Here is a 57,403-nt window from a genome sequence, read left to right as displayed (position 1 = left end):
ACGAGGCCCTCGGTTTCCACCGGCCGATCGAGATCCACCACAATCCCACCCTCAAACCCCCCACCAAGATCGGAAATACCCAACCTTCAGGTCAAGATTTCTGAGCCAAGATCTTGACGCGGGACACGAGGAAGTTTTTCTTTTCAGGCTCTTTCATTTCTTTTCGGGGCCGTTCTCGGGCCGGCCCGTACTCCCCGTGCGCAGTGACCGGGTCAGGCTGCCGCTGTCCGACGGCCGCGGGCCGGGCAGCCGCGGCGCCGGGCCGGTCGCCGGCCGCTGGCCCGCCCCCGGCCCGTCCCGCAGCACGGCGACGATCGTCGCGGTCACCGCCGGCTGCTGGTCGACAAGGTAGAAGTGCCCGCCGGGGAACACCCGCACGTCGAAGTCCCCGCTGGTGTGGTCGCGCCACCGCTGGGCGTCGGCCGCCGTGGCGTGCGGGTCCGTGTCGCCGACGAGCACGGTCACGGGGGTGCGCACCGTCGCGTCGGGCGGGCCCACGTAGGTCTCGATCGCCCGGTAGTCGGCCCGGGCGGGCGGCAGCACCAGCGCCAGCATCTCCGGGTCGTCGAGGACACGCGGGTCGGTGCCGCCGAGGGCGCGGATCTCGCGGAGGAACCCGGCGTCGTCGAGCAGGTGGACGCGGTCCCCGCGACGTACCGACGGCGCGCGGCGGCCGGAGGCGAACAGCACCCGCGGGCCCGGGCGGCCCGCAGTCTCCAGCCGCCGGATCACCTCGAACGCGATGATCGCCCCCATGCTGTGGCCGAAGAACGCCACCTGTTGGCCGGTGAACGCGTCCAGCACCTCGGCAAGGGCGTCCGCGAGGGCCACGATGGTCGTCAGCGGCGGCTCCGACCGGCGGTCCTGACGCCCCGGGTACTGCACGGCCCGCACCCGTGTGGTCGCCGACAGCGCCCTGGCCATCGGGAGGTAGAAGCTCGCCGCGCCGCCCGCGTGCGGAAAACAGACCAGCAACGGCCCGTCCGGCGGCCCCGGGTGAAACTGCCGGAGCCACCTCTCCGTATTCCCAGTYGTGTTCCCAACCATCGGACCACTACCAACCTCTCCCCGATCACACGGATTTGTCCGGGCACAAGCTCCCCGGCCGACGCCGGCCCGATTTGCGGGCGCCGGTGTGCGCGGCCCCCGCCCGCTCCCACCCATCCCGGGCCGTGTGGGAGGGAGCGCCCGGTGGCCCTTACATTTGACGGTCCGTCGGGACCGTCCATTCGGCGCCGAACAGTTCACCGGGCCCGGAATGTAAATTCCCGCCCGCTMGCCTTCCGCGCCGCAAAAATGTCGGACCCGCTGATTCTGAAGTCACCGGCTGACGCGGTCCTTGCCCCGCGCTGAAGCCCGCCCGCACCCATGTCCACACGCCAGTGTGCCGCTAAAGCGCCTGTTAAGAGAAGGACGGATCCGGCATTGGCACCATTGCGTGCCGCACCGCCACACCTTTAACTGTCTGCTGGGTCCAACCTGCTGCCGGGTCTGTCCTACCCGTCTTTCCCCAGCCTGGCTGATCTTCTATCCGTGGAGGCCACGTTGTCCATCGATCTGGCCGACGCGTTCCTGTTCCCGGAGCGCCGAAGCTGTCCGTACCACCTGCCGGTCCCGGCCAGCCCCACCGAGGTGACGGGCCGGGCAGGTCGGGAACCGAGGACCGGATGAGCCGGACCGTTCGGATCAGTACTCATCGGGACCGGTGCATCGGCGCCGGGCTCTGCGTGCTCACCGCCCCGGAGGTGTTTGAACACGACGAGGACGAGGGCCTGGTTTCGTTACTCGATCCCGAACCGGACGCGGAGCTGAGCGCAAAGGTGTGGGAGGCCCAGCAGCTCTGCCCCGCCCAGGCGATCGAGCTCGCCGGCTGAGACTCGCCGGCCGCAAATTCTCGATCATCCCCACAGGCTGTCTGTGATCCCAACAGACCGCGCGCCGGTCCACAACAGAAACGAGCTACCCATGGCGCTCGCTACGGAGACCACTGCCACCAACACGCGGTTACCTTCGCTGACCGGCCTCCGATTCATCGCGGCATTTGCCGTCTTCATCGGCCACGCCTATCTCACGGTGACGCTGAACGGGTCGCCCGTCGAGTCCCAGAACTGGCCCATCACCTTCGGGTTCGCCGGAGTCGGCTTCTTCTTCGTGCTCAGCGGGTTCGTACTCACCGTGTCCGCCCGGGCGCAGGACACCAGCCTGCGCTTCCTGCGCCGCCGGCTGGTCAAGATTGTCCCCAACCATCTGGTCGCCTGGACGCTCGCACTGCTGGTCACTCTGTGGGCCGGCGCGTCGATCACCACTGGGCAGGTGGTGCCCAGCCTGTTCCTGGCCAACGCCTGGTTCGCCGATATTCTGATCATGCGCGGTATCAACGTGCCGAGCTGGTCGCTGAGTGTGGAGCTAATCTTCTATCTCGCTTTTCCCGCCCTGTACCTCGGGATTTCCCGCATCAGGCCGGAACGGCTGTGGTGGTGGTTCGGCGGTTTCGCGCTGGGGACCCTGACGCTGGCCGTGATCTCTCATACCGCGCTGCCGGGGCAGCCGCAGCTGCCAGGGATGCACATGTCGCTCTGGCAGAACTGGCTGGTCTACCCGTTCCCGCCGTCGCGCCTGCTGGAGTTCGCCCTCGGCATCGTCACCGCCCGGATCGTGCTCACCGGCCGGTGGATCAGGCTCGGGGTGCCGGCCGCGACACTGCTGCTGGCCGCCGCCCTGGTACTCCAACTGCTCCTGCCGGTGACCGCGCTCACGGCGGTCGCGCCCACGGCGCTGCCCACCGCGCTGGTGATCGCGGCCGTGGCGACCGCGGACCGGTCCGGCCGTGGCACGATCTTCGACAACCGCGTCTGGACGTGGCTGGGAGAGGTCTCCTTCGCCCTCTACATCGTGCACTACCCCACGCTGTACTTCCTGCAGGAGAGCGTCGGCTTCGGCTCCGGCCACTCCGCCACCACGTCCTTCCTGATCTCCCTGCTGCTTCTGCTTCCCGCGCTGCTGGTGTCCTGGCTGCTCTACAGCCTGGTCGAACGTCCCCTGGTACGCCGGTGGAGCAACCCCCGGCCGTCACGGTCCGACAAGGTCCCGGCACAGCGGCAGGGACCGGGCGTGGCTGTCCCGGAAGCTGTCGCCGAAACAGCGCAGTGACACCCTCGCGCGCCATCCCCCGGATCCCGCAGAGCCTGCTGCCATAGTTCTCAGACGACACTGGAGGAAGCCTCATGACCACCGCTGGGGAACGCCCCTCCCTGCCCCTTGAGCCGGGCATCGACGGCAGTCCGGCGCCGGAACTGGTCGCCTGGCTGCAGTCCAAGGAACTCGCCGAGGTGACGATGCCGAGCGGGCAGACAGCGCTGCTCGGCGTCACCCACGCGGATGCCAAGACGATCCTCTCCGACCCCCGGTTCAGCCGGCAGCTTGCCTACGCGGGCGCGCCGACGTTCTTCCCTGGCGAGGACGCCACCACAGCCGACCCGGACTTTCTGGCGAACATGCCACCGGATCGGCACCATCTGGTCCGTCGGCTCGTGTCCGGCTCGTTCACCGTGCGCCGGGTGAACGGCTGGCGTTCCACCGCGCAACGGATCGCCGACGAGCTCGTGGACGATCTGCTCGCCAGCGAGCAGCCCACGGACTTCGTGGCCAACTTCGCCTTCCAGTTCCCGATCCGGGTGATCTGCGAGATCATCGGCATCACCGGTGAGGACCAGAAGCGGTTCCGCACCTGGACGACGGCGACCTTCGCCGCCTCCGGCGCGGAGTTCATCGCCTACGTCCAGGACCTGCTGGCGCGGCGCCGGGCGGAGCCGGGCAACGACCTCATCGACTCGTTGATCGCGGCCCGCGACGGCGCGGACAGGCTCACCGAGCCGGAGCTCATCCGCATGGTGCTGGCGATGATCGTCGCCGGCCACGAGACCACCGCGTCCGCGATCTCCCGAGGTGTGCTGACGCTGCTGCGCGACCGCCGCCGCTACGAACGACTGATCGCCGAACCGGAGCTGATCCCCTCGGTCGTGGAGGAGATCCTGCGGGTGAACCCGCCGATCGAGACGGCGCTGCTGCGGGTCGCCACCGAGGACGTGGAGCTCCCCTTGGGCCAGGTCAGGCGCGGGCAGGCGGTGCTGGCCAGCCTCTCCGGGGCCAACGTGGACTCCGCCGTGTTCGGTGAGCCGTACGAGTTCATCCTCGACCGCGATCCCATCGCCGCCCGTGACCACCTGTCCTTCGGCCACGGCCCGCATTTCTGCCTCGGCGCGGGAGTGGCACGCCTCGAGCTGGAGGTGGCGCTGTCCACCCTGACCACCCGGCTGCCGGGACTGACACTGGCGCTCGACCCGACGCAGACACCGAGCGTGAGCGACACCATGGTCCGGACGGTGGCAGAGCTGCCGGTTCGCTGGTGACGGCATGGGCAGCGATCTCGACCATCATCGTGCCGAAGCACTCCGAGTCGGTGGCCRGGAAGGGCTGACCCACGTCCAAGCGGATCGCCAACCTGTTCGGCCGAATTGACACCGATGCCGGGATCGCACCGGCCACTCATCGGGCACAGCACCTGCCGGTGGACATCCGGCAGGAAGTGGTGGAGGTGAACCTCACCGGTATTTTCCTGACCGCACGAGCGGTATACGAGCGGCTGGCCGTGAGCAGCCGTGGAAGAGTGGCATTCATCTCCTCCGGCGTGGCTCGCGCGCCATGCCACGGGCCGAGCGTCTACGCTGCGTCGAAGCCGACATCGAAGGTCTCGCCAGGGCGCTGGCGGTGGACCGGGCGACCGACGGTATCCTGGTCAACGCGATTGCGCCGGGATTCTTCGGCGCCAGCATAGGTACCGCGTTCACACAGTCGGAGCGGCTGCACAAACAGGTGGCTTCCAGGATCCCGCCGGATCGGATCGGACAGACCAGTGAGCTCGCCTCGCCCGCGTCCTTTCTGGCTGGCAACGCCTGCGACCACCTGACCGAGTACGCCCTCGGCCTGGATGGTGGACACGGTCTCGACCAAGCCGTTCCGGCATCAACGGAACACCAACGGAGAAGGAGAGCCAATGACACGCGCCTCGGTTGAGCCGGTGGAGAGCACACTAGCCGAACTGCTCGCCAACAGAGGCGCGCTAAGCCGCCTACCGCTGGCGGAACCGGACCCGCTTCCCGGCACCGAGGCACTGGACATGCAAAACCTGGAAGCACACGATCCGGTGTCGGGGCTGCGGGTGCGGGTCCGCCGCTACGGGCCCCGCAACCAGACGTCCGCGTTGCCTGCGGTGCTCTACATCCATGGCGGTGGCTGGGCGATCRGCAGCATTGACATGGTGCATTTCCTGGTCGCACCGCTGGCCGTCAGGCTGAACTCGGTCGTGATTTCGGTAGGTTACCGTCTCGCGCCCGAGCATCCGTTTCCCGCCGCGTTCGACGACTGCTTCGCCGCCCTGCGCTGGATGGTCGCCGAATCAGCCGAACTCGGCATTGATCCCACTCGGATCGCGCTGACCGGAGTAAGCGCGGGCGGGACGCTGGCCACCGGGGTGGCTCTCGCGGCACGCGACCAGGGCGGCCCCGCGATCCGCCTGTTGCACATGGTCTCACCCTCACTGGACGATCGGGCGGAGACCTCCTCCATGCTCAAGCAGTGGGGGCCTGAGTACCTCGGTTCACGGCTGGCACGGGAATGCTGGGACGCCTATCTGCGCGATGTCGCGGACAATGTGCCGGCGATCGCCGCTCCGGCCCGGGCAGCCGACCTCACCGGCCTGCCGCCCACCTTCATCGCGGTCGCCGAGCTCGACGCGGTCCGCGACGAAGCCCTGCAGTTCGCTTTCCGCCTGATCCAGGCCGGCGTTCCGGTCGAACTGCATCACTTTCCAGGCGTCACGCACGGCCTTGCCGGCGACATCGGGCCCGGGCTACGCCAGCGGATCACCGAAACAGTGCCGGCCGCTCTCAGGGAAGCACTATTCCAAACTTGATCCACACAAGAGGATACGATGACTGCCACATTATCATCCGAAAAATCTCGGACGTCACTGGAGACGCTGCCGACGCTCACCTCGCTCCGCGTTTTCGCTGCGATACTCGTCTTCAGCGGACACGCCTTCTTTGAGCTCCGTTTCGTCACCGGCGGTCTTGGTGATGCCCTGCACTCGATATTCGGCCGTGGCGGCTACGTACTGAACTTCTTCTTCATTCTCAGCGGGTTTGTACTGGCCTGGAACTGGGTGCACAGTTCCAGGCCCTCAAGGTCTGCGTTCGTACGCCGACGGCTCGCGAAACTCTTTCCCAATCATCTGGTCACCCTCGCCCTGGCCATTCCGCTCGGCGTGACGGTCGGGGGTACCACCGCGGCGGCCCTGGGGCACTGGCTTCCCTGGAACATCCTGCTGCTCCAGGACTGGCGGCCGGAGTTCGGCCTTGTCACCTCGGGCAACTCGATCAGCTSGTCGCTCTCCGCGGAACTGCTCTTCTATCTGCTGTTCCCGCTGGTCATCGGGCCGGCCAAGCGCGTCCCCGAACGATTCCTGTGGGCCGCGGTCGGGACAGTCGGAGCGCTGATCCTGGGGGCTGTCCTCATCGGACAGTTCGTCGTCACCGATCAGCCCCGACTGCCCTACCCAGGTTTCGAGAGCATGTCGTTCAACCAGCTGTGGTTCGTGTACTTCGCACCTCCGGTGCGTTTTCTTGACTTCCTGATGGGCATTTTCCTGGCACGCCTGGTCATCGCGGGCCGCTGGATCCGGCTGGGCGTGCTGCCCGCCGCTGCCTTCGCCATCCTCGGCTACGTGACAGCGCTCAATCTGCCTTATCTCTGGGGAGTCAGCGGGCTGGCATCGATTTTCGTGGCACCGCTGATCGCCAGCGCGGCGGTGTCCGACGTCACGTCCGCCCGATCGGTGATCCGCGGTCGCGTCTGGGTCCGGCTGGGTGAACTCTCCTATGCCTTTTACATGGTGCATTACCTGGTGCTCAACCCGCTGCGCGAACGGCTGGGCCCGAACTGGTCCGAACCCGTGATCGTGGAGCTGGCGGTCGTCCTGCTCATAGCTCTGCCGCTCACTCTGCTGGCCGCCTGGCTGCTGTACACGCTGGTGGAAATGCCAGTAACCAGGCTGGCAAGAGGCCGCCGCCGCGGCACCGGCAGGGCCACCGCCACCGCCACCGCCACCGCGAGCCCGGGGTACGCCGGAAACATCGTGGCGCCCAGGACCAGCAGTGAGGACGAAAGCGGCGAGCCGAGCGCCGTCCAGCACACCTGAGACCGGGGGCAACAACAGACCCGGGGCAACAACAGACCGGAGTGTGGCAGACCGTCGCTGCCACGCTGTACCGGTACTCACAGACAGCGATGACGGCACTCAGGCCGGCCTGCGAGGACGCAGGCCGGCCTGAGTGCCGAGAGCCTGCCGCGGTATCCGACCAGCCGCCGGCGGTGCTCCCCCGGAGAAGGGGCACCTGGTCCTGGCGGCCACAGTGACAATCTCCCCGAGAAGCTTCCCAGGAAGGCCTTCATCCAGGGCACCGGATGCCCGGACCATCCGATCTGACCGGGTCAGGGCGTCGTACCGACCGGACGGCCGTTCCCGCCCGGCACGCATGCTGCTCCGCCGACAGGCACACATGGTGCTCCGGTAGGCATGGTGCCGGGCGACCGAGGTGACGGTCATGCTGACCGGCCCCGACCGCTTCCCGTGCGGCCGGGGCCGGTCATCCGGTCTAGCTGGCCGTGTCGGCGGTCGCCGGGGTGGCCTGGGCCGGGGTGGCCTGGGCCGGGGTGGCCTGGGCCGGGGTGGCCTGGGCCGCGTCAACGGCCGCTGGAGCCTTGCCGCGGCCGGGGCCGAACCAGAGCCCCAGGGATACCAGGATGCCGATGATCGCCGGCACGGTGAGCCAGGTGAAGACCCGGGCGAAGTGCTCCACCTCGCTGCCGGCGCCATGGGTGAACGGCAGCAGGAACACACCGATGCCGATCAGGCCGCCGACGGTGATGGCCACCTGCACGATCCCGGCGGTGATACCGGTGTCCTGCGGGTCAGCGCTGGAGAGGATGACGACGTTGAACGGGACGATGGCCAGGCCGACGCCGATCCCAATGATGATGATCTGTGGCAGTACCGAGGAGGCGTAGCCGGCGCCATCGTCCACCCGGCTGAGCCAGGCCACGCCGAGCGTGACCACCGCGAGCCCCGCCACACCCCGGGCCTTGAGGCTGATCGAGCTGGCCCACTTGGTGATCAGTGAGGCGCTGAACAGGATCGCGATGGCGAAGGGCAGCAGTGCGAGGCCGGTTCGCACCGGGCTCAGATCGAGCACGGCATGCAGGTACTGGGCCAGGAAGAACAGGAAACTGCCCAGCACCGAGGCCAGCAGCGTGAGGTTGAGAAAGCCGCCGAGCCGGTCCCGGTGGGCGAAGATCCGGCCCGGTAGCAGCGGCTCGGGGGAACGGGAGTCCACCACCGGCAGGAGTGTGAACAGCACGACGGCGGCCACCAGCGGGACGATCGTCCCCGCGTCCTGCCAGCCCGCGTCGGCAGCGTGGACCAGGCCGTACACACCGGCGGTCAGTGCCCCGGTCGCCAGGGCCGCGCTGGGGATACCCAGCGAACGCTGGCTGCGGGCGGCGTCCCGGGTCCCGAGTACGCGCAGGGCGACGACAAAGATCAGTGCGGCTATCGGGACGTTCACCAGGATGCTCCATCGCCAGCTGCCGGCCGAGGTCAGCAGCCCGCCGAACACCATGCCGGAAGCCGAGCCGAGCGCGGTGACGGTGGAGTAGAGGCCGAACGCCCGCTGTCTGCGCTCCCCCTCGGACAGGATGGTCAGCAGCGCCAGCGCGCTGGGGCCGGCCAGCGCTGCCCCGGCTCCCTGCAGCACCCGGCCGACGAGCAGCACCTCGATGTTCTGGGCGAGACCGGCGACCAGCGAGGCGACGGCCACCAGGCCGATGCCGAAGAGGAACACCCGGCGGTAACCGAACACGTCACCGAGCCGTCCGGTGACGAGGAGCAGCGCGCCGAAGGCAAGGTAGAACCCGTTGAGGATCCAGGAGCCGGTGGTGATGCTGGCGTCGAAGCGGGCCTGGATCTCCGGCAACGCCACGTTCACGATCGTGCCGTCCAGCTGCAGCAGGTACTCGGCACCGACGATCGCGGCGAGCACGAGCCCCCACGCCCTGGGCGGACCACCACCCGTCGTGGTCGTGCTGGAACCGGTTTCGGTGCTCACGATGCCTCCTAGAGCGACGGAGATTATTTTGAGGGTGGCTCACCTTACGAGTTCGGGTTGATAATATGAGCTGGCCTCGACCTGTCAAGCAGGAGGTCTCCGATGAGGGAGCAGCCCGTGAGGGAAGAGCCTGTGGGGGAAGAGCCTGTGAGCGAGCAGCCTGTCGGGGAGCAGCTCCTGGAGGAGCAGCCCGCTTCCGCCAGCAGGGCTCGCCGGGCGGACGCCCGGCGCAACCACGACGCGATCCTGCGGACGGCGCGCGAGGCCTTCGAAACCAGGGGCTCCGCGGCACCCCTGGAAGAGATCGCCGCCCGGGCAGGGGTCGCCATCGGCACCCTGTACGGGCACTTCCCCACCCGGGAGTCGTTGATCGAGGCCGCGACCAGGGACGGCCTCGACGCTCTGATCGCGTTCGCCGACGAGGTGGCCGTGACCGACGAGCCGCTGTCCGCCCTGCGGGGCTGGACGATGCAGGCGGTGCGGTACTGCAGCACGTTCCGTGGGCTGATGGGGCTGCTGACGCGCAGCCGGCACGGCAAGGGCGCCCTGTCCGGCTCGTGCATCGACATGTACCGGTGCGGCGCCGCGCTGCTGCACGCGGCGCAGGCCGCCGGGCGGGTACGGCCGGACTTCACCGCCGATGATCTGTTCGAAATCATCAGCGCCGCGGCCTGGGTGCGGGAGTGCTCGCCCGCCGATCGGGACGGCAGCACCCGGATGCTGGACCTGTTGCTGAACGCTACCGTCACGGACAGTGCCGGACGGATCGCCCCGAATGATCCTGTTTCGATCCAAGGTTCGCTTTAGAGCTCTGCTGTCACAATCCATTCCGTCCGAGCCTCTTGGCTGGTGGAAGCGTGAGGGAGCGCGATTGTGTCGGTGGGGCCGCATGGGCATACGGCTGAGAACAGCGCCCGGGAACCGCGTCTTGGCGCACAGCCGGTGACCACCGGTCACCACCGGGGAGCATGACCGGTGATCCGGCACGGATCCACCGCGTCATCTCGGCCCTCTCGGCCCTCTCGGCCCTCCGGGTCCGCCCGGTCCTCCCGACCCTCCCGCACCGGGAGTTGTCCCGACGTCGTCCGCACGGCCGGGCGTGCGCGTCCGGCCGGATGTTGTTGGCGACATTGAACGGATGCCCGAGCGGCATGAAGCATTGTCAGGGAGCGGGTCGTCGCACGGCCGGGTGAGCTCCTGACGGCCGGCGGCACAGGCGGGGTGCGGGCGAGGTAGAACTCGCCTCCCGCTGCCTGGCGAGGACCACGAGAATCCGCGCCGGTGGCCCACACCCACCGTGTCGAGAAACTCCGCCCGGCACCGACCGGGCCATACCCACAAAGCCACCGGACCGCCGCCTGGACTTCCGGGCCCGGCATTGCCGGACACAGGATTTCCGGGCACCGCGCTCCCCGCGAACGCACGCTCCGGAAGAACTTCCACATATTTTGTCGACGAATAACTGACGAAACGGAGTCCTTATGCATTCCCGCAGGAGTTTTCTCACCCTTTCGGTGGGCTCAGTGGCCCTGTTCGGCCTGGGCTCAGGCCTGGTGGCCTGCGGGGAGGACTCCTCGCCGAGCGAGACCGGCGGGACGCCGAAGAGCGGCGGCAGCATCACTTTCGCCACCACCGCCGAGCCCGACAGCTGGGACCTGCACGTCTCGGTCTCCACGCTGTCGTCGTTGATCCTGCGCGCCGTGTACGACTCGCTGGTGCACCAGAAGACGGACGGCACCTTCGAGCCGTGGCTGGCGAAATCCTGGGAGATCTCCGACGACGGCCTGCGGTACACGTTCCAGCTGCGCGACGACGTCACCTTCCACGACGGGACCCCGTTCAACGCCGAGGCGGTGAAGGCCAACTTCGACCACATCGTGGATCCGGCGACGCAGTCCAGGAACTCCAAGACCCTGCTCGGTCCCTACGACCGGACCGAGGYCACCGGCGACTTCACTGCGGTCGTGCACCTGAAGTCACCCTATTCACCGCTGCTCGGCGTGCTGAGCAGCACGTATCTGAGCTTCCACTCGCCCGCCGTGCTGCGTGCCAATCCCGCCGACATCGCCTCGGGCGGCAAGTTCCTGGTGGGCACCGGACCGTTCGTGTCCTCGTCGCTCACCTCGGGGCAGAACGCCGTGTTCACCCGCCGCCCGGGCTACCGTTGGGCGCCGGCCTCGGCGGGGCACCCCGGGGAGGCTTACCTCGACCAGTACGTCGTGCAGTTCCTCGCCGACGACGCCGCCCGGGTCGGCGCGCTGACCTCGGGGCAGCTCGACGTGGCCGACCAGATCCCCGCCACCAGGCTCGCGCAGTTGCGCGGCCAGCCGGGCATCAAGCTGGTCAGCCGCGAGAGCGTCGGATCGCCGTTCACCTATTCACTGAACGTCACCAAGGCACCGTTCACCGAACGGGATGTGCGTATCGCGTTCCAGTCCGCCGTCAACGCCGAGGCGATCACACAGGGCCTCTTCCAGGGCACCTACTCCAACAGCCGGTCCGTCCTGACCTCCTCCACCCCGGGCTACGACAAGTCCGTGGAGGGGATCTGGGGCTACGACAAGAACCGCGCGATCAGCCTGCTGGAGAAGGCCGGCTTCACCACGACCGACGGCGATGGCTATCGGACCCGCAACGGAGAGCGACTGAGTGTGACGCTGGCCTTCGCCGCCTCCTTCACCAGCGAGGAGCAGCGGAACTACCACACAGCGTTGAAGGACGCGGTCAAGCAGGTCGGTTTCGAGGTCGTCCTGCGCCCGCTGGACACTCCGTCGATCGTGCAGGCGTTTGCCACGGGCGACTACCACCTGGGATCCGGCTCGCCGTCGGCGATCGACGGCTCGATACTGCGCACGCTGTTCTACTCCAGCCAGTTGCCGGGCGTCGGCGGGGCGAACGCCGCCAGGGTCAACGACCCGGAGGTCGACGGCTGGTTGGACGAGGCGCTGCGCACGCGCGACGTGGCGGGCCAGAACGTGCTGTACGGCAAGGTGCAGCACAAGGTCCTCGCCGAGGCGTACGTGCTGCCGACCTTCGTGTCGAAGCGCACCTACGGCGTGCAGGAGCGGGTGCAGGGCTTTGCGCTGGGAGCGGGGAACCTGCCGACGCTGTCGGACGTCTGGGTGAGCTAGCCCTCGCGTAGCCCTCGTCCCGGGCTCCGTCCACGCGATCGAAGATCTGCTGGGCGGGGCCCGGACGCCGGCCGACGCTGGTCGACGACGAACTGCCCGACCTGGTCGGCACCGCCGTCCGGGAACGGGAATGCCTGGCCGGCCGGCCGGTGGCCGTTCATGCTGATACCGAGCGTGAGTATCCACAGGCCTGACCGGCCTGACTCAAGGATCGCTTTAGAACCGGATGCCAGTATCCCTCCGGGGCCTGCGGCGTGTCCCGGAAGAGACGGAGGAGCGAATGTCGTCAGATCTGGGTGGACGCGAACTGCACCTCAGCGTTCACCCGGTGGCAGCCGGGCACCATCCGGGGGCGTGGCGATGGCCGGGCGCGGACCCGCTGGCGTTCTCCCGCATCGAGGGCTACCTCGAGGTGGCGCAGGTGGCCGAGCGTGGGCGGCTCGACTCCATCTTCCTGGCGGACGTCCCGGGCCTGCACGCCGACATTGATGACTATCCGCAGCTCAACGGCCTCGAGCCGACACTGATCCTGACCGCGATGGCGGTGGTCACCGAACGGATCGGGCTGGTCGGCACCGCCTCGACCACGTTCAACGAGCCGTTCAACATCGCCCGCCGGTTCCGGGCGCTGGACCTGATCAGCCACGGCCGGGCCGGCTGGAACGCGGTGACCACCTCGGGCCCCCGCGTCGCCGGCAACTTCGTAGCGGACGAGCCGAGCAGCCGCGCCCGCTACGCCAAGGCCGAGGAGTTCGTCGCGATCGTGCTCGACCTGTGGCGCAGCTGGGCGCCGGACGCGCTGGTCGCCGACGTGGCATCCGGGCTCTACGCCGACATGTCGAGGATCCGGCCGATCGACCACCACAGTGAGTTCTTCAGCGTGCGGGGGCCGCTGAGCCTCCCGCCGTCCGAGCAGGGCTACCCGGTGCTGTACCACGCGGGCGTCTCCGACGACGTGCRCACGCTGACCGCGCGCACCGGCGAGGCGATGTTCACGGCCGTGGTCGATATCGACACGGCCCGCGCCGAGCTGGACGTCGTGCGGTCCCGGGCGGTGGCCTTCGGCCGTCCGGCGGACGCGGTGCGCTTCCTGCCCGGGCTGGTCACCTCGGTCGGCGGCACCGAGCGGGAAGCCCTCGAACGACGCCAGGCCCTCGACGAGCTGTCCGGCACCCGCGGCGCGGTGCGCGGGCTGGCCGCGCAGCTCGGGCTGAACCCCGACGATCTGGAGCTGGACCGGCCGGTGCCACCCGCCCTGCGGGGCAGGCTGCACGCCATCCGCGGCCACGCCCGCCCGGCCGCACACCGCGCCCTGGAGGGGCAGACGGTACGGGACATCATCCGGCGCGGTGGCGGTGGCGGCCACGTCGTGGCCGTGGGCGACCCCGAGCAGATCGCCGACCTGATCCAGACCTGGTTCACCTCCGGCGTCGTGGACGGCTTCACTCTCATGCCGGACGTCACCTTCGACGGCCTGCCGGCCTTCGTGGACCACGTCGTGCCGGTCCTGCGCCGCCGCGGCCTGTTCCGCTCGGAGTACCGGGGCAGGACGCTGCGCGAGCACTACGGGCTGCCGATACCGGACGTCGCCACCCGCCGGCCGCTGGCGAAGGCCCTGTGATGGTCGCCCTCTCCCTCGTCGACCAGGGCCCGGTCTCCGCGCAGACCAGCCCGGCGCGGACCATCGGCCACTCGGTCGAGCTCGCCCAGCTGGCCGAGGAGCTCGGTTACACGAGGTTCTGGGTGGCCGAGCACCACGGGGTACGCAACATGGCCTTCGCCGCCCCGGAGATCCTCATCGGCCACATCGCGGACCGCACCAGCCGGCTGCGGGTGGGCTCCGGCGGCATCATGCTGCCCAATCACACGCCGCTGCACGTCGCGGAGCAGTTCCGGACCCTCGAGGCGCTGCATCCGGGCCGGATCGACCTGGGTCTGGGCCGCTCCACCGGCACCGGTGACGACCCCACCCGCGACGCGCTGCTGCGCACCCCCGACGCGCTCGAGAAGTTCGGCGAGCATCTGCGGCAGCTGCTCGGCGTCGGCGGCCGGGTGCCGCTGGACCCGGACGACCCGTACCGGGAGCTCGTCGCGTCACCGGCCGGTGTGCCGTTGCCGGCGGTGTTCCTGCTCGGCTCCAGCGTCAACAGCGCCGAGCTCGCGGCGCGCGCCGGGCTGAGCTACGCGTTCCTCTGCGTCAACCAGGATCCGGACGTGGCCGTCCAGGCGCTGCGCCGCTATCGCGTGCTGTTCACCCCGGTGGCGGAGGGCGACCGGCCGCTGGCGATCCTGGCCACCCGGATCTGGGTCGGGGAGGACGACGAGCACGGGGAGGCACTGGCCGCCCCCGAACGGCTCGCCGTGCTCGACTACCTCAGCGGCGACCCGCGCCCGCTCGAGTCCGTCGAGCAGGCGCTGGCCCGCACCAGCCGGCTCACCGACGCCCAGCTCGTCGCCCGCGACAAGGTGGACCTCCGGGGGGACGTGGTGGGCGGCATCGACCGGGTCGCCGGCCGGCTCGCCGAACTCGTCGAGGCGAGCGGGGTGGACGAAGTGATGGCCATCTCCAATATCCACAGCCCGGAGGATCGCCGGGAGTCCGTCCGGCGGCTGGCCGTGGCCGTCGGGCTGTGTCCGGCGCCGGTGAGCCGCTGAGCGAGCGAACCCCCTGACCGGTGGACGCGGCGGCTCCACCGGCCAGGAGCACGGCGTGACGGGTGTGCCGTCCCAGCCGACCAAAAAATGTGATCAAGAAAATCGGAGCTCTCATCCATGCGCACTCGCAGGGACTCTCCTGCCCTCTGGGCGGCTTCCCCGGCCGCTGACCCGGTGAGCTGACACGTGTACGCTTCGTTGCCCCGGTTCCTGCTACGTCGGCTCCTCACCGGGATCCTGGTCCTGTGGGGCGCGGTGACGGTGACCTTCTTCGCGGTGAGCGCGGCCGGCGACCAGGTGGACGCGATCCTCGGCCCGCAGGCGGCGAACCTCCCGGGCCTGCGCGAGCGGGTCGCCGCGGAGTACGGGCTCGACCGACCGCTGCCGGTGCAGTACCTCGACCGCCTGGCATCGCTGGCCACCGGCGACTTCGGCCGCTCCTACCAGCGCAGCCAGCCGGTGACCAGGCTGCTTGGCAGCCAGATCCTGCCGACCCTTCAGCTGGCGCTGAGCGCGGCCCTGGTCGGCCTGCTGCTCGCGCTCATCGCCACCGTCATCACGGCGGGCCGGGGCCGGATCGTACGGACGGGCACGTCGGTGTTCGAGGTGCTCGCGGTGGCGGTCCCGCCGTTCTGGCTCGGCATCCTGCTGCTGTCGCTCTTCTCGTTCAACCTGCGCTGGTTCCCCGCCTTCGGCTCCCATGGCATCTCCGGCCTGGTGCTGCCCACGCTGGCGCTGGCGATCCCGCTCTCCGGTGTCCTCGCGCAGGTGATGCGCCAGGAGCTTGAGCTGGTCGAGGGCAGACCGTTCGTGCTCAGTGCCCGTGCCCGCGGCCAGAGCCGGCTCGGCCTGCTGCTGCGGCACACCCTGCGGCACGCGCTGCTGCCGGCCACGACGATGTCCGCCTGGGTGCTCGGCACGCTCGTCGGCGGCGCCGTGCTGGTGGAGAAGGTCTTCTCCCGGCCCGGTCTCGGCACCGTGCTGGTGAACGCCGTGCAGCACCGCGACACGCCGGTGGTGTCGGCCGTGGTGATCCTGGCCGCACTCATCTTCGTCGTGGCCAACACCCTGGCCGACACGCTCTACCCGGTGATCGACGCGCGGCTGCGGGAAACGAGCCGGGCATGAGCGCGACGACAGCGGCCTTCGACACGGCCCGGCCCCGGTGGCGGGCCACCCGCGGCTCGCACATACTGCTCGCGATCAGCACGCTGGCCGTGGCCCTGATCGTCGCGTTGCTGCTGTTCCCCGGCGTCTTCGCGCCCTACGCGCCGGACACCAACGACGTGCAGCACACCTTCTCCCCGCCGAGCTCGACGCACTACCTCGGCACCGACCAGCTCGGACGGGACGTCTTCTCGCGGCTGGTCTACGGCGCCCGGTACTCGGTGACCACCGGCCTGGTGGCCACCGCGATCGCGGTCGTGGCGGGCTCGCTGGTCGGCCTGACCGCGGCGGCCGGCAGCCGGCTGGCCGACGCGCTGATCATGCGGTTGACCGACGTCTGGATGGCGTTCCCCGAGGTGCTGCTGGCGCTGCTGGTCATCGCGCTCATYGGGACGGGCTCGACGCAGATCGCGGTGGCGATCGGGGTGGCCGCCGTGCCGTACTACGGCCGTCTCGTGCGCGGGCAGGCACTCGCCGTGACAAAAGCCGAATACGTCGAGGCGGCGAAGATCCTGGGCGTACCCGCGTGGCGGTATGTGCTGCGCCACGTGCTGCCCAACGTGGGCGGGCCGGTCGTGGTGCTCGCCTCGCTGGGGACCGGGAGCGCCATCGCCGCGGCGGCAGGGCTGAGCCTGCTCGGCCTCGGCCCGCTGCCACCGACTCCGGAATGGGGCGTGATGCTCGCCGAGGGACAGACCTATCTGGCGAACGCCTGGTGGATCGCGGTGTTCCCGGGGCTGGCCATCGTCGTGGTCGTCCTCGTCTCCACCACGCTCGGCCGCAGCCTGCAGGCAAGGAGCCTGCGGTGAGCGGCCGGCGGGCGGGGAGCCCGCTGAGGACCAACCGGCAGGCAGGGGGCCCGCGGTGACCCTGGTCGAGGTTGCCGGGCTGGAGGTCTCCTTCGGCCACGAGCCCCCCGTGGTACGCGACATCTCGTTCACCATCGAGGACGGTGAGTGCCTGGCACTGGTCGGGGAGTCCGGCTCGGGCAAGAGCGTCACCGCCCGGACGCTGCTCGGCCTGGCCGGCGAACGCGCCCGGGTCCGGGCGCGCACCCTGCGCGTCGGCGGCGCCGACGTCAGGAGCTTCTCCCAGCGTGACTGGCAGCGGCTGCGCGGCAAGTCGGTCGGCATGGTGCTGCAGGACGCGCTGGTGTCCCTGGATCCGCTGCGCCGGATCGAGGACGAGGTGGCCGAGTCCATCCGGCTGCACCAGCGGGACAGTACCCGTACCGAGCGGCACCGGCGCGTCCTGGAGGTGCTCGCCGAGGTCGGCGTCCCAGAGCCGGAGCTGCGCAGCCAGCAGTACCCCCACCAGCTCTCCGGCGGGCTGCGCCAGCGCGCCCTGATCGCCTCCGCCGTGGCGACACGGCCCGATCTGGTCATCGCGGACGAGCCGACCACGGCGCTGGACGTGATCGTGCAGCACCAGATCCTGCAGCTGCTCGAAGAGATCAAGGAGCAGGGCCGGGGCCTGCTGCTGATCAGCCATGACCTGGCGGTGGTCGCGAGGCTGGCCGACCGGATCGCGGTGATGCTCGACGGCCGCATCGTCGAGACCGGGCCCACCGAGCGCATCGTGGGCAGCCCCGAGCATCCCTACACCAGGTCGCTGCTGGACATCGCCCGTGGCCGGCGCGCGCAGCGCCCGCCCCACACCGGCGGGCAGACCCTGCTCGACGTCGACGCGGTGACCAAGAACTTCGGCGAACGCCGTGCCGTGGCCGGGGTGTCACTGACTCTGCGGGCGGGCGAGACGGTGGGCCTGGTTGGCGAGTCCGGCTCCGGCAAGAGCACGCTGGCACGGATGGTGATGGGCCTGACCGAACCCGACGAGGGGCGGATCCTCCTGCGCGGGCAGCCCTGGTCGGGCACGCCGGAACGTGCCAGGCGGGTGCAGCGGCAGCACATCCAGCTGATCCAGCAGGATCCGCAGGCGGCGTTCGACCCCCGCCACACCGTCGGGCGCATCATCGCCGAGGCACTGCCCGGCCAGCGCGGCGCCCGCCGCCGGGCCCAGATCACCGAACTGCTGGCCACGGTCGGGCTCGACGCGCACTTCGCCCACCGCCGTCCGCACCAGCTCTCCGGCGGGCAACGGCAACGGGTGGCGATCGCCCGGGCGATCGCCCCGCAACCCGAGGTACTGATCTGTGACGAGCCGGTCTCCGCGCTGGACGTGTCGGTGCAGGCCCAGGTGTTGGACCTGCTGTCCGAGCTGCAGCAGCGCCTGGGCATCGCCCTGCTGTTCATCACCCACGACCTCACCGTCGTGGAGCAGATCAGCGACCGCCTACTGATCATGAACAACGGCGAGGTCGTGGAGGAGGGGCTCACCACGGCCGTGTTCGACAACCCGCAACATCCTTACACCAACGCGCTGCTGCAGGCCGCCCCGCGCCTGCCCCTGCTATCGGCCACCGCCTCACACGGTAGAGCTCCCGAACCGCGTGCGGCCACCGACAGCTACCAAGAAGTACCAGCAGTCACCGACAGCTAGCGGCAGGAACTGACAAGGCTGTCCCGGGCGCGGCCAGGCCCGTCCGGGACACAGCCCCCGCACCCGGGATGACGAACCGCGGGTCGATCCGCTTCCAACGGAACCGCGCCTGCTCCGAAGTGGAGCGGACGGCCGGCTGTCCCCCGGCACGGACGACTGCCCGCCCGGGCGACCAGTCGTAACCGGCGGCCTCGCGTCCGGGCTGGGACAGCGCTCTCCCCCGGGCCGGCGGTGGCCTGGACTGGAAAGGAAACCGCCGGCCCGGCGGGAGGCGGATCCCGTCAGCCGAGGATCGCCAGGGCCTCGTTGAAGGTCGTCGAAGGGCGCAGGACCGCCGCGGCCCTGGCCGGGTCCGGCTGGTAGTAGCCGCCGATGTCGACCGGCGAGCCCTGGACCCCGACCAGCTCGTCGACGATGGTCCGCTCCTGCGCGGTGAGCGTCTTGGCGAGGCCGGCGAACGCGTCCGCGAGCTGCGTGTCGTCGGTCTGCGCGGCCAACTCCTGYGCCCAGTAGAGGGCCAGGTAGAAGTGGCTGCCACGGTTGTCGATGCCGCCGAGGCGCCGGCTGGGCGACCTGTCCTCGTTGAGGAAGGTGGCGGTCGCCCGGTCGAGGGTGTCGGCGAGCACCTTGGCGCGCGTGTTGCCCGTCGTCTGCGCGAAGTGCTCGAAGCTGACCGCCAGCGCGAGGAACTCGCCCAGGCTGTCCCAGCGCAGGTAGTTCTCCTTGAGCAGCTGCTGGACGTGTTTGGGCGCGGACCCACCGGCGCCGGTCTCGAACAGGCCGCCACCGTTGATCAACGGGACGACCGAGAGCATCTTGGCGCTGGTGCCGAGCTCCAGGATCGGGAACAGGTCGGTGAGGTAGTCGCGCAGCACGTTGCCGGTGACCGAGATCGTGTTCTCGCCGCGGCGGATCCGCTCCAGGGAGAACGCGATCGCCTCGACCGGCGACCTGATCTCGATCTGGAGACCCTCGGTGTCGTGCTCGGGCAGGTACGCTCTGACCTTCTCGATCAGCGTCGCGTCGTGCGCGCGGCCGGGGTCGAGCCAGAACACCGCCGGGTCGCCGGTGGCCCGGGCGCGGGTGACGGCGAGCTTCACCCAGTCCCTGATCGGCGCGTCCTTGGTCTGGCAGGCGCGGAAGATGTCGCCAGCGGCAACCGGCTGCTGAAGCACCACGGTGCCGGCCTCGTCGACAAGGCGCACCGTGCCCGCGGTGGGGATCTCGAAGGTCTTGTCGTGGCTGCCGTACTCCTCAGCCGCCTGCGCCATCAGGCCGACGTTGGGCACCGAGCCCATCGTCGTCGGGTCGAAGGCGCCGTGCGCGCGGCAGTCGTCGATGACGACCTGGTAGATGCCGGCGTAGCTGCTGTCGGGCAGGACGGCGAGGGTGTCCGCCTCCTGGCCGTCCGGGCCCCACATGTGGCCGGAGTTGCGGATCATCGCCGGCATGGAGGCGTCGACGATGACGTCGCTGGGCACGTGCAGGTTGGTGATGCCGCGGTCGGAGTCGACCGCGGCCAGCGCGGGGCCGTCGGCCAGCTCGGCCTCGAAGGACGCCCTGATCGCCGCGCCGTCGGGCAGCGCGTCCAGGCCCCTCAGGATGGCGCCGAGCCCGTCGTTGGGGCTCAGGCCCGCCGCGGCCAGCGGCTCACCGTAGGTGGCGAAGGTCTTCGGGAAGAACGCCCGCACCACGTGGCCGAAGATGATCGGGTCGGAGACCTTCATCATCGTGGCCTYCAGGTGCACCGAGAACAGCACACCCTCGGCCCTGGCCCGGGCGATCTGCGCGGTGAGGAACTCCCGCAGCGCGGCCACCCGCAGCACGGCGGCGTCCACGACCTCGCCGGCGAGCACCGGCAGGGTGGCGCGCAGCACGGTGGTGCTCCCGTCGGCGCCGGCCAGTTCGATGCGCAGCGAGCCGTCCGTGGCGATGACCGCCGACTTCTCGGTGGCGCGGAAGTCGTCGGCGTCCAGGGTGGCGACGTTCGTCTTCGACTCGGGGCTCCACGCGCCCATCCGGTGCGGGTGCGTCCTGGCGTAGCTCTTCACCGACGCGGGGGCACGCCGGTCGGAGTTGCCCTCGCGCAGCACCGGGTTGACGGCACTACCCTTGATCTTGTCGTACCGGGTGCGGACCTCCCGCTCCTCGTCGGTGCGCGGGTCGTCCGGGTAGTCCGGCAGGGCGTAGCCCTTCTGCTGCAGCTCGGCGACGGCCGCCTTCAGCTGCGGGATCGACGCCGAGATGTTCGGCAGCTTGATGATGTTCGCCTCGGGGCGGCGGGCCAGCTCACCGAGCTCGGCGAGCGCGTCGTCGATGCGCTGGTCCGCGGTGAGACGTTCGGGGAAGCTGGCGATGATCCGCCCGGCCAGGGAGATGTCACGGCTTTCGACGCTGACACCGGCCGTGCGGGCGTACGCCTGGACCACGGGCAGGAGCGAGTACGTCGCCAGGGCCGGGGCCTCGTCAGTGTGCGTGTAGATGATGGTCGAATCAGTCACCGATGCTCCGCTTCACGTCTGCTTCGTATCCTTATCAAGGTTATGTCTTGATCTTCTCCGCTACCTTGATTGCGAGCAGGCATGTGGCGGCAGCCGTTGACGGGTGGCCAGGCCAGCGCCCGCGGCACCCGTCCCCGCAACTGCCTGCCGAGCCGGTAGGTCGGCGGGTAGGTCGCTGTCCGAGCCCGGGCGACACCGCCGACAAGTACGTTCTTACCACTCCCGCCGGGTCGCCGGCCCTCGGTCACACCGTTGTCGGCGGGATGGCACTACAACCGGGGCGACGGTCGCCGCTTCGGCGCGGGCCGGTTCGCCTACACGCTCCGTGACGCCTGACAGGCCGGATTCGATTTTCCATGAGGATGCCACGGCGGAAGATGTCACGGTCCGTCAGTGAAAGGCTGACGACGTCGACGGACGGGCCGAACTGGCGTTGGCGTGAAAATTCCGCATTGACCTGTCATCCGGGGTCCTCTACGGTGTCCGAACGAACAGTTGTTTGTAATCTACATCACCATCAGCCACCTCCCCCCACGGGTACGCCGCGACCCGAAGGCCGAGGACGGAAGACCGCTCGGACTCCCGGCCACACAACCCTACGAGATCAGTTTCTTCCAGAGAGCGACAGAGGCCGTCATGGACAAAACGGTTTATATCTCCAGAAACCCGTAGACGCCACAGCCGTCGACTGCCCGCGCCGGTGGAGCCGACAAGCCGCCCCGCGCCCTGRCCCGACCCGCAGCGCCCCGGCTCGACGACCCGGAACCCGACCGGCCCGCGAAAACCATCTGATCATGCAATGTGCCAGCGCAACGGAGGATGCCAGATGACTGACGATTACGAACCGTCGCCGAGAAGACGCGAGAGCCAGGCACACACAAAACCCGCCGGGAACGCGGCCCCACGCCCGGAACAGCCGAGAAGGGGGCGTTCGGTCGGCGAGCGGCTCATCCGTATCCGGTCCGGTGAGACAGAGACGGAAAGCACACCGGCTTTATGCACCAGCCAGCACCGGCGCCCACACCGACACCCCTGGTCGCTGTCCGGACGCCCGCGCCCCCGGCTCCTCGCACGGCGGCGCGGAATCGTTGCCATCGCCGCGATGATCGCTGCGGTGACAGGCCTTGCCGCCTGTTCGTCGGATGACAACGGCAGCGGCAACACGGCGAACGGTTCGGGAGCGCCCGAAATCGTCGTGGGCAACATCGGGACGTACACCGGCCCCACCGCGTCCTCCCAGGCGCAGGCGCAGGACATGGCAAAGGCCTGGGCATCGTGGGTGAACGCCCACGGCGGGATCAACGGGCGCCGCGTCAAACTGATCGTCATGGATGACGGGGGGAACGCGACGACCGCGCTGTCCCAGGTCAAGAAACTCGTCGAGCAGGAACACGTCGTCGCGATCATAGGAAACCACTCGAACTCGKACGTGAACTGGGCGTCCTACATCAGCGGCACGGACGTGCCCGTCATCGGCGGCACCTCCCTGGACCTGCCCTTCGTGACGAACGCGTCCTTCTTCCCGGTCGGGCCGTCCGTCATCGCGGGGCTGTACGGAGTGCTGCAGATAGCGAAGTCGACAGGCCCGAAGATGGGCCTGCTCTACTGCGCGGAGGCGCCGCAGTGTGCCAGCGCGGTGCCGCTGTACTCGACGCTGGCCAGGGCACTCGACCTCAGCATTCCCTACAACGCGAAGGTGGYGGCTTCGGCGCCCGACTACACCTCRCAGTGCCAGGGCCTGAAGGAGGCGGGCGTCCAGTCCGTGAGCGTGCTGGCGCCGTCCGACACCGTCGTCCGCGTGCACCGGGCATGCGCGGACCAGGGAATCAACGTCCCGGAGGTGGCCCAGGACGGCACCGTCACGACCACCTGGCTGAAAGAGCCGTCGCTCAACGGAATGCGGGCCGTCGGATACGTCGCGCCCTTCTATGACAGGTCCATACCGGCGACCCAGGAGTTCCACGACGCCATCCAGCAGTATGCGCCGGGTATCGAGGCGGTGCTGTCCGAGCAGTCGGCCGACGTCTGGGCCAGCGGAAAGCTCTTCGAGGCCGCGGTCAGGGCCGCGCCCGCCGGGGATCTCACGGCCGCCGCGGTGAAGAAAGGCCTCTACAACCTCAGGGACGAGACGCTCGGCGGCTTCACCGCCCCGTTGAACTTCGTGGAGGGAAAGCCGACCTCCATCAAGTGCTGGTTCACGCTGGGCATCGAGGACGGCAGGTTCGTCGGGCCGAAGGGCCTGGAGACGGAGTGCGCCCCCGCGTCCGTCGTTGATCCCGTGGTTGCGACCCTCGGCTGACCAGTCCCCGGGCTGGGCCGGCATCCTGTCGTGGTTTCCGTCCCAGCCCGGCTCTCTGACCGTTTGGGAGTTCCAGAGTGACGACCCTACTTCCGTTCCTGGTCGCCGGGCTGACCACGGGCTCTGTCTACGGGATCGCCGGGCTGGGCCTCGTGCTGACCTACAAGACGTCGCGTCTGTTCAATTTCGCGCACGGCRCGCTCGCCACCATCGCGGCCTTTCTTTTCTACACCCTGCACGTCCAGCACGAGGTACCCTGGCCGCTGGCCGCGTTGATCTGCGTTCTCGTCGCAGGCCCGGTCCTCGGGCTTGTTTTCGAGCTGGTCGGCCGAATGATCAGCGATCGTTCCCTGCCGGTGCGGGTCGCCGGCACGGTCGGCATTCTGCTCGTGGTGCAGGCGGTGATATCGCTCGTCTACGGCACGGCGGAGACCCGCAAGGTACCGCCGTTCCTGGGAACGCATGTCCTCCGCGTGGCGAACACGAGCATCACCCAGGACAAAATCATCATCTGGATTATCGGCGCCGCGGCGACACTCGCGCTCTTCCTCGTCTTCAGGTACACCCGGCAGGGCCTTGCGATGCAGGCTGTCGTCGACGACGTCGACCTGCTCAACTGCGCCGGCACCAGCCCCGTGCGCGTCCGGCGGTTGGCGTGGGTCATCGGTGTCTCGTTCGCCGCGCTGTCAGGTGTGCTGCTGGCACCGCTCATCACCCTTGACGGGGTGACGCTGACGCTGCTGGTGGTCCAGGCTTTCGGCGCGGCTGCCATCGGCAGGTTCTCGAATCTTCCCGCCACCTATCTGGGCGGTCTGCTCATCGGTGTGGGCGGYGCTCTGTGCTCGAAGTACTTCACCACCGGTCTGCTGGCGGGAATACCGACCGCGCTGCCCTTCCTCGTCCTGTTCGTCGTTCTGCTGGTCTCCCCTCGCAGCCGGCTCGGGGAACGGGCCATGCCGTTGTCACGGTCCGCGGCGCAGTGGCGTTTCCCCCTCCCGTTCCAGCTGGCAGGGGGAGCAGGCTTCCTGGTCCTCCTCCTGCTCGTTCCCGAATTTGCCGGGCTGCACCTGACCGACTGGACCCTGTTTCTGACCTCGACGATCCTCTTCCTCTCCCTGGGCCTGCTGGTACGCAGTTCGGGACAGGTGTCGCTCTGCCACGTGGGTTTCACCGCGATCGGCGCGGCCGCTTTCTCGCACCTGACCGTCGGCCACGGACTGCCGTGGTTCTTCGCGCTGCTGCTGTCGGCTCTCGTCGCGGTGCCGATCGGCGCCATTCTCGCGATTCCGGCGATCAGGCTGTCCGGACTGTACCTCGCCCTGGCGACGCTGGGATTCGGCATCCTCCTCGCCTACATGTTCTACACACAGGACTACATGTTCGGCAGTATAGGTGCCGGGCTGACCGAGCCACGGCCCCATCTTGGCGGGCTCGACCTCGAAAGCGACCGCGGCTACTACTATCTGGTACTGGTATTCACCGTCATAGTCACGGCCATAACCGTGGTACTGGTACACAGCCGGCTCGGCCGGCTGCTGCGGGCRTTGGCCGACAGTCCGACAGGACTCGCCTCCAGCGGCACGTCGACCAACGTCACCCGTGTGCTGGTCTTCTGCATCTCGRCCTTTCTCGCCGCGGCATCGGGCGCGCTCGCCGGCAGCGCGGTCAGCACGGTGACAGCCGACTCCTACCAGCCGTTGACGTCGTTGCTCTATTTCTCCCTGATCGTCATCAGTCTGGGCGGTGAGCCCTGGTACGCGCTGCTGGCCGCCGCGGGCCTCACCCTGATTCCGTCGTACGTAAGCGGCGACAACATCGCCACCTATCTTCAGCTCGTCTTCGGTGTGGCAGCGCTCCTTCTCGCGGTCACGCCGCCGTCGCTGCGGTCCGTCCCCGCGGTGGTCCAGCGCACCGCCGAACGGCTCGGTCGCCAGCCGCTCACACGCAGGCCGCGCGCGCACGGCGCCCGCACCGGCGCCGACGCCAGGAGCAGTGCCAGCGCCGCTGCCAGCACCCGCCCCAAGGTCGCTGTCGGCACGCTCGCGGTACGCGGGCTCGGGGTGAGGTTCGGCGGCCTGGTGGCCGTGGACGGCGTCTCCTTCGAAGCCCGGACCGGACAGATCACCGGTCTGATCGGTCCGAACGGGGCCGGAAAGACCACGACCTTAAACGCCTGCTCAGGGGTGCTCCGACCGACGAGCGGGAAGATCTCCTTCGACGGCCACGACATCTCCCGGCGGGGCCAGGCCGTTCGGGCCCGGCTCGGTATCGGCCGCACGTTCCAGCAGATGGAACTGTTCGACTCGATGACCGTACGTGAGAACGTGGCGCTGGGAGCGGAGGGCAACTTCGCCGGGGCCAATCCGCTCAGCCACTTCCTGAGTTCGAGCGGGCAACGGAACCTCATCAGGCAGAGCGCCGAAGAAGCCATCCGGCTCTGCGAGCTGGATGATGTCGCGGAATCACTCGTCGGAACCCTGTCGACGGGGCTGCGCCGGCGGGTCGAGTTGGCCCGCGGCCTCGCCGGACCGTTCCGCGTCCTCCTGCTCGACGAACCGTCGTCCGGCCTCGATCGGGCGGAAACCAGCCGGTTCGGCGAGACCCTCCAGCGCGTCGTGCGGGACCGGGGAATCGGCATCGTGCTCGTGGAACACGACATGGCGCTCGTCAACGAGATATGCGACCACATCCATGTCCTGGACTTCGGTAAACCGGTCTTCGACGGAACGCCCGACGAGGTGATGGCGTCCCCGCTCGTGCGGGCCGCCTATCTCGGGGGCGACGCCGTCGAAACCGTCACGCGGCAGCCCGTCGGGGAAGTGATGTCATGACAGCAGCAAATGGTGCCGCCATCGCGGGCGACACGAAACCGTATGCCCTCTCGCTGCGGGGAACGCAGTCGGGTTACGGCCGGTCGACGGTGTTGCGAGCGGTCGACCTCGACGTGCCGGCAGGCGGCGTGGTTGCCCTCCTCGGCGCCAACGGCGCGGGCAAGACGACGCTCCTGCGCACCGCGGCGGGTCTGAACAAACTGCAGCACGGCCACATCTCGATCGGCGGCGCCGACCATTCGGACACTCCGCCGTATGCGCGTACCCGTGCCGGCCTGTGCCTCATCCCCGAGGGCCGGGGAATCTTCCGATCCCTGTCCGTGCGGCAGAACCTTCGTCTGCTGCGGCCACCGTGGCTTCCGGAGATCAGATCCGACCGGGCGCTGGAAGCCTTCCCCGCACTGCGGCAACGGCTCGACGACGTTGCCGGCACTCTTTCCGGGGGGCAGCAACAGATGCTCGCGCTGTGCCGGGCCTACCTGTCGAATCCACAGGTCATCCTGGTGGACGAGGTCTCCATGGGCCTGGCACCACGGATCATCGACGAGATCTTCGCGTCGCTGCGGCAGCTGGCCGCGAGCGGGGTGTCGCTGGTCATTGTCGAGCAGTACGTGGAACGCGCGGTCGAGTTCGCGGACGCTGTCGTCGTGTTGCGGCGCGGGAAAGTGGTGTTCAACGGGACGCCGGACACGCTGGATCACAACGCGCTCGTCAACAGTTACCTCGGATCAGGGGATCCGGTGGCCGACCGATCATAGGAACCGCGTCCGGCGGATATCGGATACGGGCCAGAACCGATCCGACGCTGAACTCATGATGCCGGCCGCACATGCGATGCCGGCCACTCCTGGCAGCACCGACCCCCGGCGCCACTGGACCATGCCTGGTCCGGGTGGTGCCGGGGGTCGGCGGATACGCCCGGCGGACGTATCGACGTGATGTCCCGACGCGGCGATCAGAGGCGATCAGAGGGTGGTGTAACCACCGTCGATCAGGATCGTGTCACCGGTGATGAACGACGACTCGTCACTCGCCAGGAAGACGGCCAGCCGGCCCACCTCGGTGGGGGTCCCGTATCGTCCCAGCGGTGTCGCCCTGACCACGCCCTCGATGAGCTCCGGCGGGAGGCTGTCGGTGATCTGTGTCCGGATCGGCCCCGGGCAGATCGCGTTGACACGGATGTTCCGGCTCGCGTACTCCGCCGCCGCGGTCTTCGTCAGCATGGCCACGGCGCCCTTTGCCGCRCAGTAGGCGGGCATTCCCGGGAAAGCGACCATCGCGGCCATCGACGCCGTGTTGACGATTGTTCCCCCGCCGTTCTCGAGTAACTTCGGGATGGCGTAGCGCATACCGAGGAACACCCCTCGCCCGTTCACACCGAAGACCCGGTCGAACTCTTCCTCCGGATATTCACCGGTATGGGCGACCGCACCGTCGATACCCGCGTTGTTACAAAGGACGTCGAGCTTTCCGAAATGGGAGACGGCCGCGTCCAGCATGCTCCGGACGTCCGCACCCCTCGACACATCGGCGTGCACCGCGTAGCAGTCGCTCCCGAGTCGCTTGGCGACCTCCTCCTGCTGGCCCGAGATATCGACGGCGACGACCCTGGCCCCTTCTTTCACGAACTCCTCGGCAATGCCGGTGCCGATTCCCGAGCCCGCCCCGGTGACGACAGCAACTTTCCCTTCGAGTCGCCCAGCCACGTCGCTCCCCTTTCCAAGATCCATTCGATCGAACGATCATTCGCCCCGATACTAGGCCCGCCCAGRGAAAAAAACAACGGTTTGTTTCACTCCTTTTCCCGGACGGGGAACGCGGATCGGCACCTGCCACGACAGCGGCACGCGTCGATCCGGAGAGCCACGGCGGCCCGCCCGGCAACAGGGTGGCAGGACATTGCGCCAGCACACCCGCGCACGGCCGGCCACGCGGTTTCCCGCGACCCCGGTACCGATGGCCAAAGCCCGGGGTGCGATCCAGATTAGGCTCCTGACCTGGGACTATGCCTCATCGCGAACTCCGGGTGACGCTCGACTGTGACCTACTTGACAGATCAAGTAGCGCCTGTTATGTTCATAAAAACAAACGTATGTTTGTATTGCACCGAAGGGAAACTGTACCAAAAGACAGGAGGTACCCGGACGGTACGTTAGCCCGTACGGACGCAGGATGGTGCGCCAACAGCAATCCTGGCACCGAACACCGACACTCGGGCAGCACAGTCGCACGCAACAGGTCGGACCGCGGGGCGTCCGACCCGAATCCTCACCGCCGCCGCGACGGTGCAGTGACGTATTCCGGCCGTCAGCGGCCTGGCCCACGACCGCATATCGGTCGCAGTTGGCGCCGACCGGCGCCCACCAGCATGCCGTTCCTCGGCCACGGGAAACCAGCCAGCTACCGCGCGACCCGAACCGCACGTTCAATGGAGGTGCTCTTGTGACCACGAGCGAAGGATTCMGAAGGGACATCTTCTCCGACTTCGACATCGAGGACCCGGAGTTCAACGACCGCTTCTACGAGGTCCTCGACGAGTTTGTGGACAGATGCCCGGTCACCCGCAGCAATGTCGGGAACGGGTACTGGCTGATCAACCGGTATCAGGACGTCAAGCGCGCCGGCCAGGACTGGCGGACCTTCAGCAGCGCCAAGGGCTTCGAGCCCAACCGCGACCCGGAACGCCCCTACCTGATGMCGGAGGAGTCGGATCCGCCCCGTCACAACCTCTGGCGGAACGCGCTGAACCCCTACTTCTCCCCGGACGCGATCAGCGCCTTCGAGGACTCCATCCGGACGGAGGCCGTCACCCTCATCGACGCTTTCATCGACAGGGGTGAATGCGAGTACATCAAGGAGTTCTCGTCGGTGCTGCCCGGCTCGGCGATGTTCAAGAACCTGCTGGGCCTGCCCACCGACGACGTCCCCATGCTCATCAAGCACATGGACGCGGGCTTCTACGGGCCCAAGGAGGAACGCACCGAGAACCTGACCAGGGCATTCGTCCATCTCGGCGAGTACCTGGGCCGCCGGGCCAAGGAGCCGCCGCGCGGCGACGTGGTGGACGTGATCGCGGCAGGTGTCGAATACGAGAACGACGAGCCGGCTCCCTGGCAGGACCGGGTCTCCATCATCACCGACCTCGCGCTCGGCGGCATCGTGACCGCGACGTTCGTCATGTCGGGTGCCATGTCCCACCTCGCCACCCACCCCGAGGACCGCAAGGCGCTGGTGAACGATCCGAGCCTGATCCCCCAGGCGGCCGAGGAGTTCGTCCGGTACTTCCCACCGGTGGTCGCGCTCGGCCGTTCCGTGACCACGGATGTCGAGATAGGCGGGCACCATTTCAAGGAGGGTGACTTCGTTCTCCTGAACTACGCGGCGGCGTCACGGGACCCGAAGGCCCTGGACAGCCCCAGGGAGTGCAACATCTTCCGGGAGCGCGTCCCCCACTCGGCCTTCGGTGTCGGTGTCCACCGCTGCATCGGCGCCCACCTGGCGCGCCTGGAGATCAAGGTCGCCCTCGAGGAGTTCCTCCGCCGTATCCCCGATTTCAACCTGAAGCCCGGCACCCGGCCCGAGTACGAGACCGGGATCCTCCGCAGCATGAAGAAGCTTCACCTGGAGTTCCCGGCGCAGCGCGGCGCATAGTCGGGACCGTACGGTGCCACCGGGCAGCGGGCACAGATCAACGCCGTTTCGTCACCGTGCCCRCCCTATCCCCGTGGGTCACGACTGTCCCGGGCATGGTCCGCGGTCTCCGGCCGCGAGAACCGCTGACGGTTGGCCGCACGAACACCACAGGCCTCTGAACGAATGATGGATGGTGACGACCGTGAAGGTCAGCGTCGACAACAGCAAATGTGAGGCACATGGCCAGTGCAACATGATCGACGAACAGATATTCACCCTCGACGACCAGGGTTACAGCAACATCGGCAAGGACAAACCAGTACCCGAGGGGTTAGAGGACAACGCCGATCAGGGCGTGTACAACTGTCCCGTGAACGCGCTGTTCATTGACCACTCGTAGTTTCACGGACCACTCGTAGTTTCACTGATCGCTCGTAGTCCGCTGTCGAGGATCCGGCCGGGCCCCGGGCCGGCGCGCCGTGGGCACGGTAGTCGCGGGACCACCTGGCCGGTTCCTCATAACGGCGGCCGCCGTCCTGCCCGGGCCAGCGCACTTCGGGGCCTGCGGGGCGACGGGCCCGGCCCGGCCACCGCGTCCGTCACCGACGGTTGCGCAGCAGAGCCGACGGACGACCGAAGATTCGAAGCACCCTTCTGGAGAGTGGCAGCCCCGAAGTTCGCACCGTGTCGCACGCGATAGTATTCGGCCTCGTTCCGTGAACGATCGTTCCATACAGACGTTCCATACAAAGAGGTGAACATGGCCGGTCTGTCAGTTGACGCGTGGGGGGCGTTGGCACATCCGATTCGCGAACACCCACCGGCGGAATCAGCGCCGTGGAAGGACAACGCGTACCTGGGATTCTGGGACCCCGAACACGACGTCTACGGGACGATCCACGTCTCCACGTCGCCGAACTCCAGGGACACCCTGGCTCGGGCGAGCCTGTCGGTGCGCGGGCGCACCGCCGAGGTGGCCGAGGAACTCGCGCCCGCCAGCTTCACCAGCCCGTCGATCGCGTTCGACCTGGCGGGCAGGATCACCGTCGACGCGCCCGGGCTGCGGGCGAAGCTGGAGCTCGCCCCGCTGTTCACGATCGGCGACTACCGTGCCACGGACATAGTCGCCGACCTCGTTCGGGACGCGCCGTTGCAGCACGTCGAACAGTTCGCCCGCGTCGCCGGTGAGGCCGAGGTGGCCGGTGAGACCACCACCGTCGACGGCGTCGGCTTCCGCGACCGCACCTGGGGCTACCGGGACGAGTCCGTGTCGATGCCGGAGTACTTCGCGCTCATGGCGGTCTTCCCCGGCCACGGGCTGGTCGGGCTGCGCTTCGCCCAGCCCGACGGTGGCGAGCGCACCGCCGGGTTCCGGCTGGACGACGACACCGCGCTCGCGGTGTCCGCGGTCGCGCCGATCACGCGGGACGCGTCCGGGCTGTTCGCCGCGGTCGACGTCACTCTCGCCGACGGGCAGCGGCTGCGCCTGCGCCGTACCCGCCGGACCGCCGGCTTCTGGGTACCGATGGGCTGGGAGCGCACGGCGCCGACGCTGAGCGCCTACGACGAGTTCGTCGAGATCCGCACCGACCGCGGCGACACCGGCTTCGGCATCGTCGAGCAGGGCATCATCCGCCAGCTCGTCTGAGCCTTCCAGGCCGTCCATCCGCAACCTCGGACAGCTTTCGGTAGCTCCCCCACTGGCCGGGGGTGGAGCTGCCGAAAGCCACTCTCTAGTTCTGGATCTCGACTGGCCCCTCGTCGAAGACCGTGATGTCCGTGACGATGTATATCGGGCTGGGCCAGTCGACGTTGACGACGAACGTCACCCCGTTGTTCGGATCCCAGGGCGCGCCGTGCGGGGCGATATTGGACACCGTCACGTTCGCCGCCCCGATGAACCGCTGGTGGTTCTGGTCGACGAACCCGCCGTGCGCGTCCGGGTCGGTCACCGGAAGATACTCGCTGGCCGCGACGTGCACGATCGAGTTGGCGTTTATCGCCCCCCAGTTGAAGTTCAGCAGTTGACGTCCGTGCTGCTTCCCCCAGTATTTTCGAATGTGTTGCGGCATCGCAACCACCCCTTTCTTGGCAAAGCCCGGCGGAAAACTTCTCGCCATGCCGGTGGGACCGTGGGGAGCCACCTCTCGGCGGGAAGCGGGCGCGCCCCGGGCCGATGCGCGCCTGCTGTCGTCGCGCCACGTCACTGGACGTGACTGCTCACAGTGGCGAGTCTGCTTCGCCCGAAGGCGGCCGGCATCAGTGGTAGCCCTGAAAAACCGGGCCTCCGTGAAGACGGTCTCCCTCGGGGCTGTCGGGGGTGGTCTGGACCGCGACCGCTCAGACCACGCGGCGGGAAACCGTAGCCGTCCCGACGAACTTCTCCCGCTGGCGGCGGATCCCGCGTACGCGATCAGCCATGCGGTGCGCGGCGGCGGTCCTGGTGGGCCCGGTGGTTTTCTCCGCGGGCGGCAGCGCGAACCTGAAAATCTTCTTCTCGACGGAGAAGAACTGCCTGGACAGCCGACCGGTGTTGTACGGCAGGCCGTAACGCCGGCATATCTCCCGGACCTCGGCGGCGATTTCGGGGTAACGGCGGGCCGGGACGTCGGGGAACAGGTGGTGCTCGATCTGGTGGGACAGGTTGCCCGTCATGACGTGGAAGAGCCGGCCGCCGGTGATGTTGGCGGAGCCGAGCAGTTGGCGGTAGTACCAGTGGGCGCGGCTCTCGTCTCGTGTCTCCTCCTCGCAGAACGTGGCGACACCCGTCGGGAAATGGCCGCAGAAGATGATGGTGAACGCCCAGACGTTGCGGACGAGGTTCGCCAGCGCGTCACCGGCCAGAGTGGGCAGCAGCCGAGGCCCGGTGAGCAGCGGGAAGAGGACGTAGTCCTTGAGCGTCTGGTTGCGGACCTTGCGCAGCATGCCCCGGTGCAGGGGTCTGGTGTCGGCCCAGGTCCGCTCACCGGTGACGATCCTGTCGACCTCCAGGTCGTGGAGCAGCACACCCCACTCGAACAGGAGCATCAGCAGGAAGGCGTAGAGCGGGTTACCGAGACATCTCGGCTCCCACCGCTGCTCCTCCCCCATCCGCAGGAGGCCGTAGCCGAGATCGCGGTCCCGACCGACGATGTTGGTGTAGGTGTGGTGGATGTAGTTGTGGGAGTATTTCCACTGCCCGCTGGGGCAGACGGTGTCCCACTCGTACCCACGGGAGTTCAGATCCGGGTCACCCATCCAGTCGTACTGGCCGTGCAGGACGTTGTGGCCGATCTCCATGTTGTCGAGGATCTTGCTCACGCTGAGTGAGGCAACCGCGAGCGGCCAGGCCGGCGGCAGGTAGAACAGCGCGCGGCCGGCGGCCTCGAAGGCACGCTGGGCCCTGACGACCCTGCGGATGTACGCGGCGTCCTTCTCACCGAGATCGTCGATGATCCGCTGCCGGATCGCGTCCAGCTCGGCGCCGAACGCCGCAAGTTGTTCGGCGGTGAGCATGACAGGCCGGGTGGGCGGGGTGGACCGGGCGGGCGCGGGCGGCCGGGCGCGTGTGGTGAAACGGCTGGGTGCGGCGGGCCGGGCAGATGTGACGGGCGAGGTGGTCACGGTTCTTCCTTTCTTCCGGTCTTCCGGTCTTCCGGGTGCCGGTGGGCGGCCTCTATCTCGACGGCACAGGTATCTCGACGGCGCAGGTGCCGACGGGCGCGGACACGCAGATGCGGATGTCCTCGTCGGGCTGGCGCGACTCCTCACCGGTACGCACGTTGCGGACGACCCCCTCGGTCTTGTGGGACGTGCAGGACAGGCAGATGCCCATGCGGCAGCCGAACGTGGGCGCAAGCCCGGCGGCCTCGGCCTGCTCGAGCAGGGTGGCCCCGCTGTTGGGCACGGTGGCCACGGTGGCGCCGGCCCTGGTGAAGATCACCTCACCGCCGGCCGGGCCGCGTACGGCAGGCGGCCGGAAGTACTCCACGCGCAGCCGGTCGCTGCCGGCGTAGGCGTCCTGGATCCTCTCGATCAGGCCCGCCGGGCCGCAGGCCCAGGTGTCGACGTCCCGGTAGCCCGGCATCAGCCGGGACAACTCGGCCGGGGTGAGGCGGCGACCGCCCTGCCGCGGGTGGACCAGGTGGACGTGGACGTTCGGGGGCAGCGCGGCGAGCTCGCCGGCGAAGATCTGGTGTGCCGGCGACCGTGAGTAGTGCAGAAACGTGATGGTGCCGCCGTAGCCGCGCCGCAGCAGCGTGCGGACCATCGACATCACCGGGGTGATGCCCGAGCCGCCGGAGATGAACAGCAGCTGGCGCGGCGGCGGCTCGGGCACGGTGAACGCGCCGGCCGCCCGCGACAGGTGGACGACCAGGCCCGGCCGGGCACGGCCGACGAGGTAGCTGGAAACGACCCCGTCCGGGTTGGCACGCACCGTGATCGTGATGCGGCCGCCGCGGCCGGAGGCGGGCGAGGAGACCGAGAAGCACCGGATGTGACGGACACCGTCGATCTCGACGCCGAGCTGGACGTACTGGCCGGCGAGATGGCCGGGCCAGCTCCCGGTGGGCTGGAGGGTGAGCGTGGCGACCGGGGCGCCGGCGTGGGTCTCGGGCTCGACGCGGACGACCCGGGCCCGGATCTCGTTCACGGCCCACATCGGGTTGACCAGCTCGAGGTAACGGTCCACGCCGTGCGGCGAGGTGAGGGYCGCCACCACCGGCGACCGCAGCAGAGCCTGGACGAGCGTCATGGCTGTCCTCTCCGTTCAGGCTTCTCCGTTCAGGCCTCTTCGTTCGGGCCCGCGGCAGGACGAGCCGGCGGTGACGGGAGCACACGGGCGGATGGGCGTCGGCTGAGAGATCGGATGGGGGCGACAGGGCCCCGGTCGTCAGTCGATGTCGATGCGGGCGGCGACGCGCGTCAGAGCCGGGGAGAGCCGGCTGAGAACGCGGCCGGCCCTGGCCTCGACGGTGACCGGGACGACGGCCCTGTTCTCCCGGACGGCGCGCAGGATCTGCCAGGCGACCTTCTCCGGGGGGAAGTTGCGCCTGGCGTAGAGCGCGGCGAAGCGGTCGCGGGTGGCGTCGAGCCCGTCGGCGGAACGGCCGGAGAAGGTGCTGGTCCGGGTGATGTTGGTGTTGACGAGGCCGGGGCAGATGGTGCTGACGCCGATGCCGGCGGGAGCGAGCTCGGCGCGCAGGCAGTCCGACAGCATGTAGACGGCGGCCTTGCTGGTGGCGTAGGCGGCAAGGACCTTGCTGGGCAGGTACGCGGCGGCGGAGGAGACGTTGACGATGTGGCCGCCCTCCCCGCGCTCGACCATCAGGGTGGCGAAGGCGCGGCAGCCGTGAACGACGCCGCCGAGGTTGACCTCCAGGATGTGCTGCCACTCCTTCTCGGTGGTCTGCAGGAAGGTGCCGCCGTGGCCGACACCGGCGTTGTTGACCACGATGTCGGGGACGCCGTGGGCCGCGGCCACCTCCCTGGCGAAGGTGTCGACGGCGGCGCTGTCGGCGACGTCCACCCGGTGGGCGTGGGCCGCGGGGGCGCCGAGCAGGCGGGCGAGTTCGACGGTGCGCTCGGCGGTGGCCAGGTCGAGGTCGCAGACCACGACGGCGGCGCCGTGCTCGGCGAAGGCCAGCGCGGTGGCTCGTCCGATGCCGCTGCCGCCGCCGGTGACGACGGCCAGTTTCCCGGCGAAAGCCGCCCGCTCCAGGCCGGGACCCCGGCCCCGGCCCCAACGCAGGCGTGGGCGCTGGGGCCGGCGCGGGCCGGCGGCCCGTTCCCGGCTCGAGACGGCGGCTCGCTCGAGGGCGGGCGAGGCGGGCGCGCCGTCGGCGTGCGCGGCGATTTCTTTGATCATCTGTGCCACGGTGGGGCCTTTCTCGAGCAGTGCGGACCAGTGCCCGGCGGTCAGGGTGCGTCGCCACAGGTGGGGCACCCAGCGGTCGAGGTCGTCGCCCAGCGCGGGGCTGACGTAGCGGTCCCGGACGAGGGTGATCAGCTGTACCGGCACGGCGGTCGGACGCTGCCGTGGCCGCAGCAGGTGGGGCAGCATGTTGGCCCGGTACAGCGCGATCCCGTGTACGGCGTCGGTGGCGAGGGTGGGCTGCGGGTGGCTGGTCCGCGGGATGACCCCTTCGGTGGACGCCAGCACGTACCCCCACCGCGCGGCCAGGCCGAGCCGCCAGACCGCAGGGGCGAGCAGCGGCAGGTGGAAGACGCCGATGTACCAGGAGTGCGCGGCCTGGGTGAGCAGCTGGCCGAGGTGACGCGGGGTGGGACGGGCGAGCCGTCGCCGCGCCCAGTGGCCGACGTGGTCCAGGCAGGGCCCGGACAGGGAGGTGTAGGAGGCGATGCGGCCCGCCGCCCGGGGGTCGGTCACGGCCTCCCAGGCCTGGATGGACCCCCAGTCGTGGGCAGCGAGATGCACCGCCCGGTGCGGGCTGACCGCGTCGGCCACCGCGAACAGATYGTCCGCAAGCTGAGGCAGACGGTAGCCGCGCACCCCCTTCGCAGCCCCGGAGGCTCCGGCGCCACGCACGTCGTAGCGCACCACGTGGTGGCCGTCGGCGGCGAGGGCCGCGGCGACGTCGTCCCAGACCCAGTGGGTGTCGGGGTAGCCGTGCACGAGCAGTACCGTCGGCCCGGCCGGGTTGCCCTGCTCGTACACGGCCAGCGGCACACCGGCGGAGACGACCGTCCGCCGCCTCATCGCGCCTCCACCGCAACATCCGTCGCGATGTCCGCCACCGCAGTATCCGTCGCGATGCCCGACGAGGTGCCCGACGAGGTGTCCGCGGCCCGCTGCCAGCGGCGTACGTGCGGCAGGTCGTCGTCGAGCCAGTAGGCGTCGTCGTCGGTGACCACCAGCAGCTCCTCGAACTTCAGGCCCACATCGCGGAACGCGACGTGCGGCTCGACCGCCCACAGCCCGGGTGTGGGCGCGTGCCGGGAGGCACGGCYGTCGGCCCACAGCGGTGACCGGCCGTACCGGCGCTCGCCGAGGAACTCGCGMCCGAGGGTCTGCAACGTCCGTATGCCGAAGCCGAGGACGCTGACTCCGGCGGGCCCACGGGCGATCGTGCGGGTGACCTGGTGGCCGATGACCCGCCMCGGGTAGACCCGGTGCCGGTTGTCGTAGCCGTGACGGGCGATGAGCGCGTCCACCCGTGCGTAGATCTCGTTGAACGGTGTGCGCCGGCGCGCCTCGACGACGATCAGATCGCGGTATTCGCGCAGGTCACGGTCGATCCTGTCCCAGACGGGGCTGGCTGCGACCCGGCCGGCGTACCCGATGTCGGCGGTGTAGCCGTCGATGACGGGAGCGCAGTCGAGGATGTACGGCATGCCCTCCTCGAGCCTGCGCCGGCTCGGGAAGAACTGCAGCGGCGTGTGGAAGTGCCGGAAGGCGGTCCGGTCGCCGAACCAGGCGAAGGGGACGTGGAAGAAGTCCTGGACGCCGGCGGCGGCCAGCTCCCGGCCCAGCCGCGCGCTGGCCTGGCGTTCGGTCACGCCGGGCTCCAGCCAGGCCCCGACCCGCTCGGCGCAGGCGTAGGCGAGCTGCTGCAGCTCACGGAAACGCCTGAGGTCGCCGCTGTCGTATGGGAAGACCGTCGCGGCCTGGGGCCGCTGGCGGGCCGACGCTCGGGCCGGTGTCTGGACCAGAGTGGGCATGGATGTCGCCTCCGGGTCGGATGCCCTCCCGGTTCGGGCGGGCGCTTCGCACGACTGCACGGTTCGGTCGCTCGGGGTGGATGAGAGATCACAGGTCCAGGACGAGGCGTTCGCCCGCGCGGGCGCGGGAGACGCAGACGAGCATCGCGCCGTCGGCACGCTCGGTGTCGGTGAGCCGGTGGTCACGGTGCTCGACGGCTCCGGCGAGGACGCGCTGGCGGYAGATCCCGCAGAAGCCCCGTCGGCAGGAGTAGGCGGTCGTGGGGACGGCCTCGGCGAGCACGTCCAGGACGGACCGGTCGGCGGGCACGGGCAGCACGCGCCCGCTGCGGGCCAGCCGCAGCTCGAAGGGCCGGTCGTCCCGGATCGGGGCGGAGGCGAACCGCTCGACGTGCAGGCCGCTGGCCGGGCTCGCGTCGAAGGCCGCCTGGATGCCGTCGAGCACGGGGGACGGGCCGCAGACGTAGACAGCGGCCCCGGCCGGGGCGCGGCGCAGCAGGCCGGTGGTGTCGGGTCTGCCGTGCTCCTCGTCGGAGAGGATCTCCACCCGGCCGTGGAACCGGCGCAGCTCGTCGGTGAACGGCAGTGACGCGCGGGTGCGGCCGCTGTACACCAGCCGCCAGTCCAGGCCGCGCCGGGCGGCCTCGCGGACCATCGGCAGGATCGGGGTGATGCCGATGCCGCCCGCGATGAACAGCACGCGGGGCTCGGCTGCGAACGGGAAGGCGTTGCGCGGCCGGCCCACGGTGAGCCGGCTGCCCGCCGGCAGGGCGTCGTGCACCTCGACCGACCCGCCGCCGCCGGTGTCGAGACGGCGGACCGCGATCTGGTAGGTGCCCCGGTCGGCGGGGTCGCCGCACAGGGAGTACCGGCGTCGGCGGCCGGAGGGCAGGTGCAGCTCGAGATGGGCGCCGGGCCACCAGGCGGGCAGCGCGGCCCCGTCGGAGGCGGCCAGGCTCAGGCGGACGACGCCGTCGGCCACGTACCGGCGGTCGGCCACCACGAGGTTCAGCGTGGACGCGGGCGCGGGCAGCGGTGTGGGCCGATGCTGACGGCTGCCCGACCGGGTGGCCAGCGGGAACAGCACGTCACCGACAGCGGCCAGCACCCTCATCCCGCGGTCGRCACGGGGCCTGCCGTACAGGTCGGGGGGAACATACCGGCCCCCCGGTTGCGGGCCCTGCCCGGACATCAGCGGGCGGCCGCGGCGCGGGCGGCCGGGGAGGTGGCGAGGTAGGCGACCGCCTGCCGGGTCGARCCCTCCTGCGTGGGGTGGTAGTCACGCCTGAGGTAGCGCAGCCCGGAGCGCACGGCCTGGCCGGGGGCTGGCAGCAGCCCCCGCCGGGACGCCGCGAGGAAGGCACGCCAGCTCTCCGCCCGCCGCGGCCCGCCCAGCCGTGATCCGGCCAGCTGTGGATCGGCGGCCATCAGGAAACGCGCTCCACGGATCCATAACCAGTACAGGATGGGACCGGTGAGCGCCATGGCGCGGATCCGCCGTGGATAGCCCGGGTCCAGATGCCTGAGCAGGTCGTACGCGACGCTGCGGTGCTCGACCTCCTCCGCGCCGTGCCAGCGCAGCAGGTCCAGCATCACCGGGTCGGCGCCGGCCCGGTCCAGGGCGTCCGCGCCCAGCACCCAGTCGCCGAGGAAGGCGGTGAAGTGCTCGACCGCGGCGATGATCGCCACCTGCTCGACGACGTGTTCCCGGGCGCGCCGCGGCGACAGCCCCGGACGATCCMCCAGCACCTGGTGGAAGAGCCACTCAAGCTGCCGTAGGTACGGGTCCGGATCCAGCCCGGTCGCGCGCAGGTGCTCGAGCGCCCCCTGGTGGGCCTGCGCGTGGAGGGCTTCCTGACCGATGAACCCCAGCACGTCCTCCCGCACCCGGCCGTCCGTGATCATTGGCAGGGCGCGCTGGAAGACGCGCACGAACCAACGCTCGCCCTCGGGCAGCAGCAGATGCAGCACGTTGATGGTGTGGCTGGCGACGGGCTCGCCCGGAATCCAGGGGTCCGGCAGCCGTGACCAGTCGAAACGGACGTCACGCGGCTGCAGGACCAGGGCGTCGGGCTCGGCGAGGGCGTCGGGCTCGGCGGCGAAGACCGTGGTGGTGGCGGTAGCGGTGGGGGTGGGGGAAGTGGATGCGGTGGCAGGGGGCATCGGAGCGCTCCTCCATCACGTGGCGGGGGCTGAAGAAGGCGCGGGGCGTCGGCTCCGGCTCGGGGACGGCGTCCTTGTTGAGACTGGCTCAACAGTAGGCCCTGTTGAGCCAGAGTCAATAGCACTGTTGAGTTTCGGTCAATAAGATGGGCGCATGGTCCGCCCTCCCGGTGTACGCGGCACCCGGCTCCTCCCTTCCGACCGCCGCGGCCAGTTGCTGGCCGCCGCCCGCCACTTCCTGGAACGAGKGACGATCGACGACGTCCGCATCGAGACCGTGGCCGCCGAGGCGGGCGTCTCCCCCGGGCTGCTCTTCCACTACTTCGGCTCGCAGCGCGGGTTCCGGCACGCCGTCCTGCGGGCAGCCGCCGAGGAACTCCTCGACCACCTGCGCCCCGACCCGTCCCTGGCTCCCGGCGAGCAGCTGCGCGCCGGGGTCGAGACCTTCGTCGAGTACGTCTGCCGCCACCCCGACGTCTACCTGGCCATCACCCGGCTCGACGGCGGCAGCGACATGCGCACCCTGCACCGCTCGACCCGCGCCACCCTGGCGGGCTGGCTCACCGAGGGCCTCACCACCGCGGGCGCGCCGGCCACCCCCGCCCTCACCATGGCCGTGGCCGGCTGGCTGGCGTACATGGAGGAGGTCGTCCTCACCTGGCTCGACCAGCCGGCCATGGACCGGGCCGACCTCGTCAACCTGTGCGAACGCACCTGCTACCAGATCGTCATGGCCGCCCTGAACGACCCCGAGCAGTACGAGCGGCTCACGGACCGCATCCGCGGCCGCGCCTGAGCGCCACCGTCACCACCAGCGCCGTACGACCCGCCCGGCCCCGCCAGGAACAGCCAACCCGCCGGGGACAGCAATCCCCCGCCAGGTCAGCTAAAAGGCAGTCAAGCCGTCAGGGTGGCCACAAGGACAACCAAAAGGGCAATCGGAAAAACAGCCGGCGGGACGGCTGGCAAAGCCGGCGGGCAGGTTCGTGTTCCGCCCGGCTGTTCCCTGGGCACCATCATTCCCGCGGGCATTTCCGTGGGGCCCGGTAAGCGAGCCGTCCCCGTCGCGACTCACGACGCGGTAAGCCGTCGGCAATGACGAACACCCAGGCTGTCGACGAGGCCGAACTCTGTGCGAGGTCAGGTGATGATGGTTCCGGTATCACGTAAACCAGTTACCCGTGCGACACAATGCGGGGCAGTCCTGCTGGCGGTACTGCTCTCTGTCGTACTTGTCGGTGCGTGCGGTTCCAGGACGACCGGCGGCGGGAGCGCGGCGCCAGCCGCCGCCGCGTCCGAGCCGGCAGACGCCGAAACCCCCTACGAAGGCACCTGTCCGAGCGGTGAGAACAGCAGGCCGCTGGCCAAGACCCGTTTCGCGCTGCACGCCGGCCTGGAGCTGGGTGCCTTCCAGCGGTACATCTACAAGCCGGCACGGGAAGGGAAGTTCAGAGCGAACGCGGACAACCGGGGGCGCACGCTCGCCAAGGCGGCGGTGGCCGGTCTGTTCACCGCCCACGAGCTCAAGGTCGCCAAGGGGTTCGCGGTGGCCAATCCGACGCTGTGCAACGCCGCACAGTCGATCAGCAACAATTTCACGGCTCTCGTCGACAAGCTCAAGAACGGCAGCGCGACCGAGGCTGACGTCAACGCCAGCCAGAGCTCCTTCGACGCGCTCCGCCAGCAGGCCACCCAGGATGGTTTCGGCTTCAACGAGAAGAACGTCACCGTCCCCGGAGCCGACTGACCACCCCACCGGGGCGCGTGACCCGCATACGCGTGCGCCCCGAATCCGGCCGTTCCCGCGTGAACCACTGACAGGACCGGCGCGCAGGCATGCCGGTATGCCGGTATGCCGGTATGCCGCCGCGGTCATGCCTTCCCGCCGGCGACGATCACGGCGAGGGCGGTGGCGAGCTGTACCTCCACGGCGGCCCTGTCGACGCCGAGCCCGGACAGCGCACCGTCGCCGTCCTCCCGCTCCAGCAGGGCGAGCAGGATGTGTTCGGTGCCGATGTATCGGCAGGAGTCACGGAGAGCACGTCGGCGAGGAACACCTGTTGCGTGGCGCGAGCGGCTCGTCCGCGGGCCATCCATCGGGTCACGGTCGAGGAAGCGGACGGCGGCGCGTCGGCCTGTCGTTTCGACCTGGAACGGAACGTCGAAGGACGCCGGGGAAAGGGACGTTGAAGACGGGGAAGAGGTCATCGATGATACGTCGGTCGGCGGTGGGGCTGGAGGACGAGACGGATGGAGGACGAGGCGATGGCACRGATCGGGTTCGCAGCCGACAGCGAGAACGAGTGCGTCCACGCCGTGCGCGAGTTCATCCGTACCGAACATGAGCTGGTGTTCCCGAGCGAGTCCACGGTGTGGACCGACATGTCACGTACCGTAGCTGAAGCGGTCGTCGCTGGCGAGGTCGACTACGGGGTGCTGATGTGCTGGACGGGCACCGGCACCGCGATAGCGGCCAACAAGGTACGTGGCGTGCGGGCGGCCACGGCCGCCGACGCGTGGACGGCCCGCGGCGCGCGGCTGTGGAACGACGCCAACGTCCTGGCTCTGAGTCTCAAACGCCTGGCCCCCGACGTCGCCGTCGAGTGTGTACGCGCCTTCCTGGAGCAGACCGAGCCCGACCCCGAGGAACTACCCGTGATCCAGGGCCTGCGCGACATCGACGGCTGACCACACGCCCCGGTAGCGCGGGGCCTACCGGCCGGGAAGTTCCACCGACGGTGGGTCCCAGCTGCCGCTGTTCGCCATCGAATGGGCATTCGGGCAGACGGCACCGGGTCTCCGGTCGCCAAGAAAGATCAACTATTGGCTGAAGCCAACACGGCGCTGGAGAAAGCCGTCTTGAGGCCATGTCCGATCTATCAGTTGGTTTTATTCAACCAATCGAGATAGCGTGGCCGTATGACCAGTACGGCTCCTCAGACCGATCAGGCCATCGCTGGCGCGGCGGTGGCGCTCAACACCGCCGGGTGCTGGCTGTTGTCACCGGCTACCAAGCGCCGCATCGCAGCCGAGGCGGGGCTGACCCTTCCCGCGGGCGACTACACGCTGCTGACACAGATCGACCRCTGGCAGCCGGTGCGACTGTCCACGATCGCCGAGCGGCTGGAGGTGGACCGCTCCTCGCTCAGCCCGCAGACACAACGGCTGGCGAGCGCGGGGCTGATCCTGCGGCTRCCGGACCCGCTGGACCATCGCGCCCAACTGGTGGAGGTCACCGAGCAGGGCCACGAGGTGCTCGAACGGCTGTGGGCGGCCCGGTCCCGGGCACTGGCGGAACTCGTCGCGGGCTGGGCAGCCGAGGACGTACACCGGCTGACCGCGAGCCTGGTGAGCCTCGCCGAGAGCATCGACGCCCGGGCGCACCGGACAGGTGCCTGATGAGCGTGGAGCGCGGCCTGGACCGGGCCGCCCTCCCCGAGCCCGCGGTCCCTGCCCCGACGCCCGCGCCCACCTCCGTCCCGCTGCCGCGCCGCGCGCCCGACGGCGTGATCACGGCGCTGGCCTGCCTGGGCCAGTTCATGGTCGTACTCGACGTGTCCATCGTGAACGTGGCACTGCCGTCGATCCGCGACGCGCTCGGCTTCTCCACCGCCGACCTGCCGTGGGTCGTCAACGCCTACACCCTGACCTTTGCCGGCTTCATGCTGCTCGGCGGGCGGGCCGCCGACCTGTACGGCCGCAAGCGTGTCTTCGTCGCGGGTGTCGCCCTGTTCACCGTGGCCAGCGTGCTGGGCGGCGCCGCGCCCTCGGCCGGGGTCCTGGTCGCGGCGCGGGCGCTGCAGGGCCTGGGCGCGGCGATCCTGGCCCCCTGCACGCTGACCATCCTGACCACGACCTTCCCCGAGGGAGCCCGGCGCGCCCGGGCGATCGCCGCGTGGACCATGGTCGGCGCGGTCGGCGGCGCCGCGGGGGCGATCCTCGGCGGCCTGCTCACGGACTACCTCGGTTGGCGGTGGATCCTGCTGGTCAACCTCCCGGTGGGGGTCGCCGTCGTGGCCGGCTCGCTGCTGTGGCTGGCCGACCTGCCGGGGCTGGGCGGGCGCAGCCTGGACGTCCCGGGCGCCGTCACGGTCTCCGCCGGGCTCACCGCGGTCGCGTACGGCATCGTCCAGGCGGGCAAGGACGGCTGGAGCCCGGTGGGAAGCTGGCTGCCGATCGTCGTCGGCGTGCTGCTGCTCGCGCTGTTCGTCGTGGTGGAGCAGCGGTTGGCGACGGTGCCCCTGCTGCCGCTGCGGCTGCTGCGGTCGGCCCTGCGCAGCGGGGCGAACGTGGTGATGTTCCTGCTGGGGGCCGGGTTCTTCGGGCTGCTCTACTTCGTCTCGCTCTACCTGCAGAACGTCCGCGGCTACAGCCCGGTGGAGGCGGGACTGGTCTTCGTGCCGCACGCGGTGGCCACGGTCGTCGGCGCACGGACGGCGGCACGCCTGCTGGCCGCCGGCCGCCGGCCGCCGGTGCTGATCTCGGCGGGGCTGCTGATCTCGGCGGCGGGCTTCGGCTGGCAGGCCGCGCTGCGGACGGACACGCTCGTGGCGCTGGGCGTGATCGGCCCGGGTGCGCTGGTCTTCCTCGGTATCGGTGTCGCGCTGACCCCGATCGCCGTGACGGCCATGGCAGGCGTGCAGCCGCAGGACGCGGGTGTCGCCTCCGGTCTGGCCAACGCGGCCCGGCAGGTGGGCGGTTCGTTCGGCCTGGTGGTGCTGACCTCGCTGGCCGCCGCGCACACCAGCTCCCGTCCCGACGGCTCCGGGCCGCATCCGAGTGGCGCGGCTCTCACCTCCGGCTATGACCTGGCCTTCATCACCTCCGCGGCGATCCTGGTGGGCTGCGTACTGATCACACTGCTGTTGCCCTGGCCGCCGAGGCCGAAGCCGAAGCCGGCGGCGGTGCCGGAGGGCTGACCGACCGACGGCTGGCAGCTGCCCGGCGGCGGTAGGCGCCGGTCCGCGCGGCTGGCTCCAACCGAGYTCCAGCGATCCTCCACCGCAGGGTGAAAGGTTCGAGCGGAACGGAAAGTCCAGGCTGGACGGAAAGTCCGGGCGGGGCGAAAAGTCCAGGCAGGGCGAAAAGTCCAGGCGAGACAGGCAGGACGCACGCCGGACGTCAGACGATCCGGCGGACCGGCCGCGGGCCGGGGCCGTGGGTGGCGAAGCGGGGCACGGCCGCGGCGGCATCCCTGCCCACCGTGGCGGTGGTGTCACGGCGGCCCGGCAGGTCCCCGCGCAGCAGCACGGTGATCGCCTGGTGGACGAGCAGGTAGCCCCACATCTCCTGGCGGACCCCGCTCGCCGAGCGGGACCGCAGCACCGGCACCGGCACCGGCACCGGCTCGGGCCGCCCATGCCCGCCGCCAGCCCCGGCAGCGGGCAGGGCGGACGCGGCCGTGACGGCGGGCCGGGCGTGGGCAGAGCCCGGCGTGGCCAGACCGGCCAGGCCGGCCAGCGCCTCGCGGAACCGCCAGCGCCTCGCGTACAGCTCGACGAGTTCGGCCGCGGGCGCGCGCACCGGGTCGAGCAGGCTGGTGACCAGGCGGACCGGCCGGCCCGCGACGGCGCCCTCCACGACCCGGACGGGCACCGCGACGCCCGTCTCGTCCTCGTCCTCCGGGCAGTCGCCGGCGCCGTCGAGCACGCAGCGGTACGAGCCGTCGGGCAGCATGGCGTGGGGGGTCAGCGCGGTGTCGGCGGGCGCGGCCCACAGCAGTTCCGCGCCGTGCTCGCGGGCCACGCACCAGGCCCGGACGCCGAGCGTGCCGAAGTCGGCGAGCAGCAGGACGTGCCTGGTCAGGGCCCTCAGCAGCGGCCAGGTCAGCACGGCCCGGGCGCCTGCGTCCGGGCCCAGTCGGGCGTCGACGACGGCCCGGGTCGTCTCGTCGGCGAGGGCCGCGACCCGCAGGCACGGCGGGCCCTCGCCGGTGGCCGGGTCGCGGCCGAAGGCGGCCAGGTTCTCCTCGGAGTCCGGCGTCTCGATACGCAGCGTGTCCAGGGACAGCACGCGCAGCCCCCGGTAGGTAGGCGGACCACCCACCCGTGCGGCCGTGGCACGAAAGAGCGCCTCCAGCGGCTCGGCGCCGAGCCGGGCCCGGGCCCGCGACAGCGCGGCGGCCGTGGGCACCGGGCAGGTGGTCGGCCGACCCAGGCTCCAGATCAGCCCCTGGGCCAGCAGCCGCGCCACCCGCTCGTACTTAAAGACCGGGAAACAGGCACAGCGCCAGTACGAAGTACACCACCACCCGGGACGGCAGCAGCCGGGTACGCATCTGGATCCGACCGGTGTCGGCGAGCACGGCGTCGACGACGTCGGCGGGAAAAGCCCTGGTGAGCATGGCGACGGCGATGCGGTCGGCAAGCGAGTCACCCACGTCGGGGCCCGTCGTGCCGCTCAGCTCCATATTCGGTTCTCCGTTCCTATTCCTGGCGGTACCGGGCCGTTAAGTCAACAGCCCCCGGCTGGCGGCGTCAATTGTCTCTGGCCCTGCCCCGAATAGCCACGGTAGTCTCCCGACGTGCCCGCGGGAGCCGTAATTCTGATGCGCCGTCTGGACGTCGACCTCGTCCGGCAGGCAAGTGCGCTCTGTCCCTGAGCGACCTGCGTACACACCCCATATCACCAGTCACCACGCCGCGGGCTGGCGATTTCCGTGTCCGCATTCCGTCCGCGCGCGTACCGGTCGACGTCCGTCGCAAGGCGGCACCGCTGATTTCCGCTCCGCAACAATCCGCTTCAGGAGTGTCCATGTTCCGCCAGTCGAGCCCACCCGTTCCCGCGCGCCGCAGACATGTCGGAGGGCCGGGCCGCCGAATTCTGCCCGGAATGGCGGTGGTGCTGTGCCTGGGGCTGGGACTGGCCGCCTGCTCCTCGTCGGACGACGGCGGCGGCGGGACGGCGGCGCCCGGCCTGGGTGCCGCGCGCGGCGGCGGAACGCTGACGGTCGCGGTGGCGAGCAAGCCGCTGTGCCTGGATCCGCAGAACAACAGCTCCAACGGCAACACCGCGATCAGCCGCCAGCTGGTCTCCTCGCTCACCGACCAGGACCCGGCCACCGGAAAGATCGTCCCGTGGTTGGCCTCGAAGTTCGAGGTCGGCGCGTCGGCCACCGAGTTCACCTTCACCCTGCGCCCCGGGGCGACCTTCAGCGACGGTGCGCCGGTGGACGCGGCCGCGGTCAGGGCGAACTTCGACACCATCGTCAGACTCGGCGCCGTGGACGCGGTCGCAGCCAGCTACCTGACCAGCTACCAGGGCACCACCGTGGTCGACAGCCACACCGCGAAGGTCACGTTCTCCCGTCCCAACGCGCAGTTCCTCCAGGCCACCTCGACGGCCGCGCTCGGGCTGCTCTCCCCCGCCTCGCTGGCCCTCGCCCCGGAAGAGCGCTGCCAGGGCCGCGGYCTCGCCGGCGCGGGCCCGTTCGTGCTGAAGGAGGCCGTGCAGGGCACGGAGATCCGGCTTACGCGGCGCGCGGACTACGCGTGGGGCTCGCCGGTGTGGAAGCACCAGGGCGCGGCCTACCTCGACGGCATCGACTACAAGGTGGTGCCCGAGTCCGGGGTGCGCGTCGGCAGCCTGCTCTCCGGTCAGGTCGACACGGTCATCGGGGTCGACGCGCGGGACGAACGGCGGCTCGCCGCCGGCGGCGCCACCGAGCTGTCCCGGCCGGTGCCGGGCATCACGTACAACCTGACGGCCAACACCGAGCGGCCGCTGCTGGCCGACGCCTCCGTCCGTAAGGCCCTGACCAAGGGCATCGACCGCGCCACCATCGTCCGGACCCTGCTCAGCGACCACTACCGGCCGGCCACCAGCATCCTGACCTCCAGCACGCCCGCATACACCGACCTGTCGGCCGACCTGGCCCACGACCCGGCAGGTGCCCGCGCCCTGCTGGACGCGGCCGGCTGGCGGCCGGGCGGTGACGGCATCCGCACCAGGGACGGCGTGCGGCTGGCACCGACGCTGATCTACCCGGGGGTCGACACCGCCAGCCGCAACGTGCTCCAGCTGGTCCAGTCCCAGCTGCGCGAGATCGGCGTGGACGTCCAGCTCTCCGGGCTGCCACTGAACCAGCTCGCGCCCGACCAGGACGCCGGCCGGTACGACCTGCTGTGGTTCGGCCTGACCCGCGCCGACCCCGACGTGTTGTCGACCGTCTTCGCCACCACCACCAAGAACCGCGCCCATCTGCCCGCCGGCAACCCGTTGGACACGCTGCTGGCGAAACAGTCCGAGACGCTCGACGCCGCCGAGCGCGCAGCCCTGGTCGGGCAGGCGCAGCGGCAGATCGTCCAGGAGGCGTACTCGCTGCCCGTCTACGAGCAGGCCCAGTCCGTGGCGTTCGCCGGGCGGGTGCAGGCAGTGGCGCTGGACGGCTCCGCGCAGCCGGCGTTCTTCGACGCCTGGCTGGCGAACTGACCGGCCAGAAGGCACCAGCCGGGCAGCGCGGACCTGGCAGCGCGGACCTGGCGGCACGAATCAGGACAGAACGGTTCAGGATGGCACGGATCAGAACGCGACAGAGCATGAACAGGGGAGACGCGGAAGATGACGGTACGTCACCTGCTGCTGCGGCTGCTGCATGCGGTGGTCACCGTGTGGGCGACGTTCACGCTCTCCTTCGCCCTGCTCTACCTGCTGCCCGGAGATCCGGTCGCCATCATGCTCAGCGGCCAGGGCGGTGTCGCCAACACCACCCCCGAGCAGGTGCGCCAGCTGCGGGCCGCCTACGGCTTCGAGCGCCCGCTGCCGGAGCAGTACGCCGACCGGCTGTGGGCCGCCCTCCACGGCGACCTGGGCCGGTCGGTGGGCAGCGGCGACACCGTCGTCCACACCTTTGCCACCGCGCTGCCGCAGACCCTGGCCCTCGCGGGGGTGGGTCTGGCGCTGGCCGTGCTGCTCGGGGTGGGCACAGCGCTGGCCGCGGTTGCCACCCGGTCGCGGCGGCTGTCGCGGCTGCTGCTGTCGGCGCCCTCGCTGGGGGTTTCGTTCCCGCAGTTCGTGGTGGGCCTGGTGCTGCTGGAAGTGGTCTCCTTCCGCTGGAAGCTGCTGCCCGCCTTCGGGCACACCGGCGGCAGCGGGCTGGTGCTGCCCGCGATCACCCTGGCCATCCCGACGGCCTCGGTGATCGCGCAGGTCTTTGCCCGCAGCCTGGCCGACGTCCTGCTGTCGCCCTACGTCGCCACCGCCCGGGCCAAGGGGGCCGGGCGGGCCAGGGTGCTGCTGCTGCACGCCACCCGCAACGCGGCGCTGCCGCTGCTGTCCCTGCTGGGGCTGATCATCGGCAGTCTGCTGGCCGGCTCGGTGGTGGTGGAGACGGTATTCTCCCGCGACGGTTTCGGCCGCATCACCGCAGCCGCGGTCGAGGCGCAGGACATCCCGGTGGTGCAGGGCGCGGTGGTCGTCAGCGCCCTGGTCTTCGCCGCCGTCAGCCTTGCCGTCGACCTGGTGACGCCACTGCTCGACCCGCGCCTGGCCGAGCGGCCCGCAACGGGAAGGGGCAGCCGCGGATGGCTGAGACCACAGTCGGCCTGACCCCCCCCGACACCACCCGTGACGCCACCCGCGACGCCACCCACAATGCCGCCCATGGGACTYCCCGTGGAACCCCTCATGGGAGCGTCGGTGATGCCGCGCACGACGCCGTCCGCGGTACGGCCCACAGCGACACCCCTTTCCCCGTGGCGCCGCGGGCGTCGCTGTGGGCGGCTTCGCACGCGGTGCTGCGGGGCGCGTGGCGCAGCCCGGGGCTCACGCTGGCGGTGCTGGTGCTGGTGCTCGTCCTGGCCTGGGCGTTCGTGCCCACGGTGTTCTGCGCGCACGCGCCGTTGGCCACCGCGCCCGACCGCGCGCTGCTCCCGCCGAGCGGCGCGGCCTGGTTCGGCACCGACTACCTGGGCCGGGACGTCTGGTCACGGGTAGTACATGCTTCATCGCTTTCACTGCGCGCCCCGGTGATCGCGGTCGGGCTCGCACTGGCCGGCGGGGTCACGATCGGCCTGGTTGCGGGCAGCCTGCGCRGCTGGGTCGACGCCCTGCTGATGCGGATGGTCGACACGGTGCTGGCCGTTCCGGCGATCATGCTGTCGCTGACCGTGGTCACCGCGCTGGGTCCCGGCACCGCGCACGCGGCGATCGCCGTGGGCCTGGCGGGCATCGCGGGCTTCTCCCGGATCGTGCGCGCCCAGGTGCTCAGGGCCCGGCAGGAGCCGTATGTGGAGGCCGCGTCCGCCGCGGGTGTGCGGGGCCCCGTGGTGCTGCTGACCCATGTGCTGCCGCACGTGTGCGGGCCGGTGCTGGCGCTGGCGGCACTCGAGCTGGGCACCGCGGTGCTCGCGGTGTCCGCGCTGAGCTTCCTCGGTCTCGGGGCGCAGCCACCCACGCCGGAGTGGGGCGCGATGGTCTCCGAGGGTCGTGACTACCTCGGCACCGCCTGGTGGCTGACCGTGCTGCCCGGCCTGACCATCGCCGCCGTCACCGTGGCGGTCAACCGGATCGCCCGCGCCCTCTCCCCCGGTGGCCGGCGGTGACGCCCCGTCCGCTCTCCCGCTCTTCCTCCCGTCCGTCCGGGTACCTTTCCCGCCTTTTCCGACGTCCCTTACGGAGTTACCCATGACTCAGGTGCACTTCACCGGGCAGCCCCCGGCCGTGGTTGACACCGCCTGCGCGCCCGAGACCGAGTCCTGCGACCAGGCCCCGGTGACCCCGGCCCGCGACGTGGAGCGGCTGCGCGGGCGGATCACCGCCGACGGCTCCAGCGGCTACCGCGCCGAACCCGGCCGCTACCACGTCTACGTCTCCTGGGGCTGCTCGTGGTCGTCGCGCGCCGCGGTCGTCCGCGCGCTCAAGGGCCTCCAGAACGTGGTCTCGCTGTCGTACGTCGACGACTCCACCGACGAGCGTGGCTGGATCTTCGACGGCCGGTCCGGGCCCGACCCGGTCAACGGCTTCTCCCAGCTGCGGGAGGCGTACGAGGCGACGGTGCCGGGCTGGCCAGGCCGCGCCTCCGTGCCCGCGCTGTGGGACCGGGAACACGGAAGGATCATCAGCAACGAGTCGGGCACGATCAGCCTCGACCTCAGCACGCAGTTCGACGCCTGGGCCGACCCGGACGTCGACCTCTACCCGTGGGCGCTGCGCTGGCGGATCGACGCCTTCAACACCTGGCTGCACCAGGACGTCAACAACGCCCTGCACCGGGTCGGGCACGCGGCGGACCCGGTCGAGCACGCCCGGATCCTGCGGGTGCTCTTCGAACGCTTCGACACCCTGGAGGAGCGGCTGCGCACCCGGCGCTACCTGTTCGGGCCGATCATCACCGAGCCCGACGTGCGGCTGTGGCTGTCGCTGGCCCGGCTGGACGTCGCCTACCCTGGGCTGCTGGCCACCAACATCGCCCGTCCGGAGGGCTTCCCCGCGCTGTGGGCCTATGCCCGCGACCTGTACGCGCTGCCCGCTTTCAGGGACGCGACGGACTTCGCCGTGATCCGCCGGAACTTCGCCGACAACTTCGACCAGCTGCACCCGGAGCGGGTCGTCCCCCGCACGTCCCTGACCACCTGGACGACGGCGGAATGGGACACCCCGCACGGACGGGAAGAGGTGGGTGCCGTCCGACCCTGAAACGGTCACGCATTGTCGGCCGGCGGCGTCCGGGCGTCTGCCGAACGCACTTTCTCCCGTCGCAACAATGCCACAGGAAATTCCTGCGAAGAAAGACCGCTCACTGACCGGCCCGCCAGTGACTCTCCAGCGCATGGCGCGAACGTGACGCGAGGAAAAGCACGCGGCAGACCAAGGAGCCACGGGCACGGCGGGCGGAGCCACGGACGAGCGATGATCCAGGGGGAACTGGTCGGATGCGGCTGGTCGACGTCCATACTGGCTGCCCGGACGAAGCATGCGGGTTCGGCGGGCGGATGCCATGTCGGGTGTCTGGACGTAGGCGTTGCCGACCGGAAGCTGCTCGATCTCCTCCGTGAGGTCACGGCCCGCCCTGACCCGGACCTCCTCCAGCGTCGGAACACCCCGCGGCGGGGTGAGAGCACCATGGCCATGCGCCTCGTAACCGCCCACCAGCGCCTGGTAGACGACGTCCCGCTGGATGTCACCAAGCCCGCACACGTAGGCGAAGATCTCCGAGACGGACAGTGCGTTCATCCTGTAGGCGTGCCGGCCGGCGTCCGCCGCCAGCTCGAACGGTGAGAAGGGCATGCCTGCCGCGGCGTCCCGCACATGCGGGGACTCCGGCCGCCGCGGGTCGTTCCCGAACTGACCGTGGAAATCGATCACCAGTGCGGGCAGGCCCTGCGCCACCGCGCCCTGAAGCAACCGGATCGTCGTCTCCGACTTGCCCTGTCCCGGGATACCGAGAATGAACAGGTGGGGGCTGCCGGTCGTGCTCGCCTCCCAGACGATGTCCTCCTCCGGAGGCAGCGTGCGGCCTACCGGCACCTGCACGGCCCGCGGGTACGCGAGTTCCCGGGCCGGCGGTTCATCCGGCGGGCTCGGCGTCGTCGTCGGCTGTGCTCCGCGGCCGGAGCCGTCCTCGGCGGCGTCGGCGGCGACTCGGCCGGAGGCTGCGACGGGACATCTGCCGAGGTGCCCGCAGGCTCAGGGGGACGTCCACCGGCTTCGCCGCCGTCCGCGCCGACGACGGCGGACGACGGGAGCGTGCCGACGGTTGGCGAGACGTCCGTGTCCGTGTCCGTGTCCGCATGGGCGCTCGTGCCGTGCCCGGCCGGACCCGGGTCCGCGGCACCCGACACCACGATCGGGTCGAACGCGCGCGGCGGCGGGATGTAGGCGGGGCGGCGGGTGTCGACGTCCTCGTCCGCCCCGAGGTTTCTGGCCGTGATGGTGCGGATGCGGGTGCCGTTGACCTCGAAGTCGGCCGTTCCGTCCTCGTGCAGGACCACGATGTAGCCGCTGCGCTGGTAGCCGACCGCCAGACCGCTCGTCTCCAGCCGGTCGATGGTCTCCTGGATGCGGCCGAACTCCACCGCCTCCGTGATCAGGCCCCGGCGGGCGGACCGGCGCAGGTAGTAGCGCAGCAGCGCCGCGAACCGGGCCCGCTGGAGCGGGCGGTCGATCCGGACGGGTTCGGTGAAGAACAGCCGGTTGATGACATCGATCGTCGCATCCACCTGCCCCGCGATGTCACGGGCGAGATCTTCGCTGCCGAGCATGCCACGCGACTTCACCTCGACGGCCTCCATGCTCACCCGGCGCGTGGTGGGAAAACGGACCAGGAGCAGATCGCACCGTCGGGCCCGCTGGCCGGGCTGGCGCCGGGCGCGGGCGCCGAAAAGCTCCGGATGGGCGTCGACGGGGATGATGACCGTGTTCTCGAGTTCACCGCGACGGCGCAGGTGCGCCACCACCGCCGCCAGTGCCACGGCCTCCTTCGCCCGGTTGTCGTCACCGGTCGCGGCGAGGATCAGCCGGCCCGACACCAGCAGCAGCTCGTCGATGACCGACGACACGGACTCGCCCGGACGGTAGAAGCCGAGCTCGATCATCGCGCGCAGGAACATCTTCTCGACGTCCGCCCGGTGCGCGGTCGTGATGGACATGAGCCGGTYCCCGACCGCGGCGCATCTGGCCTCCTGGGCGGGGATCTGCCCGGGTAACCACGCCTCCGCCGGAACCTCGCGGTCGGGTCGTAGCCGTCAGGGATCGACGTGGCCTCACCGAGGCCGCGCACGCGGCCGCTCAGACCCGGGAGACCTACCTGGCCGCGCACTACGCCCAGATCCGGGGCCGTCGTGGTGTCCAGAAGGCCGTGGGTGCGATCCGTCACGACATTCTGATCGCCTACTGGCACATCGTCCATGACGACACCGTCTACCGGGACCTTGGCCCTGAATGGATGCGTCGCCGGCACAACACGGAAGCCCAGCAGAAACGCCTCGTTGCCCAACTAGAAAAACTCGGCCTGAAGGTAACCGTCGAACCCGAACAGCCAGCCGCTTGACCACACGGGAGGAATAGCCGCAACCGAACAGCCACCCGTAACGTCGGGCCGACTACCGGCGTGATCAGCCATGCCCGCAGCCAACCCAGCCCACACCGGAAATCCTCACCTCAGACAAATGTCTGCTCAGGCAGGCGAAGTTCTTCTGGAAAAGGCGTGTTTCTTCTCGTGCCAGGAAAATTCCTTCGTAGGTCAGGAGAACGTCTTGAACGGAACGGTGTCGTCGTCGCGCAGCTCGGCGACAAGCCCGAGCTCCCAGGACAGATAACGGCGGAAGCCGGCCTTCCGCAGCTGCGGATCGGGCTGCTGCCAGCCCAGGAAGACGACGTCGTCCGCGGGATGCAGGAATGTCCCGTCACCGCTTTCCAACGGGTGTCCGAGGGCGTGCCACGCGCTCGTGCCCCCGTCGAATGCAAGCACCGGGCGGGTCGTGGCCCGCCCCAGTTCGACGGCCGCGAAACGCGCCAGGACACCGTCCTCGGAGGTCAGCACGATCGGTCCGGCCCCTGGGATCTCGTCCACCGTGTCGGCGAGACGGGCACGGATCGCGAAGCTGGCGCCCGGAATGTGCCCCGTCCGGTAGCCCGGGCTCGGCTGCAGGTCGATCACCTGTGGGCCGGCCGACGCGTCGAGCTCGGCGCGCAGCCGCGCCGGGGTGACGAGCTCGTAGCCGTCCTCGGGCATGCCGAGCACCCGCCGTGCCACCGGGCCGGCCACGAGCGCCTCGTCCGACAGCGCGTCCTCGAGGACGAAGACCTCACCCCAACCGAACTGGATGATCCACGAGGCCACTACGGTGGCGCGGACCAGGTCGTTGTCGACCAGGACGATCCGCGCGTTGTGCGTCGCTATGTGCCGGAACACCCATGGCGCTACGTCCCAGCTCGGCGCGGAGTGCGAGCCCGGCAGATGCCCGGTTTCGAACTCCTCCGGAGTTCGCACGTCCAGGACGTACAGCGAACGCTCGTCGGCGGCGTCGCGGAAGCGCCGCAGCGCCTCCCGGTCGATGCGCCTGACGCCGAACCGCTCGGCGATGCGCGCGGCCGAGGCGCGCGCGGCGTCGAGCGCCTCGCCGGTGGGGAGCGGGGCGGTGGCGCGCCTGCCGTGGTCGAGTTCGTGGCCTTCCAGGACCCAGGACTGGGTCCCGCCCTCCAGCGAGACCACCCGGTTCGGCAGGCCGGCGTTGATGAGCACCTGGGCACCGAGGATGCTGCGGGTGCGCCCCGCGCAGTTGACGACCACGAGGGAGTCCGGCGACTTCACGATCTCACCGGCGCGGTAGACGAGTTCGGCGCCGGGAATCGACGTGCCGCCCGGCAGGCTGTGGTTCTCGAACTCCGCCAGCGGGCGGCTGTCGAGCAGGACCACGTCCTCGCCGGCATCGAGCCGGCTGAGGAACTCGGGGACGCTGATGTGCGGTGTCTGGTAGATCTCCTCGATCCACTCCCCGAAGGCCTGCCCGATGACGTGGTCACCGCCGGTCTGCACCTTGTGGCCGGCCTCGGCCCACGCCCGCACACCGCCGTCCAGGACGGACACGTCGGTGTAGCCGAGTTCGCCGAGCCGGCGGGCGCCGCGTTCGGCGAGGCCCTCCGTACCGCTGTCGTAGACGACCACCGGGGTCGAGCGCCGCGGGATGAGGGCGTCGACCCGCAGTTCCAGCCTGCTCAGCGGAACCGAGACCGCGAGCAGGATGGAGCCCTGCTCGGCCGTGACGCGTGCCTCCCGGACGTCGATCAGCGCGAACTCCGCCGATCCGCCCAGCAGATCATGCAGATCCTTCGCCGAAATTGTCGGGACTGGGATAGCGGTCAACGTCGAACTCCCTGGTCACGGTCTGGATAAGGAATGGGGCTGGTAGGCGGCGAGGCCGGAGGCCAGCGGCCACCGGAGATCAACGATCAGTAGTAGATGAACCCGGGGACCCCGCCACCGGCGACGATGGCGTCACCGGTGATGGCCACACTGCGCGGCGACGCGAGAAAGGCCACGACCCACGCGACCTCCTCCGGCTCGACGACACGCCCGATGACGTTGTTGACCAGACGCGCGCGATCGCCTGCCCCGAAAGCCCCGCTCTCCTGGAGTTCGAGGTAGCGCTCGGTGCGGGTCGCCCCGGGATGCACGACGGTCACGTTGATCCCGTGCGGCCCGAGTTCGTCCGCGACGTTCTTGGTGAGCGCGACGACCGAGGCGTTGCGCACCGAACCGATGACGGAGACCGTCTGTCGCGCACCGGTTCCGCTGATGTTGATGATGCGACCCCACCCGTTCTCGATCAGCAGCGGAGCGACCGCGCGAATGGTGCGCAGATACCCGATGACCTTGACGTTGATCTGCCGCTGGAACCAGTCGTCGGTGGCGTCGACGTAGCTGGGGCCGTGCTGCGCGGGCTGTTCGGCCGCGTTGTTGACCAGAATGTCGACACCGCCGAACTCACCTCGCACCGTTTCCACGAGAGCCCGCACGGAATCGTCGTCGCCGGTGTCGGCCGTGACGGCCAGAACGCGCGCGCCCGTCTCGTCCCGGATCAGCCTGGCGGCATTCTCCAGCACCTCGCCACGGCGGGACGTGATGGCGACCGACACCTCCTGGCGCGCCARCTCAAGCGCGATCGCATATCCGATCCCGGTTCCGCCACCGGTGACGATGGCACGCTTACCGGACAGTCCGAGACCCATTTTTCAACCTATCTGAACCCGTGGGCTGTCGATGCGCGTCACAGCGCCTCGCAGCGAACCGGAAAATGTCGTGGCAGACCGGGAGAGGTCATTGCGCGGCTGCGGGCCGCGACTGGCCGTGGTCACGGATCGTGATATCCGCTCCGTGACCACGGTCGGTGTGTTCAGCCCGCCGCCGTGCAGATAGCGCCGGAATCCTCGGAGCGCGGCCCGGCAAGCTGTGTCGCCAGCGAGACGACGCGCGCGTTCGGGATACGTCCAGTAACGCCTGTGGGCGTGTCGCGGTGCACCTCAAGCAACACGACACCACGTCCGGGCGAAAGTTTCTCCCGCACTTTCTCGGCGGTGACAACAGCATGCCTCACATCGACGGGGACAGTGGTCACCATGTTTCTCCCTCACCGCCGGAGGTCTCACGTACAATCAACGTCTCACATACAGTCAACAGAGGATACGTTCACCGAACAAGACCTCCGGGAAAGATCGCCGGACAACCAGTACACAATCCCGCCGTATGCCGGTGAATCTACCTCTCCGTTCGCGGATTTTTAAGCGATATCCGCTACGGGAACCGTGTAGCAGAACTTGAAGGTTCCGGCGCCGCTCCGGGCAGGTTGAACTACCCGCCGTACATGACCTGTCCATCGGCGCTCCGCCCGCCGCGGCGGCGCGAGACGTGCGGACGCACGGCTTCCGGTCCGCGTCCCACGGGCACCGCCGTGGATCACGRCTCGCCGCGCCACGGCCGGCCAGCCGGAGTTCCACGCCGGGCACARCGCGCCAGCGCCGCGTCCTGTCCGCCCACCGCCACCGGTCGGATGCGGGCCGGGTCGCCCGCGTGCCGTACCCGCGTGCCGTCCTCGTGAGGAGATGTATCCGGTGCGTTGCGAGCGTGTTCCAGATATGCAGCCGGGGAGGTTACAGCGGCGCGGGCGGGAAAGAGGGACAGGGAAGTATGTCTGCCATCAGCGCG

The 57,403-nt window shown here is 69.8% G+C and carries 48 protein-coding genes and 2 pseudogenes; 31 read left to right on the top strand and 19 right to left on the bottom strand.

Annotated features, from left to right (window positions below):
* Positions 1 to 153 precede the first annotated feature (153 nt).
* Complete coding sequence (locus tag BL254_RS20325; RefSeq protein WP_338052764.1) at positions 154 to 975, bottom strand: alpha/beta fold hydrolase; 822 nt, start codon at positions 973 to 975, stop codon at positions 154 to 156.
* A 692-nt stretch (positions 976 to 1,667) separates the two neighbouring features.
* Between BL254_RS20325 and BL254_RS20320 the strand changes: the two genes are divergently transcribed.
* The 7 genes and pseudogenes from BL254_RS20320 (at position 1,668) to BL254_RS20290 (ending at position 7,255) form a co-directional block, all read left to right on the top strand.
* Positions 1,668 to 1,874: a ferredoxin gene (locus tag BL254_RS20320; protein ID WP_047224312.1), complete on the top strand. Its 207-nt coding sequence runs from the start codon at positions 1,668 to 1,670 to the stop codon at positions 1,872 to 1,874.
* Between the two features lie 91 nt (positions 1,875 to 1,965).
* Entirely contained in the window at positions 1,966 to 3,150 is a 1,185-nt protein-coding gene (locus BL254_RS20315; protein ID WP_047224311.1) for an acyltransferase, read from the top strand.
* Positions 3,151 to 3,224: 74 nt separating this feature from the next.
* Entirely contained in the window at positions 3,225 to 4,409 is a 1,185-nt protein-coding gene (locus BL254_RS20310; protein ID WP_052914826.1) for a cytochrome P450, read from the top strand.
* 83 nt (positions 4,410 to 4,492) lie between these two features.
* Positions 4,493 to 4,675: pseudogene (locus BL254_RS29620) on the top strand (hypothetical protein); the annotation flags it as partial.
* A 26-nt stretch (positions 4,676 to 4,701) separates the two neighbouring features.
* On the top strand, positions 4,702 to 5,073 hold the full coding sequence (locus BL254_RS20300) for an SDR family oxidoreductase (RefSeq protein ID WP_052914825.1): 372 nt from the start codon (positions 4,702 to 4,704) through the stop codon (positions 5,071 to 5,073).
* On the top strand, positions 5,054 to 5,971 hold the full coding sequence (locus BL254_RS20295; RefSeq protein ID WP_076844600.1) for an alpha/beta hydrolase: 918 nt from the start codon (positions 5,054 to 5,056) through the stop codon (positions 5,969 to 5,971). Before BL254_RS20300 ends, BL254_RS20295 begins: the two co-directional genes overlap by 20 nt.
* 18 nt (positions 5,972 to 5,989) lie before the next feature.
* Positions 5,990 to 7,255 carry an acyltransferase gene (locus BL254_RS20290; RefSeq protein WP_076844598.1) on the top strand — a complete coding sequence of 422 codons (1,266 nt, stop codon included), beginning with the start codon at positions 5,990 to 5,992 and terminating at the stop codon, positions 7,253 to 7,255.
* 457 nt (positions 7,256 to 7,712) lie between these two features.
* On the opposite strand, the gene BL254_RS20285 is transcribed toward BL254_RS20290, so the two are convergent.
* Entirely contained in the window at positions 7,713 to 9,221 is a 1,509-nt protein-coding gene (locus tag BL254_RS20285) for an MFS transporter (protein WP_254858338.1), read from the bottom strand.
* 147 nt (positions 9,222 to 9,368) lie between these two features.
* Between BL254_RS20285 and BL254_RS20280 the strand changes: the two genes are divergently transcribed.
* From BL254_RS20280 to BL254_RS20250, 7 genes are all read left to right on the top strand, one after another.
* Positions 9,369 to 10,028 carry a TetR/AcrR family transcriptional regulator gene (locus BL254_RS20280; protein ID WP_235433707.1) on the top strand — a complete coding sequence of 220 codons (660 nt, stop codon included), beginning with the start codon at positions 9,369 to 9,371 and terminating at the stop codon, positions 10,026 to 10,028.
* Positions 10,029 to 10,702: 674 nt separating this feature from the next.
* Positions 10,703 to 12,352: an ABC transporter substrate-binding protein gene (locus BL254_RS20275; RefSeq protein WP_083731248.1), complete on the top strand. Its 1,650-nt coding sequence runs from the start codon at positions 10,703 to 10,705 to the stop codon at positions 12,350 to 12,352.
* Between the two features lie 280 nt (positions 12,353 to 12,632).
* Positions 12,633 to 13,973, top strand: coding sequence for an NtaA/DmoA family FMN-dependent monooxygenase (locus BL254_RS20270; RefSeq protein ID WP_076844594.1), 1,341 nt, complete (start codon positions 12,633 to 12,635; stop codon positions 13,971 to 13,973).
* The gene (locus tag BL254_RS20265; RefSeq protein ID WP_047224307.1) at positions 13,973 to 15,007 is read left to right on the top strand and encodes an LLM class flavin-dependent oxidoreductase; all 1,035 of its coding nucleotides are present in this window, start codon (positions 13,973 to 13,975) and stop codon (positions 15,005 to 15,007) included. Before BL254_RS20270 ends, BL254_RS20265 begins: the two co-directional genes overlap by 1 nt.
* A 186-nt stretch (positions 15,008 to 15,193) precedes the next feature.
* Entirely contained in the window at positions 15,194 to 16,135 is a 942-nt protein-coding gene (locus BL254_RS20260; RefSeq protein ID WP_047224306.1) for an ABC transporter permease, read from the top strand.
* Positions 16,132 to 16,983: an ABC transporter permease gene (locus BL254_RS20255; RefSeq protein ID WP_076844592.1), complete on the top strand. Its 852-nt coding sequence runs from the start codon at positions 16,132 to 16,134 to the stop codon at positions 16,981 to 16,983. Before BL254_RS20260 ends, BL254_RS20255 begins: the two co-directional genes overlap by 4 nt.
* A gap of 55 nt (positions 16,984 to 17,038) precedes the next feature.
* On the top strand, positions 17,039 to 18,673 hold the full coding sequence (locus BL254_RS20250) for an ABC transporter ATP-binding protein (RefSeq protein WP_076844589.1): 1,635 nt from the start codon (positions 17,039 to 17,041) through the stop codon (positions 18,671 to 18,673).
* A gap of 281 nt (positions 18,674 to 18,954) precedes the next feature.
* On the opposite strand, the gene BL254_RS20245 is transcribed toward BL254_RS20250, so the two are convergent.
* A complete protein-coding gene (locus BL254_RS20245) occupies positions 18,955 to 21,174 on the bottom strand; it encodes an NADP-dependent isocitrate dehydrogenase (protein WP_076844587.1) in 2,220 nt (739 codons plus the stop codon).
* Positions 21,175 to 22,288: 1,114 nt separating this feature from the next.
* Between BL254_RS20245 and BL254_RS20240 the strand changes: the two genes are divergently transcribed.
* The 3 genes from BL254_RS20240 to BL254_RS20230 all read left to right on the top strand — a co-directional run bounded on the left by BL254_RS20240 (position 22,289) and on the right by BL254_RS20230 (position 27,062).
* Positions 22,289 to 23,473 (top strand): ABC transporter substrate-binding protein, encoded by a 1,185-nt coding sequence (locus tag BL254_RS20240; protein WP_175648432.1) that lies wholly within the window; start codon positions 22,289 to 22,291, stop codon positions 23,471 to 23,473.
* 77 nt (positions 23,474 to 23,550) lie between these two features.
* Entirely contained in the window at positions 23,551 to 26,304 is a 2,754-nt protein-coding gene (locus BL254_RS20235; RefSeq protein WP_076844583.1) for a branched-chain amino acid ABC transporter permease/ATP-binding protein, read from the top strand.
* On the top strand, positions 26,301 to 27,062 hold the full coding sequence (locus tag BL254_RS20230) for an ABC transporter ATP-binding protein (protein WP_013873299.1): 762 nt from the start codon (positions 26,301 to 26,303) through the stop codon (positions 27,060 to 27,062). The genes BL254_RS20235 and BL254_RS20230 overlap by 4 nt, the downstream gene beginning before the upstream one ends.
* A gap of 207 nt (positions 27,063 to 27,269) precedes the next feature.
* Here BL254_RS20230 and BL254_RS20225 read toward each other — a convergent pair whose 3' ends face one another.
* Complete coding sequence (locus BL254_RS20225) at positions 27,270 to 28,010, bottom strand: SDR family NAD(P)-dependent oxidoreductase (RefSeq protein ID WP_083731252.1); 741 nt, start codon at positions 28,008 to 28,010, stop codon at positions 27,270 to 27,272.
* A gap of 736 nt (positions 28,011 to 28,746) precedes the next feature.
* Here BL254_RS20225 and BL254_RS20220 point away from each other — a divergent pair.
* The 3 genes from BL254_RS20220 to BL254_RS20210 all read left to right on the top strand — a co-directional run bounded on the left by BL254_RS20220 (position 28,747) and on the right by BL254_RS20210 (position 31,585).
* On the top strand, positions 28,747 to 29,955 hold the full coding sequence (locus tag BL254_RS20220; RefSeq protein WP_076844581.1) for a cytochrome P450: 1,209 nt from the start codon (positions 28,747 to 28,749) through the stop codon (positions 29,953 to 29,955).
* 184 nt (positions 29,956 to 30,139) lie between these two features.
* Positions 30,140 to 30,337, top strand: coding sequence for a ferredoxin (locus BL254_RS20215; RefSeq protein ID WP_047224326.1), 198 nt, complete (start codon positions 30,140 to 30,142; stop codon positions 30,335 to 30,337).
* A 360-nt stretch (positions 30,338 to 30,697) separates the two neighbouring features.
* Positions 30,698 to 31,585: a hypothetical protein gene (locus BL254_RS20210; protein WP_047224325.1), complete on the top strand. Its 888-nt coding sequence runs from the start codon at positions 30,698 to 30,700 to the stop codon at positions 31,583 to 31,585.
* Between the two features lie 85 nt (positions 31,586 to 31,670).
* Here BL254_RS20210 and BL254_RS20205 read toward each other — a convergent pair whose 3' ends face one another.
* The 7 genes from BL254_RS20205 to BL254_RS20175 form a co-directional block, all read right to left on the bottom strand.
* A complete protein-coding gene (locus BL254_RS20205; protein WP_047224300.1) occupies positions 31,671 to 32,009 on the bottom strand; it encodes a hypothetical protein in 339 nt (112 codons plus the stop codon).
* A gap of 268 nt (positions 32,010 to 32,277) precedes the next feature.
* A complete protein-coding gene (locus BL254_RS20200) occupies positions 32,278 to 33,432 on the bottom strand; it encodes an acyl-CoA desaturase (RefSeq protein WP_235433710.1) in 1,155 nt (384 codons plus the stop codon).
* Positions 33,433 to 33,592: 160 nt separating this feature from the next.
* Positions 33,593 to 34,672 carry a ferredoxin reductase gene (locus tag BL254_RS20195; protein ID WP_076844579.1) on the bottom strand — a complete coding sequence of 360 codons (1,080 nt, stop codon included), beginning with the start codon at positions 34,670 to 34,672 and terminating at the stop codon, positions 33,593 to 33,595.
* Between the two features lie 138 nt (positions 34,673 to 34,810).
* Positions 34,811 to 36,637 carry an SDR family oxidoreductase gene (locus BL254_RS20190; protein WP_076844577.1) on the bottom strand — a complete coding sequence of 609 codons (1,827 nt, stop codon included), beginning with the start codon at positions 36,635 to 36,637 and terminating at the stop codon, positions 34,811 to 34,813.
* Positions 36,634 to 37,599 (bottom strand): M24 family metallopeptidase, encoded by a 966-nt coding sequence (locus BL254_RS20185; protein ID WP_076844575.1) that lies wholly within the window; start codon positions 37,597 to 37,599, stop codon positions 36,634 to 36,636. Before BL254_RS20185 ends, BL254_RS20190 begins: the two co-directional genes overlap by 4 nt.
* 88 nt (positions 37,600 to 37,687) lie before the next feature.
* On the bottom strand, positions 37,688 to 38,791 hold the full coding sequence (locus BL254_RS20180; RefSeq protein ID WP_076844573.1) for a PDR/VanB family oxidoreductase: 1,104 nt from the start codon (positions 38,789 to 38,791) through the stop codon (positions 37,688 to 37,690).
* A complete protein-coding gene (locus BL254_RS20175; protein ID WP_217699333.1) occupies positions 38,791 to 39,762 on the bottom strand; it encodes a metal-dependent hydrolase in 972 nt (323 codons plus the stop codon). The genes BL254_RS20180 and BL254_RS20175 overlap by 1 nt, the downstream gene beginning before the upstream one ends.
* A gap of 154 nt (positions 39,763 to 39,916) precedes the next feature.
* On the opposite strand from BL254_RS20175, the gene BL254_RS20170 reads away from it, so the two are divergent.
* Positions 39,917 to 40,558, top strand: coding sequence for a TetR/AcrR family transcriptional regulator (locus tag BL254_RS20170; protein ID WP_076844571.1), 642 nt, complete (start codon positions 39,917 to 39,919; stop codon positions 40,556 to 40,558).
* Positions 40,559 to 40,909: 351 nt separating this feature from the next.
* Entirely contained in the window at positions 40,910 to 41,509 is a 600-nt protein-coding gene (locus BL254_RS20165; protein WP_047224294.1) for a hypothetical protein, read from the top strand.
* Between the two features lie 125 nt (positions 41,510 to 41,634).
* Here BL254_RS20165 and BL254_RS28710 read toward each other — a convergent pair whose 3' ends face one another.
* The gene (locus tag BL254_RS28710; RefSeq protein ID WP_047224293.1) at positions 41,635 to 41,970 is read right to left on the bottom strand and encodes a Clp protease N-terminal domain-containing protein; all 336 of its coding nucleotides are present in this window, start codon (positions 41,968 to 41,970) and stop codon (positions 41,635 to 41,637) included.
* Positions 41,971 to 42,027: 57 nt separating this feature from the next.
* Here BL254_RS28710 and BL254_RS20155 point away from each other — a divergent pair, with 57 nt between their 5' ends.
* The 3 genes from BL254_RS20155 to BL254_RS20145 all read left to right on the top strand — a co-directional run bounded on the left by BL254_RS20155 (position 42,028) and on the right by BL254_RS20145 (position 44,681).
* A complete protein-coding gene (locus tag BL254_RS20155) occupies positions 42,028 to 42,450 on the top strand; it encodes an RpiB/LacA/LacB family sugar-phosphate isomerase (protein WP_076844609.1) in 423 nt (140 codons plus the stop codon).
* A gap of 231 nt (positions 42,451 to 42,681) precedes the next feature.
* On the top strand, positions 42,682 to 43,161 hold the full coding sequence (locus tag BL254_RS20150; RefSeq protein WP_076844569.1) for a MarR family winged helix-turn-helix transcriptional regulator: 480 nt from the start codon (positions 42,682 to 42,684) through the stop codon (positions 43,159 to 43,161).
* The gene (locus tag BL254_RS20145) at positions 43,161 to 44,681 is read left to right on the top strand and encodes an MFS transporter (protein ID WP_076844567.1); all 1,521 of its coding nucleotides are present in this window, start codon (positions 43,161 to 43,163) and stop codon (positions 44,679 to 44,681) included. Before BL254_RS20150 ends, BL254_RS20145 begins: the two co-directional genes overlap by 1 nt.
* Positions 44,682 to 44,883: 202 nt before the next feature.
* Here the strand turns inward: BL254_RS20145 and BL254_RS20140 are convergent, their stop codons facing one another.
* Together BL254_RS20140 and BL254_RS20135 are read right to left on the bottom strand one after the other, a co-directional pair.
* Positions 44,884 to 45,954: a transposase domain-containing protein gene (locus tag BL254_RS20140; RefSeq protein ID WP_076844565.1), complete on the bottom strand. Its 1,071-nt coding sequence runs from the start codon at positions 45,952 to 45,954 to the stop codon at positions 44,884 to 44,886.
* Between the two features lie 10 nt (positions 45,955 to 45,964).
* A complete protein-coding gene (locus BL254_RS20135) occupies positions 45,965 to 46,171 on the bottom strand; it encodes a transposase domain-containing protein (protein ID WP_052914818.1) in 207 nt (68 codons plus the stop codon).
* A 344-nt stretch (positions 46,172 to 46,515) separates the two neighbouring features.
* Between BL254_RS20135 and BL254_RS20130 the strand changes: the two genes are divergently transcribed.
* From BL254_RS20130 to BL254_RS20115, 4 genes are all read left to right on the top strand, one after another.
* Positions 46,516 to 48,192 carry an ABC transporter substrate-binding protein gene (locus tag BL254_RS20130; protein WP_052914828.1) on the top strand — a complete coding sequence of 559 codons (1,677 nt, stop codon included), beginning with the start codon at positions 46,516 to 46,518 and terminating at the stop codon, positions 48,190 to 48,192.
* 129 nt (positions 48,193 to 48,321) lie between these two features.
* Positions 48,322 to 49,308, top strand: coding sequence for an ABC transporter permease (locus tag BL254_RS20125; protein WP_047224290.1), 987 nt, complete (start codon positions 48,322 to 48,324; stop codon positions 49,306 to 49,308).
* On the top strand, positions 49,284 to 50,303 hold the full coding sequence (locus tag BL254_RS20120) for an ABC transporter permease (RefSeq protein WP_083731243.1): 1,020 nt from the start codon (positions 49,284 to 49,286) through the stop codon (positions 50,301 to 50,303). Before BL254_RS20125 ends, BL254_RS20120 begins: the two co-directional genes overlap by 25 nt.
* 82 nt (positions 50,304 to 50,385) lie before the next feature.
* Positions 50,386 to 51,396: a glutathione S-transferase C-terminal domain-containing protein gene (locus BL254_RS20115; RefSeq protein ID WP_052914817.1), complete on the top strand. Its 1,011-nt coding sequence runs from the start codon at positions 50,386 to 50,388 to the stop codon at positions 51,394 to 51,396.
* Positions 51,397 to 52,089: 693 nt separating this feature from the next.
* Here the strand turns inward: BL254_RS20115 and BL254_RS29615 are convergent.
* Both BL254_RS29615 and BL254_RS27390 read right to left on the bottom strand, forming a co-directional pair.
* A pseudogene (locus tag BL254_RS29615) lies at positions 52,090 to 52,227 on the bottom strand (hypothetical protein); the annotation flags it as partial.
* A complete protein-coding gene (locus BL254_RS27390) occupies positions 52,218 to 53,348 on the bottom strand; it encodes a hypothetical protein (protein ID WP_047224287.1) in 1,131 nt (376 codons plus the stop codon). The gene BL254_RS27390 and the pseudogene BL254_RS29615, both read right to left, overlap by 10 nt.
* Here BL254_RS27390 and BL254_RS25355 point away from each other — a divergent pair.
* Together BL254_RS25355 and BL254_RS27385 are read left to right on the top strand one after the other, a co-directional pair.
* A complete protein-coding gene (locus tag BL254_RS25355; protein ID WP_083731251.1) occupies positions 53,341 to 53,610 on the top strand; it encodes a transposase in 270 nt (89 codons plus the stop codon). The two genes, BL254_RS27390 and BL254_RS25355, sit on opposite strands and share 8 nt — an antisense overlap.
* Positions 53,558 to 53,749, top strand: a complete 192-nt coding sequence (locus BL254_RS27385) for a hypothetical protein (RefSeq protein WP_047224286.1) — start codon at positions 53,558 to 53,560, stop codon at positions 53,747 to 53,749. Before BL254_RS25355 ends, BL254_RS27385 begins: the two co-directional genes overlap by 53 nt.
* Positions 53,750 to 53,941: 192 nt before the next feature.
* Here the strand turns inward: BL254_RS27385 and BL254_RS20090 are convergent, their stop codons facing one another.
* The 3 genes from BL254_RS20090 to BL254_RS26435 form a co-directional block, all read right to left on the bottom strand.
* Positions 53,942 to 55,564: a rhodanese-like domain-containing protein gene (locus BL254_RS20090; protein ID WP_083731242.1), complete on the bottom strand. Its 1,623-nt coding sequence runs from the start codon at positions 55,562 to 55,564 to the stop codon at positions 53,942 to 53,944.
* Positions 55,565 to 55,650: 86 nt separating this feature from the next.
* Positions 55,651 to 56,430, bottom strand: a complete 780-nt coding sequence (locus BL254_RS20085) for an SDR family NAD(P)-dependent oxidoreductase (RefSeq protein WP_047224285.1) — start codon at positions 56,428 to 56,430, stop codon at positions 55,651 to 55,653.
* A gap of 164 nt (positions 56,431 to 56,594) precedes the next feature.
* Positions 56,595 to 56,819: a hypothetical protein gene (locus tag BL254_RS26435; protein WP_139342417.1), complete on the bottom strand. Its 225-nt coding sequence runs from the start codon at positions 56,817 to 56,819 to the stop codon at positions 56,595 to 56,597.
* Positions 56,820 to 57,403: the final 584 nt, after the last annotated feature.

The organism is Protofrankia sp. BMG5.30 (genome assembly GCF_001983005.1).
Classification (GTDB): Bacteria; Actinomycetota; Actinomycetes; order Frankiales; family Frankiaceae; genus Protofrankia; species Protofrankia coriariae.
This window is presented reverse-complemented; position numbering and strand designations above follow the sequence as displayed.

Coding starts and splice junctions, on each gene's coding strand:
- BL254_RS20320 (WP_047224312.1), top strand. CDS start 1,668: ATGAGCCGGACCGTTCGGATCAGTACTCATCGGGACCGGTGCATCGGC.
- BL254_RS20315 (WP_047224311.1), top strand. CDS start 1,966: ATGGCGCTCGCTACGGAGACCACTGCCACCAACACGCGGTTACCTTCG.
- BL254_RS20310 (WP_052914826.1), top strand. CDS start 3,225: ATGACCACCGCTGGGGAACGCCCCTCCCTGCCCCTTGAGCCGGGCATC.
- BL254_RS20300 (WP_052914825.1), top strand. CDS start 4,702: ATGCCACGGGCCGAGCGTCTACGCTGCGTCGAAGCCGACATCGAAGGT.
- BL254_RS20265 (WP_047224307.1), top strand. CDS start 13,973: ATGGTCGCCCTCTCCCTCGTCGACCAGGGCCCGGTCTCCGCGCAGACC.
- BL254_RS20230 (WP_013873299.1), top strand. CDS start 26,301: ATGACAGCAGCAAATGGTGCCGCCATCGCGGGCGACACGAAACCGTAT.
- BL254_RS20210 (WP_047224325.1), top strand. CDS start 30,698: ATGGCCGGTCTGTCAGTTGACGCGTGGGGGGCGTTGGCACATCCGATT.
- BL254_RS20205 (WP_047224300.1), bottom strand. CDS start 32,009: ATGCCGCAACACATTCGAAAATACTGGGGGAAGCAGCACGGACGTCAA.
- BL254_RS20200 (WP_235433710.1), bottom strand. CDS start 33,432: ATGCTCACCGCCGAACAACTTGCGGCGTTCGGCGCCGAGCTGGACGCG.
- BL254_RS20165 (WP_047224294.1), top strand. CDS start 40,910: ATGATGGTTCCGGTATCACGTAAACCAGTTACCCGTGCGACACAATGC.
- BL254_RS28710 (WP_047224293.1), bottom strand. CDS start 41,970: ATGACCTCTTCCCCGTCTTCAACGTCCCTTTCCCCGGCGTCCTTCGAC.
- BL254_RS20145 (WP_076844567.1), top strand. CDS start 43,161: ATGAGCGTGGAGCGCGGCCTGGACCGGGCCGCCCTCCCCGAGCCCGCG.
- BL254_RS20135 (WP_052914818.1), bottom strand. CDS start 46,171: ATGGAGCTGAGCGGCACGACGGGCCCCGACGTGGGTGACTCGCTTGCC.
- BL254_RS20125 (WP_047224290.1), top strand. CDS start 48,322: ATGACGGTACGTCACCTGCTGCTGCGGCTGCTGCATGCGGTGGTCACC.
- BL254_RS20115 (WP_052914817.1), top strand. CDS start 50,386: ATGACTCAGGTGCACTTCACCGGGCAGCCCCCGGCCGTGGTTGACACC.
- BL254_RS27390 (WP_047224287.1), bottom strand. CDS start 53,348: ATGTCCATCACGACCGCGCACCGGGCGGACGTCGAGAAGATGTTCCTG.
- BL254_RS26435 (WP_139342417.1), bottom strand. CDS start 56,819: ATGGTGACCACTGTCCCCGTCGATGTGAGGCATGCTGTTGTCACCGCC.